58 protein-coding genes, 1 rRNA gene, 2 pseudogenes and 1 other annotated feature (1 of these 62 running past the window's edge) are annotated in these 57,671 nt (G+C 37.0%); of the genes and pseudogenes, 17 read left to right on the forward strand and 44 right to left on the reverse strand.

Annotated elements, in window-relative coordinates; all coding sequences use genetic code 11:
* Positions 1 to 199: ribosomal RNA gene (locus LJC66_RS14720) — 16S ribosomal RNA — on the reverse strand; the annotation flags it as partial.
* 367 nt (positions 200 to 566) lie between these two features.
* On the opposite strand from LJC66_RS14720, the gene LJC66_RS14725 reads away from it, so the two are divergent.
* The gene (locus tag LJC66_RS14725) at positions 567 to 767 is read left to right on the forward strand and encodes a cold-inducible protein YdjO-related protein (protein ID WP_195696755.1); all 201 of its coding nucleotides are present in this window, start codon (positions 567 to 569) and stop codon (positions 765 to 767) included.
* A 248-nt stretch (positions 768 to 1,015) separates the two neighbouring features.
* Here the strand turns inward: LJC66_RS14725 and LJC66_RS14730 are convergent, their stop codons facing one another.
* The 3 genes from LJC66_RS14730 to LJC66_RS14740 form a co-directional block, all read right to left on the reverse strand.
* Positions 1,016 to 1,216, reverse strand: a complete 201-nt coding sequence (locus LJC66_RS14730; RefSeq protein ID WP_045295226.1) for a cold-shock protein — start codon at positions 1,214 to 1,216, stop codon at positions 1,016 to 1,018.
* Positions 1,217 to 2,149: 933 nt separating this feature from the next.
* Complete coding sequence (locus LJC66_RS14735) at positions 2,150 to 3,505, reverse strand: purine-cytosine permease family protein (protein ID WP_230932895.1); 1,356 nt, start codon at positions 3,503 to 3,505, stop codon at positions 2,150 to 2,152.
* Positions 3,506 to 4,249: 744 nt separating this feature from the next.
* Positions 4,250 to 5,023 carry a TerC family protein gene (locus LJC66_RS14740; RefSeq protein ID WP_230932896.1) on the reverse strand — a complete coding sequence of 258 codons (774 nt, stop codon included), beginning with the start codon at positions 5,021 to 5,023 and terminating at the stop codon, positions 4,250 to 4,252.
* Positions 5,024 to 5,364: 341 nt separating this feature from the next.
* Between LJC66_RS14740 and LJC66_RS14745 the strand changes: the two genes are divergently transcribed.
* Complete coding sequence (locus tag LJC66_RS14745; protein WP_230932897.1) at positions 5,365 to 6,009, forward strand: phosphatase PAP2 family protein; 645 nt, start codon at positions 5,365 to 5,367, stop codon at positions 6,007 to 6,009.
* Between the two features lie 180 nt (positions 6,010 to 6,189).
* Positions 6,190 to 6,831, forward strand: a complete 642-nt coding sequence (locus tag LJC66_RS14750) for a hypothetical protein (RefSeq protein WP_098433828.1) — start codon at positions 6,190 to 6,192, stop codon at positions 6,829 to 6,831.
* 586 nt (positions 6,832 to 7,417) lie between these two features.
* On the opposite strand, the gene ftsW is transcribed toward LJC66_RS14750, so the two are convergent.
* Entirely contained in the window at positions 7,418 to 8,608 is a 1,191-nt protein-coding gene (ftsW, locus tag LJC66_RS14755; protein WP_098433829.1) for a putative lipid II flippase FtsW, read from the reverse strand.
* Positions 8,609 to 9,263: 655 nt separating this feature from the next.
* On the opposite strand from ftsW, the gene LJC66_RS14760 reads away from it, so the two are divergent.
* Together LJC66_RS14760 and corA are read left to right on the forward strand one after the other, a co-directional pair.
* A complete protein-coding gene (locus LJC66_RS14760) occupies positions 9,264 to 9,461 on the forward strand; it encodes a hypothetical protein (protein ID WP_230932898.1) in 198 nt (65 codons plus the stop codon).
* Between the two features lie 46 nt (positions 9,462 to 9,507).
* A complete protein-coding gene (gene corA / locus LJC66_RS14765) occupies positions 9,508 to 10,467 on the forward strand; it encodes a magnesium/cobalt transporter CorA (RefSeq protein WP_230932899.1) in 960 nt (319 codons plus the stop codon).
* A 583-nt stretch (positions 10,468 to 11,050) separates the two neighbouring features.
* On the opposite strand, the gene LJC66_RS14770 is transcribed toward corA, so the two are convergent.
* On the reverse strand, positions 11,051 to 11,635 hold the full coding sequence (locus LJC66_RS14770) for a cysteine hydrolase family protein (protein ID WP_230932900.1): 585 nt from the start codon (positions 11,633 to 11,635) through the stop codon (positions 11,051 to 11,053).
* 217 nt (positions 11,636 to 11,852) lie between these two features.
* On the opposite strand from LJC66_RS14770, the gene LJC66_RS14775 reads away from it, so the two are divergent.
* From LJC66_RS14775 to LJC66_RS14785, 3 genes are read left to right on the forward strand one after another with little or no spacing between them, the layout of a single operon-like run.
* On the forward strand, positions 11,853 to 12,278 hold the full coding sequence (locus LJC66_RS14775; RefSeq protein WP_230932901.1) for an SRPBCC family protein: 426 nt from the start codon (positions 11,853 to 11,855) through the stop codon (positions 12,276 to 12,278).
* On the forward strand, positions 12,275 to 12,724 hold the full coding sequence (locus LJC66_RS14780; RefSeq protein ID WP_136790395.1) for an EVE domain-containing protein: 450 nt from the start codon (positions 12,275 to 12,277) through the stop codon (positions 12,722 to 12,724). The genes LJC66_RS14775 and LJC66_RS14780 overlap by 4 nt, the downstream gene beginning before the upstream one ends.
* The gene (locus LJC66_RS14785; RefSeq protein WP_136790394.1) at positions 12,702 to 13,139 is read left to right on the forward strand and encodes a MarR family winged helix-turn-helix transcriptional regulator; all 438 of its coding nucleotides are present in this window, start codon (positions 12,702 to 12,704) and stop codon (positions 13,137 to 13,139) included. The genes LJC66_RS14780 and LJC66_RS14785 overlap by 23 nt, the downstream gene beginning before the upstream one ends.
* 256 nt (positions 13,140 to 13,395) lie before the next feature.
* Here the strand turns inward: LJC66_RS14785 and LJC66_RS14790 are convergent, their stop codons facing one another.
* The 5 genes and pseudogenes from LJC66_RS14790 to LJC66_RS14805 all read right to left on the reverse strand — a co-directional run bounded on the left by LJC66_RS14790 (position 13,396) and on the right by LJC66_RS14805 (position 18,632).
* On the reverse strand, positions 13,396 to 14,751 hold the full coding sequence (locus LJC66_RS14790) for a TrkH family potassium uptake protein (protein ID WP_230932902.1): 1,356 nt from the start codon (positions 14,749 to 14,751) through the stop codon (positions 13,396 to 13,398).
* Positions 14,752 to 15,128: 377 nt separating this feature from the next.
* Positions 15,129 to 15,422: pseudogene (locus tag LJC66_RS28045) on the reverse strand (putative immunity protein); the annotation flags it as partial.
* Between the two features lie 343 nt (positions 15,423 to 15,765).
* On the reverse strand, positions 15,766 to 16,677 hold the full coding sequence (locus LJC66_RS14795; RefSeq protein WP_195696739.1) for an NAD(P)/FAD-dependent oxidoreductase: 912 nt from the start codon (positions 16,675 to 16,677) through the stop codon (positions 15,766 to 15,768).
* Positions 16,678 to 16,858: 181 nt separating this feature from the next.
* Complete coding sequence (locus LJC66_RS14800) at positions 16,859 to 17,668, reverse strand: HNH endonuclease (protein WP_195696738.1); 810 nt, start codon at positions 17,666 to 17,668, stop codon at positions 16,859 to 16,861.
* Between the two features lie 151 nt (positions 17,669 to 17,819).
* Positions 17,820 to 18,632: an amino acid ABC transporter substrate-binding protein gene (locus LJC66_RS14805; protein ID WP_230932903.1), complete on the reverse strand. Its 813-nt coding sequence runs from the start codon at positions 18,630 to 18,632 to the stop codon at positions 17,820 to 17,822.
* Between the two features lie 320 nt (positions 18,633 to 18,952).
* On the opposite strand from LJC66_RS14805, the gene LJC66_RS14810 reads away from it, so the two are divergent.
* Complete coding sequence (locus LJC66_RS14810; RefSeq protein ID WP_195696736.1) at positions 18,953 to 20,029, forward strand: LLM class flavin-dependent oxidoreductase; 1,077 nt, start codon at positions 18,953 to 18,955, stop codon at positions 20,027 to 20,029.
* Positions 20,030 to 20,062: 33 nt separating this feature from the next.
* Here LJC66_RS14810 and LJC66_RS14815 read toward each other — a convergent pair whose 3' ends face one another.
* The 16 genes from LJC66_RS14815 to LJC66_RS14890 form a co-directional block, all read right to left on the reverse strand.
* Positions 20,063 to 20,200: a hypothetical protein gene (locus LJC66_RS14815; RefSeq protein ID WP_181170503.1), complete on the reverse strand. Its 138-nt coding sequence runs from the start codon at positions 20,198 to 20,200 to the stop codon at positions 20,063 to 20,065.
* Positions 20,201 to 20,438: 238 nt separating this feature from the next.
* The gene (locus LJC66_RS14820) at positions 20,439 to 20,762 is read right to left on the reverse strand and encodes a DUF805 domain-containing protein (protein ID WP_230932904.1); all 324 of its coding nucleotides are present in this window, start codon (positions 20,760 to 20,762) and stop codon (positions 20,439 to 20,441) included.
* Positions 20,763 to 20,812: 50 nt separating this feature from the next.
* Positions 20,813 to 21,160, reverse strand: a complete 348-nt coding sequence (locus tag LJC66_RS14825; RefSeq protein ID WP_195696734.1) for a DUF805 domain-containing protein — start codon at positions 21,158 to 21,160, stop codon at positions 20,813 to 20,815.
* 271 nt (positions 21,161 to 21,431) lie between these two features.
* Positions 21,432 to 21,848 carry a DUF4275 family protein gene (locus tag LJC66_RS14830; RefSeq protein WP_230933710.1) on the reverse strand — a complete coding sequence of 139 codons (417 nt, stop codon included), beginning with the start codon at positions 21,846 to 21,848 and terminating at the stop codon, positions 21,432 to 21,434.
* Between the two features lie 84 nt (positions 21,849 to 21,932).
* The gene (locus LJC66_RS14835; protein ID WP_230932905.1) at positions 21,933 to 23,162 is read right to left on the reverse strand and encodes an MFS transporter; all 1,230 of its coding nucleotides are present in this window, start codon (positions 23,160 to 23,162) and stop codon (positions 21,933 to 21,935) included.
* A 67-nt stretch (positions 23,163 to 23,229) separates the two neighbouring features.
* Positions 23,230 to 23,474: a binding site (T-box leader), on the reverse strand.
* Positions 23,475 to 23,516: 42 nt separating this feature from the next.
* Positions 23,517 to 24,131, reverse strand: a complete 615-nt coding sequence (locus LJC66_RS14840; RefSeq protein ID WP_025751370.1) for an AmiS/UreI family transporter — start codon at positions 24,129 to 24,131, stop codon at positions 23,517 to 23,519.
* Between the two features lie 148 nt (positions 24,132 to 24,279).
* A complete protein-coding gene (locus tag LJC66_RS14845; protein WP_028408959.1) occupies positions 24,280 to 25,461 on the reverse strand; it encodes a NupC/NupG family nucleoside CNT transporter in 1,182 nt (393 codons plus the stop codon).
* A 19-nt stretch (positions 25,462 to 25,480) separates the two neighbouring features.
* Positions 25,481 to 25,879 carry a cytidine deaminase gene (locus LJC66_RS14850; protein WP_028408960.1) on the reverse strand — a complete coding sequence of 133 codons (399 nt, stop codon included), beginning with the start codon at positions 25,877 to 25,879 and terminating at the stop codon, positions 25,481 to 25,483.
* A 59-nt stretch (positions 25,880 to 25,938) separates the two neighbouring features.
* Positions 25,939 to 26,613: a deoxyribose-phosphate aldolase gene (gene deoC, locus LJC66_RS14855; protein WP_013057476.1), complete on the reverse strand. Its 675-nt coding sequence runs from the start codon at positions 26,611 to 26,613 to the stop codon at positions 25,939 to 25,941.
* 21 nt (positions 26,614 to 26,634) lie between these two features.
* The gene (locus LJC66_RS14860) at positions 26,635 to 27,936 is read right to left on the reverse strand and encodes a pyrimidine-nucleoside phosphorylase (RefSeq protein WP_013057477.1); all 1,302 of its coding nucleotides are present in this window, start codon (positions 27,934 to 27,936) and stop codon (positions 26,635 to 26,637) included.
* Positions 27,937 to 28,438: 502 nt separating this feature from the next.
* Positions 28,439 to 29,389 carry a DNA-binding transcriptional repressor DeoR gene (locus LJC66_RS14865; RefSeq protein WP_035335328.1) on the reverse strand — a complete coding sequence of 317 codons (951 nt, stop codon included), beginning with the start codon at positions 29,387 to 29,389 and terminating at the stop codon, positions 28,439 to 28,441.
* A gap of 132 nt (positions 29,390 to 29,521) precedes the next feature.
* A complete protein-coding gene (locus tag LJC66_RS14870) occupies positions 29,522 to 30,496 on the reverse strand; it encodes an HNH endonuclease (RefSeq protein ID WP_230932906.1) in 975 nt (324 codons plus the stop codon).
* A gap of 38 nt (positions 30,497 to 30,534) precedes the next feature.
* Positions 30,535 to 30,861: a nucleoside triphosphate pyrophosphohydrolase gene (locus LJC66_RS14875; RefSeq protein ID WP_230932907.1), complete on the reverse strand. Its 327-nt coding sequence runs from the start codon at positions 30,859 to 30,861 to the stop codon at positions 30,535 to 30,537.
* Positions 30,862 to 30,895: 34 nt separating this feature from the next.
* Positions 30,896 to 31,636, reverse strand: a complete 741-nt coding sequence (locus LJC66_RS14880) for a glycoside hydrolase family 25 protein (RefSeq protein WP_230933711.1) — start codon at positions 31,634 to 31,636, stop codon at positions 30,896 to 30,898.
* Between the two features lie 129 nt (positions 31,637 to 31,765).
* A complete protein-coding gene (locus tag LJC66_RS14885; RefSeq protein ID WP_098964915.1) occupies positions 31,766 to 32,077 on the reverse strand; it encodes a hypothetical protein in 312 nt (103 codons plus the stop codon).
* A gap of 306 nt (positions 32,078 to 32,383) precedes the next feature.
* Entirely contained in the window at positions 32,384 to 32,572 is a 189-nt protein-coding gene (locus tag LJC66_RS14890) for a hypothetical protein (protein WP_225049418.1), read from the reverse strand.
* Between the two features lie 635 nt (positions 32,573 to 33,207).
* Here LJC66_RS14890 and plsY point away from each other — a divergent pair.
* Both plsY and htpX read left to right on the forward strand, forming a co-directional pair.
* Positions 33,208 to 33,795, forward strand: a complete 588-nt coding sequence (gene plsY / locus LJC66_RS14895) for a glycerol-3-phosphate 1-O-acyltransferase PlsY (protein ID WP_230932908.1) — start codon at positions 33,208 to 33,210, stop codon at positions 33,793 to 33,795.
* Between the two features lie 311 nt (positions 33,796 to 34,106).
* Positions 34,107 to 34,979 (forward strand): protease HtpX, encoded by an 873-nt coding sequence (htpX, locus tag LJC66_RS14900; RefSeq protein WP_013057489.1) that lies wholly within the window; start codon positions 34,107 to 34,109, stop codon positions 34,977 to 34,979.
* 40 nt (positions 34,980 to 35,019) lie between these two features.
* On the opposite strand, the gene LJC66_RS14905 is transcribed toward htpX, so the two are convergent.
* Positions 35,020 to 36,006, reverse strand: coding sequence for an MBL fold metallo-hydrolase (locus tag LJC66_RS14905; RefSeq protein ID WP_230932909.1), 987 nt, complete (start codon positions 36,004 to 36,006; stop codon positions 35,020 to 35,022).
* Between the two features lie 277 nt (positions 36,007 to 36,283).
* On the opposite strand from LJC66_RS14905, the gene LJC66_RS14910 reads away from it, so the two are divergent.
* A complete protein-coding gene (locus LJC66_RS14910; protein ID WP_014459650.1) occupies positions 36,284 to 36,607 on the forward strand; it encodes a YnfA family protein in 324 nt (107 codons plus the stop codon).
* Between the two features lie 90 nt (positions 36,608 to 36,697).
* On the opposite strand, the gene LJC66_RS14915 is transcribed toward LJC66_RS14910, so the two are convergent.
* The 5 genes from LJC66_RS14915 to LJC66_RS14935 form a co-directional block, all read right to left on the reverse strand.
* Entirely contained in the window at positions 36,698 to 38,008 is a 1,311-nt protein-coding gene (locus tag LJC66_RS14915) for a suppressor of fused domain protein (RefSeq protein ID WP_230932910.1), read from the reverse strand.
* A 15-nt stretch (positions 38,009 to 38,023) separates the two neighbouring features.
* On the reverse strand, positions 38,024 to 40,297 hold the full coding sequence (locus tag LJC66_RS14920) for a T7SS effector LXG polymorphic toxin (RefSeq protein WP_230932911.1): 2,274 nt from the start codon (positions 40,295 to 40,297) through the stop codon (positions 38,024 to 38,026).
* 220 nt (positions 40,298 to 40,517) lie between these two features.
* A complete protein-coding gene (locus LJC66_RS14925) occupies positions 40,518 to 41,801 on the reverse strand; it encodes an ABC transporter substrate-binding protein (protein WP_025751355.1) in 1,284 nt (427 codons plus the stop codon).
* Positions 41,802 to 41,871: 70 nt separating this feature from the next.
* The gene (locus tag LJC66_RS14930; RefSeq protein WP_013057493.1) at positions 41,872 to 42,699 is read right to left on the reverse strand and encodes a carbohydrate ABC transporter permease; all 828 of its coding nucleotides are present in this window, start codon (positions 42,697 to 42,699) and stop codon (positions 41,872 to 41,874) included.
* The gene (locus LJC66_RS14935; protein ID WP_028408977.1) at positions 42,699 to 43,661 is read right to left on the reverse strand and encodes a carbohydrate ABC transporter permease; all 963 of its coding nucleotides are present in this window, start codon (positions 43,659 to 43,661) and stop codon (positions 42,699 to 42,701) included. Before LJC66_RS14935 ends, LJC66_RS14930 begins: the two co-directional genes overlap by 1 nt.
* 224 nt (positions 43,662 to 43,885) lie before the next feature.
* On the opposite strand from LJC66_RS14935, the gene LJC66_RS14940 reads away from it, so the two are divergent.
* Positions 43,886 to 44,725, forward strand: coding sequence for an SDR family oxidoreductase (locus tag LJC66_RS14940; protein WP_230932912.1), 840 nt, complete (start codon positions 43,886 to 43,888; stop codon positions 44,723 to 44,725).
* Positions 44,726 to 44,768: 43 nt separating this feature from the next.
* Here LJC66_RS14940 and LJC66_RS14945 read toward each other — a convergent pair whose 3' ends face one another.
* The 7 genes from LJC66_RS14945 to LJC66_RS14975 all read right to left on the reverse strand — a co-directional run bounded on the left by LJC66_RS14945 (position 44,769) and on the right by LJC66_RS14975 (position 51,290).
* Complete coding sequence (locus tag LJC66_RS14945) at positions 44,769 to 46,100, reverse strand: TIGR00366 family protein (protein WP_230932913.1); 1,332 nt, start codon at positions 46,098 to 46,100, stop codon at positions 44,769 to 44,771.
* A gap of 127 nt (positions 46,101 to 46,227) precedes the next feature.
* Positions 46,228 to 46,713 carry a GNAT family N-acetyltransferase gene (locus LJC66_RS14950; protein WP_013057497.1) on the reverse strand — a complete coding sequence of 162 codons (486 nt, stop codon included), beginning with the start codon at positions 46,711 to 46,713 and terminating at the stop codon, positions 46,228 to 46,230.
* 103 nt (positions 46,714 to 46,816) lie between these two features.
* The gene (locus tag LJC66_RS14955) at positions 46,817 to 47,050 is read right to left on the reverse strand and encodes a hypothetical protein (protein ID WP_028408981.1); all 234 of its coding nucleotides are present in this window, start codon (positions 47,048 to 47,050) and stop codon (positions 46,817 to 46,819) included.
* Between the two features lie 100 nt (positions 47,051 to 47,150).
* A complete protein-coding gene (locus LJC66_RS14960; RefSeq protein WP_230932914.1) occupies positions 47,151 to 47,336 on the reverse strand; it encodes a DUF4083 family protein in 186 nt (61 codons plus the stop codon).
* Between the two features lie 91 nt (positions 47,337 to 47,427).
* A complete protein-coding gene (locus tag LJC66_RS14965; protein ID WP_195696724.1) occupies positions 47,428 to 48,534 on the reverse strand; it encodes a CapA family protein in 1,107 nt (368 codons plus the stop codon).
* 301 nt (positions 48,535 to 48,835) lie between these two features.
* Positions 48,836 to 50,080: a YeeE/YedE family protein gene (locus LJC66_RS14970; protein WP_230932915.1), complete on the reverse strand. Its 1,245-nt coding sequence runs from the start codon at positions 50,078 to 50,080 to the stop codon at positions 48,836 to 48,838.
* 172 nt (positions 50,081 to 50,252) lie between these two features.
* Positions 50,253 to 51,290 (reverse strand): EAL domain-containing protein, encoded by a 1,038-nt coding sequence (locus LJC66_RS14975; protein ID WP_230932916.1) that lies wholly within the window; start codon positions 51,288 to 51,290, stop codon positions 50,253 to 50,255.
* 199 nt (positions 51,291 to 51,489) lie between these two features.
* On the opposite strand from LJC66_RS14975, the gene LJC66_RS14980 reads away from it, so the two are divergent.
* Entirely contained in the window at positions 51,490 to 51,822 is a 333-nt protein-coding gene (locus tag LJC66_RS14980; RefSeq protein WP_098248235.1) for a hypothetical protein, read from the forward strand.
* Positions 51,823 to 51,859: 37 nt separating this feature from the next.
* On the opposite strand, the pseudogene LJC66_RS14985 reads toward LJC66_RS14980, so the two are convergent.
* A pseudogene (locus tag LJC66_RS14985) lies at positions 51,860 to 53,032 on the reverse strand (iron-containing alcohol dehydrogenase).
* An 84-nt stretch (positions 53,033 to 53,116) separates the two neighbouring features.
* Positions 53,117 to 54,007, reverse strand: coding sequence for a LysR family transcriptional regulator (locus LJC66_RS14990; protein ID WP_230932917.1), 891 nt, complete (start codon positions 54,005 to 54,007; stop codon positions 53,117 to 53,119).
* A gap of 220 nt (positions 54,008 to 54,227) precedes the next feature.
* Between LJC66_RS14990 and LJC66_RS14995 the strand changes: the two genes are divergently transcribed.
* Both LJC66_RS14995 and LJC66_RS15000 read left to right on the forward strand, forming a co-directional pair.
* Entirely contained in the window at positions 54,228 to 54,374 is a 147-nt protein-coding gene (locus LJC66_RS14995; protein ID WP_013057506.1) for a hypothetical protein, read from the forward strand.
* A 167-nt stretch (positions 54,375 to 54,541) separates the two neighbouring features.
* A complete protein-coding gene (locus LJC66_RS15000) occupies positions 54,542 to 55,453 on the forward strand; it encodes a DMT family transporter (RefSeq protein ID WP_195696719.1) in 912 nt (303 codons plus the stop codon).
* Between the two features lie 18 nt (positions 55,454 to 55,471).
* Here LJC66_RS15000 and LJC66_RS15005 read toward each other — a convergent pair whose 3' ends face one another.
* Together LJC66_RS15005 and LJC66_RS15010 are read right to left on the reverse strand one after the other, a co-directional pair.
* Complete coding sequence (locus LJC66_RS15005) at positions 55,472 to 55,918, reverse strand: GNAT family N-acetyltransferase (RefSeq protein WP_230932918.1); 447 nt, start codon at positions 55,916 to 55,918, stop codon at positions 55,472 to 55,474.
* Positions 55,915 to 57,147 carry an MFS transporter gene (locus LJC66_RS15010; RefSeq protein ID WP_230932919.1) on the reverse strand — a complete coding sequence of 411 codons (1,233 nt, stop codon included), beginning with the start codon at positions 57,145 to 57,147 and terminating at the stop codon, positions 55,915 to 55,917. The genes LJC66_RS15005 and LJC66_RS15010 overlap by 4 nt, the downstream gene beginning before the upstream one ends.
* A 130-nt stretch (positions 57,148 to 57,277) precedes the next feature.
* On the opposite strand from LJC66_RS15010, the gene LJC66_RS15015 reads away from it, so the two are divergent.
* A protein-coding gene (locus tag LJC66_RS15015) for a hypothetical protein (RefSeq protein ID WP_028408992.1) crosses the window boundary here: on the forward strand, positions 57,278 to 57,671 show its 5' portion. It continues 8 nt past the right edge of the window; 394 of the gene's 402 nt are visible here — the first part of the coding sequence; it begins with the start codon at positions 57,278 to 57,280; its stop codon lies off the right edge, out of view.

Raw genomic sequence — 57,671 nt, forward strand, 5'->3', positions numbered from 1 at the left:
CCCATGAAGGAGAAGATCCTATCCGGTATTAGCTTCGGTTTCCCGAAGTTATCCCAGTCTTACAGGCAGGTTGCCCACGTGTTACTCACCCGTCCGCCGCTAACGTCATAGAAGCAAGCTTCTAATCAGTTCGCTCGACTTGCATGTATTAGGCACGCCGCCAGCGTTCATCCTGAGCCAGGATCAAACTCTCCGAAGAAATGTTTGACTTGCTCAATTTAAAAAATAAAATTTAACGTTGACGTTTGTCGCTTTGTTCAGTTTTCAAAGTTCAATGTTCAATGTTCAAATTATAAGTTGTCGTTTCAACGACGCTTAATAATATTAAAACATATTATATGAAACGTCAATAGTTTTTCTAAAAAAACATTCTTTTTTATTTCCATTGTATTTTACACATCACGGTAACAACTATTCATTAAACATTAACTATTGTCTCTTAAAATCCCCACTCCACTTTTTTAACTATGAAATTGGTGCTAATAAAATATGAACGAAAGAAAAAATATAAAGTATCTACGCTCTCTTTATAAAGCATACTTATAAAGAGAGGAGTAGTGATTAGTATGTATTATAGTAAAAGAAATCAAGAACCTCCGGTTCAAGAAGAAACAGAAATTTGGAAATGTACAGTAGAAGAATGTAAAGGCTGGATGAGGAAAGACTTCTCTTACGATAGTCATCAGAAATGTCCGTTGTGTAAAAGTCAGATGGAAGCTAAAAAACGCCTTATTGATAAAATCCCCCGTAATCCCCATAGAAAATAATGTACACCTATGCTTTTTAAAAGATTAAACACTACCTATACATAAAAAAGCCTTTGTTCATATTTGCTTTCTATTTCTATTGTATGTTATAACTAATTAACCTTGTATCGATCGTCTTGTCTAAACCCCAGGTTTTTTAAAACCCTGGGGTTTCTATTCAATTACTGGTAGATAAATCATGGTTTTCTAATTATAAAACCATAAAAAAAAGACTCCTGTACAGGAGTCTTTTTTGTGATTACTTTTTATTATGCTTTGTGAACGTTAGCAGCTTGTGCTCCACGTTGACCTTGCTCAATATCAAAAGTAACTTTTTGACCTTCTTCTAATGATTTGAAACCTTCACCTTGAATAGCACTGAAATGAACGAATACATCGTCTCCGCCTTCAACTTCGATGAAACCGAAACCTTTGTCTGCATTAAACCATTTTACTGTACCTTGTGTCATAATGTTGCCTCCTGCTGTGGAATGATCCACAAATGTATTACCAATCTTGCCCAAACATACTATTTCAAGATAAAAACTTCTAATTAGGGTTTTTTCTTTTCTCAATATACCGAACAAAAATAAGTTATCCGTAGTGTAACACATAGTAGGATGGATAGCAAATAAGAAAAATATCCCCTTCAACAAGTTCTAACTATTCATCTTCCCCCTGCCAAGACTTATGATAGGCACATGTAGCATAGCTTTTTGATGCTCTAGCACATTAAATAAAATGAATAAGTACATATATTTACTTATTATAGCTCTTCATAATAAAACTTCATTATTTAATCTTTCTTATAAATAAAGGGTACATGTAATCCAAAAAACCCCTGTTAGCTTTACTGAATTATAAATAGGCTATTGGGATATTCTATTTAGGGAAGAAGGAAAACAAGTTATTGATTACAACTAATCATTACAAAGCTTCTTACATTTGGGATGAGGTGTCTACAGCAGGCATATTTCAGAAAACCTTATTGTAAATCGATGTATGTTTGATTCATAAGGGGATGGTAATCATGAGCGTAGTAAGAATATATATAATGGGTAGACAATAACGTTCATTTATAACTATGCAAATGAGGTGTTTGTCCCAGACCAAGAACGATTTCGTTCACATTGTATATTTTTTTAGTTCAATGCTTAAATGAGGTGTTTGTTAAAGAGAATATACTTTTTCAAGTTACTGTTTCATTAGGCAATGCAATTACGTAAATGAGGTGTTCCTTAAAGATCATATGCTGCATTAAAAGCTATTTTTTCCTTCTTCACATGACGGGATGCATAATCGTTTGCATCTCGTTTTTGTTACATACAAAAAGAATGTTTATTCTCTTTTCATGGGTTAAAGAAAGGCCTGTATCTGTTTAGATACAGGCCTTTCTTTCGAGTTCAGTTACCACAAACCTCTTTATTTAACTTTTGTTTCATCGGAAAATAATATAAGATCGCGGGAACTATTATTCCAATTAGCCAGGCAATATCTGCGCCACCAAATGCCTTTGCTACGGGACCAATGTAGAATGATGTGTTAATAAAAGGAATCTCTGCAACAATTGATACAGCAAATGCCATGCAAGTGATTCCGTTTATTTTTCCGTATTGACCATTTACATCGAAGATATCTTTCACATTATATTGACCACGGCGTAATAAGTAGTAGTCCACAAGATTGATAGACGTCCAAGGAATCAAGAAATAACTAATGAAAAAGATAAAATTTAAGAAAAACGATAGAAAATTACTTTGGCCTAATAAACATAGGATAGTACCTGCCAATGTAACACAAAACATCATCCCTACTCTAACTTTTTGTGTTACTTTCAGCTTCCAAAAGGGCTCTATAGTTGTAACGGTTGACATGAAAGCACCATATAAATTAAAAACATTAATAGCTAGTTGACCAAAAATAATGATCAAATACATAAAGATAGCAAAACTTCCGAATAAGTGAGCTAAATTCCCACCAGAATGATCAAGGAAATTAGGAATAGTAGTTGTTAAAGTTGCTCCTAAAATCATCATCCATACAGTCCCTACAAATGTACCCAGGTAACTATACCAAAAGGTTTGTGCAGTTGATGTATTAACGGGCAGATAGCGTGAATAGTCTGCTACGTATGGTGCATATGCTAATTGCCATGTTGCTACAATGCTGATAGCGAGTAAAAATACAGGTAAATCCAAACCACCTAATGAAAAACTTCCTGTCGGAAGTGGTAACTGAAATATAATAATTGTTGCTGCTAGATACACAACAAATGAAGACCATGATAATACTTTCTGCATTTTATGAATTAAATCATGGCCAAAAATTGCAACAATAAAACAAAGAATATTTAAGATTATTATGGCCCAGCTTTGATTAATGGGTATTAAACTGTTTAATGTTTGTGCTGCAAGCACACTACTACTTGCGAAAAAACCTAAATACACGAACATTACCAGAAATAACGGGAAAATAGCTCCGATTACTCCAAACTGTGCTCGACTTTGAATCATTTGAGGAATTCCAAGTTTAGGTCCCTGAGCAGAATGTGAAGCCATAAAAATAGCACCCAATAAGGTTCCAAGTATAATAGCTGCGAAACTCCAAAATAAATTAAGGCCTAAACTAATTGGTAATGCACCTGTTACAAGAGTTGTAATGTGCATGTTTGCTCCAAACCAAATAGGGAACAAATCTTTTGCTTTTCCATGACGTTCGTCTACTGGAACAAATTCAACGCTACGTGTTTCAACTTTCAATAGATATACCACCTTGTAAGATATTTGCTGCTTGCACTCTAAGTCAAACTATATAATTCAACGGTTTAATACTTACTTATAGTGGGTGATGAATCATTCGTATAATTAACATGTATTCCCTTGAATCATTTGATATAACAGCTATATAAGACTTCGCTACGTTTAATTAAGTAACAATTTTATCTGTGCTCCTTTTATAAATTGCTGTTCATAAAAAAGGTGGTGCAATGGAGGGATAAACTTTCTTAATAAGAGGAACTGCAAGGTTTTAGTATCTAACTGCTTAGGTATCTTCTTATTTAATTTGATAATTTTTTATACGGTCTCTTAGAGCATTAGTATACATAATAACATAGATGCATCTTCTATCAACAATTTCTTTAGGACCGTCTAATACTACTTGAGGTATTGAAGTTGCTTTCCCTGCGTCAGCTCCTCCACTCTAACTTATTTATTCTAATATCAAACTTCCTTTTGTTTCATCAAAAATGTTCATAAAAGTGCATAAACATATGAAGACGTTCGTAATTTGTTTTAAAACTAAAACGAACGATCAAAGTGATAAGTTCCTTATATAAAAGAAAAGTCCGTAAAGGTATACTTTTACGAACTATTTAATTTATCTAGATTGTCTTTATATGCAAAAAAGCCCTGTGAATTTTACAAGGCCTTCTAATTTTCCTTTTTTACATAGTCTAATTCAGAAAGTTTCTCTACGTTAATACGCCATACTTAATTATTTTTTTAAGCTGAAGGCCTTTCTAAAGACTTATTGCTCGGTGCAAACCAACCTAGTAGAGCAATACCAACTAATACTCCATAGAAGATTAATGTCCAAATAGTACTATGGGGAAAATGAGGGTCTAAGACACCTATATCTTTATGAGCAAGTGTAATAACAGCAAGTTTGACACCCACCCAAGCAACAATGGCATATGCTGTAGTTTCCAAGGCAGGACGCTTTTCGAGGAGTTTTACAAACCAGGTCGCTGCAAACTTAATCAAGATAAGACCTGCAATTCCTCCCAAAACTACAACTGCAAATTGTCCCCCATCCATACCACCAATTTCACCAAACTGTGAATCTGGAAGACCAAGGGCTATAGCTACCGCAGCTAAAATAGAATCAATCGCAAAAGCCAAATCAGCTAACGCAATTTTTCCTACTGTCGGCCAGAATCCTTTTCCAGCAGACTCCTTTTCATCATCATTATGAATATTCTCGTTGTGTTTCCCAAGCCGTGCCTTAAGGACATGCTTCAAACCTAAATACAGAAGATAAGCTGCTCCTACCGCCTGAATCCACCAGACGTTGGCGATAAATGAAATAGCGAAGAGAGCACCAAATCGAAAAATAAATGCCATAAGAATTCCATAATTAATTGCTTTTTTCTTCTCATTATCCGGTAGATGTTTAGCTATGACTGCTAGTACAAGAGCATTGTCAGCTGATAATAAACCTTCTAAACCAATTAGAATTAACAATGCCCAAGCGTATTCGATCCAGATAGAGTCCATCTATTTTCCTCCTTTCCAAATTATAATTCATTATGTTAAAGAATTTGCTTACATTAGAATGACCATCTATATGAACGGTAATCCTAGAGAATGGAACTTTCATTATTTTAACACTAATTCTCTAAATAATATTTATTAAAATGTAAATATTCAGAAGTTTTCAGGCAACTTTGTTAGTGCTCCTTTTGAGTATTATAAACACTTTTAGCCTTTCCATAATTACCGCATCTTTAGTGAAAGAAAGCCAGGTTACTACAGTAGGGTTCTGAGGAAGCTAAATTGTATATATGTGAAATACATGTAAATAATAGTATTACTTATATAGAACTGGAGATTTCAATATGAAGGTATCAGTAAAGTTAAAATTATATGTTCTTGGACTGTTACTGCTAATTAGCTTTGTTTGTACTGGTATCTTAGTTGAAATGGGCAAGTTTAGTGAATTTGACAAATGGTTATCATCTTTTATCCATCATAAACGATCTTCTTACTTAACGCCTATAATGAAATTTTTTGATTTTATTGGATCAACTTACTGTGTTATCGGAATCTGTCTTGTAATTTTATTTTACCTTTATTTTGTAACTAAACGTCGTTTTGCCTCTGTTCTATTCATTGTTGCCATGATAGGAGAAAGACTGCTTAGCGAGGGTCTAAAGTATTTATTTAGCCGTTCACGACCAGATGGATCTCATTTAGTAGAGGTGGATAAACATAGCTTTCCTAGTCAACATGCTATGAATTCCTTTGTTCTTTACGGTATACTTCTATTTCTGTTATGGACACATTTAAAGAGCAATAAAATAAAGGCCGTATTTTCCTTACTAGCAAGCATTCTTATCTTAGCAATGGGATTCAGTCGTATTTATCTAGGTGTACACCATCCAAGCGATATTTTAGGCGGATACCTTATTAGTGCGTTTTGGTTCATAGTTATAATGCTATATACAGTTCATTATAAAGAAAAGAAAAAAATGTCTAACTAATTAATTTCAATTTGGTGACAGCAAGGTCTCATACAAAGATAGTAGTTAACACAAGAATAATTATGATTATTCTTGTGACTATGCTATATAACTTCTCCGGTTTTAAAAAAGTAATTTCGTTTGGTTTTTTAAAGAATAGGCAATATAAATAAAAACAAAGAAAAAGGAGAAATAAGCTATATGAATAAAAAAATGGTAATGCTTTGTATTTCATTAGCCGGTACTTTAGCTACAGGATCTCTTGTAGGATGCTCTAATCAAAATGAATCATCGCAAAATACATCACAAAGTGAAAATAGCTCTTCTGAAAATAAATCAAATTTACAACAGTTCTCCAAAGATCCGGATAGTAAACAGCAAGGTGAAGACTTTGATTTAGTAGGAACATTAGAGAAAGAAACGAACGATGAGTTAACACTTGTTATCGATGGTAAAAAAGTAAAGATACCTAAAAGTAAGTCGTTTAAAAAAGAAAAAGATACACCTAAAGATATTAATGGAAAACAAGTAAACGTAGAGATTGATGCTAAAAATAATAATGCAGAAAGTCTAGAGTTAACTCCTCAAGCAAAAGCAGATTCAAATGGTATATACGAAAAAGATGCTGATGGAGATTACAGCATAATTGGAAAATTAATTAATGAAACCGATAATGATGTAACAATAGAAGTGTCTAGTGGAAAAAAGACTTATAAAAAAGCTAAAGACTTTGAGCAAGATGACGACAATATGCCTGGAGATAGTAAAAACAAAGTTGTGCGATTAGAAGTAAAGAAGACTGATGAAGTTGAAAGTCTCGAGGTAGATCCACAGGATCAATAAATGAAATAGAGAATTTAAGTAGCTTATTTGTGTTACCTACAATGTATGTTTTGTTCTTTTTAAAAAGGATAATGACCAAATAAGATCATGTTAATGCTTTAATTTAGCATTCTTTCCCTTTTTCCCAACAATTTTGTTGGATATAGACGCCTACTATGGCGTCTTTTTTTTTTGCAAAAAAGGCAATCCACTCCGGTTTCATGAATATAGATAGGAGAATAATGAAGAAGGGGGAAGGTGTGAATGATAAGAAAGTTATCTATTCCTATTTTAATTTTAGTGATACTATGGACAATTATTCTTTGCATAGAAAAACAAGTTATTGCAGCCTGCTTTCTATGGATCATTTATAGCGCCTTGCAGTTTTTTCGAAGGGAATAATTTTCATCTTCTAAATAAAGATTTTTAGTAAAGTATATGAATCATACATAAGAGGATTTCTAATAGCCCTTTGAATTCCTTTAGTAATACTACAAACTTAACCTTTCTACATAAGCAAAAGACACTGGCTCTTAACCAGTGTCTTTTGTTTATAATTTTATTTTATCCTCAATAATTTTTATAGAAATGTCATTCATACAAATCATTAGATACTTTTCAGTTTCCTTGGATCTGTTACTTTGTGCTTGTATTTCTTTTCAAATTTATTAAACATGGATATATTCGCTAGTACTCCTACAGCAAACATAAGCAAGGTAAGAGAAGAACCGCCATAACTTACAAAAGGTAACGTTACACCTGTAATAGGAAGAATTCCCGTTACTGCTCCAAGGTTAACAAATGCTTGAATACCTATCATAACGGAAATACCGATAGCTAGTAGTGCCCCAAAAGGATCATTAGATTTTCTTGCTATTTTTAACCCTTGAAGGATAATAAAAAATAATAGTCCTAATACAAGAAGTACTCCCCAAAAACCTAGTTCCTCCGCAATAATTGCCATAATAAAATCTGTGTGAGATTCAGGCAGATAACCTGCCTTTTGAACACTTTGCCCTAATCCCATGCCCGATAGTCCACCACTCCCTATTGCCAAGTAGGAGTTAACCAGTTGGTACCCATTTCCTTGTTGGTTCTCAAAAGGATGTAGATAGCCAGTAAAACGAGCTAAACGAACAGGCGAAAACACGGTGTCTATATGTCCCGTCACTAATAAAACGACTAACATAATAAGGATGCCTATTACTCCTAGTAAGGCAATCTTTAGCATTGATTTCTTCGAGATACCTGAACATAAAACAATAGCTGCAACTGTACCTAAAATAAGTAAAATCCCACCGTAATCGGGTTGTAAAGCAATTAAGAAACAAATAAACAATACAACAAGGGTAGGTGGAATAACAGAGCGCTTTAGATCATTGATATACTCTTGTTTATTCGCAAAAACAGCCGATAAATATACAATGATCGTTAGTTTCGTAAATTCTAATGGTTGTATTCTAATCGGGCCCAGGATAAGCCAGCTTTGTGCATTTCCTGCCGTATGTCCAAAAATAAGGACCAAGGCAAGGAGTGTAATCACTGTTATTAATAAGATTTTTAATACTTTTTTCTCTCGATAAATTTTATAAGGAATAAAGGCAGCAACACAGAAAAAGAAAAAGCCTGCTATCAGAGCAAGTTTTTGCTTTTGATAAAAATAATCCCCTTCAACACCGTAACGACTAACCGCCGTTACCATACTAGCACTGTAGACCATGACTAAACCGATGAGGCTTAGAACAATTAAGGCTACAATAAATTTGTAATCATAACATTTTACTATTTTCTTAAACATAAAAACTCCTCGTTCCTTGCAAGTGTAAAAATCTTATTTTTATCATAAAACAAAGATTCTTAGTAGATTATATAGAGTAAAAAGAACACTCAATAGTATAATAACAGTTCCTCGTGCTTTGTTCTTTCCTACGATATAATCATTTATACCATGTAAGAGAAAAGATACTGAAACCATAAGAACGGCTATATTGTACCAGTAATCGCTATCAAAAAGCCAAGCTATACTCATACAAATAAGCAATACAATCAACGTTGCATTTCGAATTCGATTATCAATAAAAATTTGTGCATATTTCATAAAAATCTCCCACTACTATCTCTTTTATTATATATCGTTACGTTTTATCCTTTCCTCTCCATCTCACCTTATTAACTTATACACTTCTTAGACGTTCCTGTTTTAAGATTAATCATTCTCTTTCTTCCAAAAAATCAGGACATATAGAACATTTTGTTATATAATAAGTTGTTTTTCATGTTTTAATTATAAACATTAGGATAAGGAAAACAATAAAAAGCGAATCCTTTCTTTTATATGCTATTCGTTATTATACAGCTACATTGATTTTAGAACTTTTTGTCCCTGATTAAAATATGAAGAGAGACTTATTTAGTATTCTCACACTTAAACGTGAGAAATAAGGAGAATTACTATGTCATTGACTACTACAGATGATTTCTTTCATTTCTTAATACTAGATATCATTCTTAGTTTCCTCCTGCTTTGTTTTATTATTTTTATAGATAAATATTTTGGTAAGAATAAAGATACAAGTGAAGAAAAGAGAAGAAAGTATCAGAAAGATTTCATTGTCTTGTTAGCAGTTGGATTAATCGTTTATTTTATGTAACATACTATAATGTATAGAATCGTTAATCACATGGAGGAGCAGCAGTATGATTCGAACAATAGCTATTACACAAGACCTACAGGTTAAAGAAGATGTGCCCCTTGCTCACTTATCTGATTCCTCAATTAAATGGTTTTGGGTAGACTTTTCCTCTCCTTCTGAAGAGGAAGCAAAAGTGTTAGAGACGTTTTTCCACTTTCACCCTTTAGCTATCGAAGATTGTCTTCACTTATTACAACGCCCTAAACTTGATTATTATGAGGGTTACAGCTTTTTAGTTCTTCATTATTTAAATAGCCACACATTAGATGTTGAAGAAGTGGACTTATTTATCGGAGATAATTATTTAGTAACCTTTCACCTTAAACCATTACTCAGTATTGAAACAGTACAACAACGTCTTTTACAACATCCTAGTGGATTTAATAAAGGAGTGTCCTATATCGCTTATGCGGTTCTGGACCAATTAGTGGATGATTACTTCCCAATTGTGTATGAAATTGAGGATAAATTAAATGAAATTGAAAGCAAAGATGCCAAAAAGTCAATTGCTTTACTAATGAATGATGTTTTTGATATCCGAAGTGATTTATTAAAGCTCAGAAAAACCGTTCTTCCTATGCGTGATCTGCTATATCGAATTATTAATTCTGAGCGTTTACATATACCTACAGAGCAGAAAGCCTATTTCAATGACATCTATGATCACTTAATAAAATTAACAAGCATGGTGGAAGCCAATCGAGATATGACATCAGATATGAGAGATAACTACCTTTCACTTAATGCCAATCGGATGAATTCTATTATGATGACACTAACAATTATCTCCTCTATTTTTATCCCCCTTACCTTTGTCGTAGGGTTATATGGGATGAACTTTGATCATATGCCTGAACTTCACTGGCACTACGGATATTATATTGTTTTAGGAATTATGGCTTTAATGACCATCGGTATGATTCTCTGGTTTAAACGAAAAGGCTGGTTTAATGTCAATAAATAGGAAGGGCTAGAAGGAAGACTTTCTAATACTTTTTTCAAATAAAAAGCTGCCATCTACGATTTGCCACTGCTTTTTAATTATGCTAGTATTTACTCAATGGTTATCAATTTGCTTACTTTATGCATTGAGTGTTATAAAGTGAAAATTGAAACAAAAAACACATCTCTTAGAGATGTGTTTTTTGGCTTTATTATATGTATATCTTCTCACAATTCCCTACGTCTGTCCAAAGATAATGATTACACAAATATATATTTTAAAAAGTATGTCTTACAAAGAACAAATAGAAAACTACCTCGGGTCGTCAGGTGAGGTAGCTTATAAGACATAGCGAATTTTCGCTATAAATACTATCTTTTCCATTACAAGCATATGAATAAAACGTGCACTTTTTATTCATCCGCCTCCCACTTGGGTATCGAGTAAAGGCCGTCATATCAAGGATGTATAAAAAGCTGCATACTCCGGAAAAAGAACCCTCGGCAGAACCGTTCTGCGACAAGGGTTCTTTTTTGGTATGTGTACCGGAAAGAGACATTATGTTAACTAGAAATGCATATCATATACAGTTAAAACAAAACTCTTAAGACTGTATTTTTTCGTTTAGCTCTAACTTTTCGATCAATTCTTCAGTTGTTAAAACTGTAGCAAATTCATCGTCTAAAGTTGCTAATGACACATTATGTATTTGTTCAGCTGAATAATATGTATTATCTGCTCCTTTTATTGCAAATGCAGCTGTGGCATCTGATACTAGGTACGTTTCAAATCCTAAATTACCACTCATTCGAGTAGTAGTTGATACACAATGTGGAGTTGTTAATCCTACTATTACGACTTTTTCTATTTTATGTACTTTTAAATGATTCTCAAGTCCAGTTCCTATAAAGGCACTGTTTACTTTCTTTTTAAAAATTGTTTCGTTTTTAACTGGAACTGCAATATCTTTGAAACCCGAACTTTGTTTACTAGGGTGGAAAATGGATTGATCGTTATCGGACAAGTGCTGGATATGTATAATAGGGTATTCTTTTTCTCGCCATGTCTTTAAAAGATTTTGGATATTCTCCTCAGCATTAAGGTTATTTCTTGTGCCCCATTTCTCATCTTCAAAAGCTCTTTGAACGTCAATGACAATTAAAGCTGTATTGCTAAAGTCTTCTCTCATGTGTAGTTCTCCTTAAGTGTTTTCTACATATTTTAACATTTATGTTAGATTGGTGTATTAAAAATAAGAATTTGATTTAAGTTTTTTAAATTCCTAGAATTTTGATTATGGTAACTAGATTTTTATGCAGGATAAACCTTCTGTTAAATATTGACACAGATAGTAAGTGCACGTATTATTAATAATACGTGCACTTACTATTTTAGGAGGTCTTATTATGTGGAACTACGAACATGCTATTTTTACTACTTCTAGCCCTACATCTATTTGGAATCTGTATCAAGATATATCTAAATGGTCAAAGTGGGATGACGAAATTATAGAGGCTCATTTAGAGGGTCCCTTTACAACGGGGAGTATTGGAACTCTAACAGTTCTCAATCAAAAACCTAGTACCTTTACTCTTAAAGAAGTGAAAGAAAATCGAAGCTTTACAAATGTTATGGTAATAGACGAACAAAATATACAAATTGCTTTTTACCATTACATAAACAATGCTGATTCCCAAACTAAAATTACTCATGGCGTTAGCATTTCAGGTCTTCATGCTAAGGAAATAGGAGGTCAGATAGGACCCTTGTTAACAAAAAATATCCCTCATTCTATAGATAGACTTGTTAAATTGGCAGGTGAAAACGAATGACTAAAATAAGATATTGGATAGGTGTAGTATCTGAGGATCATGTAAGAATAGGAGAGGAAAATGGCTTTGCTCAACTATGTCATGGTAAAGCATATCCTTTAAAACGAATGAAAGCAGGAGATTGGCTCATTTATTATTCACCAAAGACATCTTATAAAAATGGCTTACCTTTACAGTCTTTTACTGCTATTGGTAAAGTTAAATCCGGGGAGGTTTATCTTTACGAAATGAATCCAAACTTTATACCGAATAGAATAGATGTAGAGTTCAAAGAATGTCAATCTGCTAGTTATTTAGAAATTAAGCCTTTATTAAATTTTGCCCGTATGACCCCAAATGTAGGTTTACTCTTTAGAAGAGGGCATTTTGAGATAGAACGGGAAGACTTTTTAATAATTGCTAAAGCTATGGGGGTAAAACAACATGAAATGGGTTTCCAAATTTAATAATCCAGAAGATAGCTCAGGATTTCTATTATGGCAAGTAACACATGCATGGCAAAGACTCATAACAAAAGAACTGAGTAAGATAAATGTTACTCATTCACAATTTGTGTTACTAGCAGCATGTGATTTTCTACAGACTAAAGGAGAAAACGTGACTCAAAAAAAGCTTGCTGATTTTACAAAGTTAAATATTATGATGGTTTCTGATGTAGTACGTACTATTGAAACAAAAAGGCTTTTGGAGCGAAGTAAGAACCCCTTAGATAAGCGAGAAATTTTATTATCTATAACTGCAGAAGGAAAAAATAAGGTTAAACAAGGGATTCCAATTGTAGAAAAAGTAGATGAACAGTTTTTTAATAATATCAAAGATACTCAGGAAGACTTTAATGAGATGTTAAATTCTTTATTATAACTAAGTTGGTTTCTAGAATAGCTCATACTATTTCCGATAAATGTTTTATGTTAACTAAAATCATATACAGTTTAAAATTAGAAAAAACTCCCTCCAATAAATAGGGAGTTTTTCTACAGGTTAATGAGATTTAGATCGAAGATAATTCTCAGCACCTTGAGTAGTTTGTTCATAATAAAAAGAGATATTCGTGGTTTAGGCTACTTGTGCCTACATCATGAATATGTTGACCAAATTATATATTTAAAATAAATTTTTAACCAATAAGAATCTTTTCTTCTGCATACCTAATTTTAGATTGTTTGTTTGAACGAATCGCAAGTACAAAGCCAATGGTAAGAGGTCCCACTCTGCCAATAAACATCATAATTGTAATCAGAATTCGGCCTATAGGACTTAAATCTCCTGTAAAGTTAGCACTTAATCCAACTGTTCCAGAAGCAGAGAACGTTTCAAACAAAAGGGTAGACATGTCTATACCTTTTTCTGTGATTGTGAGTAGAAAGAAAATAATAGAAACAAAAATAATGCCAGAAGTAGCAATAGAAAAAGCTCTATACACAAGCGATTTAGGAATTCGGCGTCGAAAAACATTAATCTCTTCTTTATTTGTCAATACTGACCATAAAGCAAACAATATTAAGACAAACGTAGTTATTTTAATTCCACCGCCTGTTGAACCTGGGGCCGCTCCAATAAACATAAGACCCATTATATACACTTTTGAAGGCAATGTGAGCGCCCCGATATCCAAGGTATTAAAACCAGCAGTACGAGGAACTACACCCTGAAAGTAAGCTGCCCACCATTTATCCCCCATGCTTAATTGACCTAAAGTATGAGAGTTATGATATTCTAGAGTAAAAATAATGAGTGTACTCACGACATTTAGTAGGATAGTTGAAACTAATACAATTTTAGTGTGAAGAGAAAACTTTCTTATGTTTCGTTTCTGAAAAATGTCTGCAATGACAAAAAATCCAGTCCCTCCTATTATGAAAAGTAACGTAATCATAATATTTACGGTTGGATCTCCTACCCATTTGCTTAAATTATCTGGTTCCAAACCAAATCCTGCATTATTAAAAGCAGAGATAGAATGGAATATGCCATAATAAATAGCCTTTCCCCAGCTCATTTCTTGGGACCAACGAATAGCTAGGATAAGCGCTCCTATACCTTCCACAGCCAATGTAATTAGCACAACACGTTGGACTAATGCAATAACGCCTTGTAGCGAAAAAGCATTTAGAGATTCCTTAAGTATTAATCTTTGTTGTAATCCTATTTTTTTACCTAGTACAATAAACATGAGTATACCAATAGTCATGAATCCCCAGCCACCAACTTGAATGAGCACAAGCAAAATGATCTGTCCAAATAAAGTAAATGTTGTCCCCGTATCTACCACGGCTAGGCCTGTTACACATACAGCAGAAGTGGCTTCAAAAAGAGCATCAATAAAGCTTAGATGATGTCTATCGCTTGTAGCAGCAGGAATCATTAATAAGCCGGTGCCGAGCAATATTAATCCTAAAAACCCCACGAACAAGATACTTGCAGGTTCCAGATGCTTCACTTTATGTTTTTTACGTGGCTTAGAAATTATCATATTACATTTCCCTTCAAAATGTTTTGATTAAAGATTTATTATATATCATACCCATTTATTTCAAAAGACGGTCATTACTTTTATTACCTTCCTATCTTCCCAGAAAGTACGTTACATTAAGTAAATAATAAAGTGTCTAATGTTAATATACTTTAAATAAGATAAAATTTATTAAAAATAAAAAGATCACATCTTCTATGTAAAGGAGTAAAATAACAAACTAAATTATAAAAAGAATAGTTTTATAAGGCTCTGTTAAACTTTATTGTTGATTTTTTGAATAAAGAAAAACACTATATGGAATAAAACATAGTGTCCTTGTTTCTGATTGTTGATTATCAGCTTGGCGATTCTAACAATTCATCTATTATCTTTAATTACCTTACCCTTTCCTTTGTTGAGGAATCTAAGGAGTTATGTGTTAGAAGATTTGTTACCTTTATTGCGTAGTCACTGCTAACCATTGCCTGTCTTCTCATTTGTCCTGTTGCTATGGCTTTGGCAAATGAGCGTGCAGAATATTTACTAACGTCAGATTTGGAGTCTTTAGCCAATTCATTTACAATAAATCCAACTTTTCGTAAATCAAAAGCTCTAATACTTTCTTCTATTCGTTTTTGCAAAGTTTCTATTCTCAAATTTATACATAGTTCATCTTTTAAATGGTCATCGAGAAAATCTAATCCTTTTTATTGTCCTAAATCATCCATGCTATCAGGTAAATAAAGTCACGCTATAACAAACCTAACCTTTTTAATGTAGCAACCAACGGGGGGGGTATTTTCTATTTGTAGAAAATACCTTTTATTTTTATAATCCTGTTGATACACGTGCATATCCAATAAACGCCTATTATCACTCTTTCTTATTTTTCTCTTATTTGATTGTAATATAAAATAGAATAAGAAAAGTTATTGAACACAGAATACTGTACAGAGTTCCATTACAAAAAACACTAAAAATCGACTTTTCCCACTTAGAATGTAGCGTGTTCAGAAACAGATAAAAAAACAATTATTTTTCACAAAGCTCTAACAAGCGTTTGTGTATCCAAATAGCGGCTTGTAAACCTTCTCCCATCGCTACCGTAACTTGTTCAGAATGAGCCACAATGTCTCCTGCTGCCCACACGTTTGAAACATTTGTTTCTTTTGTACGCGAATTTACGATAATGTGCTGATTTTCTAGGAGTTCTACTCCGAGCCCATGCGCTAATTCTGTCCGAACTTCATTTCCTCCGAACGCTAAAAAACCTCTTTCTCCATAGATAAATTCATCGTTTTCGAGGATGACTCCTTTTAACCTTTCTGCTTCAGCTATGAGTTTTTTTATTGCCCCTTCTTTATAGGTAATTCCTTTTTGCCTCAAGGTATCTGCTAAAGGTCCAATCTCTTTTTTGTCATGATTAATATACGTAATGTCATTTGTCCAATATGTTAACGTAAGAGATAAACTTGCTCCTGCTTTTCCTGACCCTAGTACCAATACCCTTCTATTATTTACTTCATACCCGTCGCAGTCGGGACATACATATACCGTTTTTCCCATGCACGGATATAGCTCTTGCTGAAGTTCAGAAGGAATCCGGTCTACGACTCCGGTCGCAATCAGTAAAGTAGCGGCTTCGTAGTTCGCAGAGTTTGTAATGACGTTAAACCCTTCTATTTCTTTTTCACACTGAAGGACACGCTCTTCTGCAAATTGAATGCCGTAGCTTTTTGCTTGCTGCCTTCCCGTTTCTCTTAGAGTTTGCCCGCTTATTCCCTCAGGCCACCCCAATATATTTTGATAATTTTTGCAAAGATTGGAACGTCCATCGTTTGAATCAATAACCACTACACTGCGCTTATATCTTCCAAGCTGAATAGCGGCTTGAAGTCCGGCAATTCCTCCACCTATAATGACGCAGTCATACTTATCTGCCACAGCACATCACCCCAGCTTTTACTATTTTTAAACGAAAGCTTCAGTTTTTCATTATCTGTTCTTCTATTATTTTTATACGCTTTACTGTCTTTATTTTTTGAAGTCATTCTACATACAAAAAAACCGCCTCGGCAGCTGGCCTGCCTAGAGACGGTTTTTTATAAAATGAAAAAAGACGATATTACTCATTTTTCTTTCCTGCTTCTTTTTCATTAATTTTAATAATCAGCTCTTCTTTATATACTTCACTATCTTTCCCGTAGCGTAGACGGCTATGACAGTTGGGACATAGTGCCGCAGCGTCCTTTGGCTTAGCGAGTCCGCTCTCTGAAAGCTTTGAAAGATGGTACATTTGCAAAAAGGAGCTGCCATCTTTTGCGATAAACGGCGCGCTTTCTCCGCAGGCTTCGCAAATACCTGCTGCGCGTTTGTGAACATATTGTTTAAGAGCTGCCGTTTGTTCGTAAACACTTATCTTTTTTTCTTCTCCTAATGCTATATGACGAAGCTGTTCAGTTGAATAAGGTGAAACATCCAGCTTTGCTGCTTTTTCCTCGATCACGGAATTTCGTTCAAGTTCAAAAATAATGGCTTCACGAAGCTCTCCGTCTGAGTCCCACATGATTTCTAATTGATGATTAATATACGTCACTTCATCAATGAACTCTACTACTCCAGGCTCCACGTAGTGAAACAAGTAAACGGCTTTTCCTGATAAAAAATGTTCACGAAGCGCTTTATTGCCTTTAATGAGCTGCATCGATCCCCTTTGGCCTTCTCCCGTATAGAAAAAAGCGGTTTTATCTCTGTTCCACCCGTGTCCCGTTCCGTATTCACTTCCGCTTTCTTTTGTGAAAATAAAAATATATGGATGCGCTTTTGGCGTTGATATTTCGCTTTGTTCCTGTCCTTTATAAAGCTTATGAATTTGTTTTCTGCGATAACGATGTCCTTTTTGAAAGAAATCTCCGCGCTGTAAATCCGTAATCAATGAATTGCCTCCTACTGCGGTCCTGCTTTTATAGTACTTATAGCTCTACTATACACTAATTTTTGTTTTCTTTGCAGATCGTTTCTTCTATCTATTGGATTTATATCCTACAAAAAAAGCAGCTGTATGGGCAGCTGCTTTTTTGCTATAGTCAATTTTGCACCGTATAGTCTTCTCCTAGCCATTTTGTGCTGAGTTTTTTTAACGTACCGTCTTTTTTCAGCTTTTTAATCGCCTGATCGACTTCCGACTTTAACTTTTCGTCTTTTTTGTTAAACATAAAATATACTTTTGAATTAATCACGATATCTCCAACCGTTTTTTGCTGAAATTTCAGCGCTTGATTGCTAAAGTCGATAGAAAATGGAGTCGCAAGCGTAGCATCTGCCCGGCCTGTTTTTAATTGAGTTGTGGCATCATCCGCACCTTGACCGGCGTAAACTACATCGATTTTATTGCCGTGTTTTTGATTGTATTTGTCTAGGTAAACCGCCGCATTGCTTGTAGCTCCTACAATCATTTTTTTACCTTCTAAATCTTTTAAGGAATGAATATCGTTTCGATTTTTAGGAACTGTTACATAAAGCGGCGAATAATTATATGTTTCATCATTAAATAAAAACTTTTTCTTTCGCTCAGCGTTCTGAGCCATATTATGAGCAATCATATCAATTCTATTACTTTCTAAGCTGAGAAGCAGATTTGAAAATTCCATCGTTTTAAATTCAAATTTATAATCCTTTAACTTTTTGTCGATTGCTCTTACTACTTCTACATCATAGCCGGTCAGTTTTCCTTTATCATCGATAAAGCAAATATTAGGAAACTGAGTGCCTGTTCCAACAACAATCGTTTGAACATCTTTTTCTTTCTTTTCTCCTGCACTTGAAGATGCGTTTGTTCCGCATCCTGCCACGCTCACAGCTACTACAATTGAAAGTAAAAACAGCCAATATTTTTTCATACGTTCCTCCCCTAAATCCCTATATTATGTAATAAAAAGAGGCTCTTGAGGAAGCAGCTGCTTCCTCAAGAGCCTCTGGTTAACCAGTGGGCTTACTTCGTGTAAGATTATTCACATCATAATACTAGTTAACCGATAAATCAAGTGGGTTTTTAGAAAAAGATTATCTTGACAGCTCGGTGTCTACCACTTAAGATACAACTAATAAAACAATAAAACTACATATCTACCAGTCAACTGGAGGCAAATGGACACGATAATGCGTGTACGTTTGCTTTTTTTATTGTCGTCCACCATTTTATCTTTTGGAGGTAAAACGTATGAAATTTGCTTTATTTAGTCTTATTCAAAACATCCCGAACCCGGTTACTGGAGAAACATTCACTGCTCAAGAAAAGTTTCAGCATGTGTTAAATCAAGCGGTGCTGGCAGAAAAGTTAGGTTTTGATGCTTACGGAGTCGGCGAAAGACACGGAGCTCCTTTTTTGTCTTCTTCTCCTCCCGTTGTTTTAAGTGCAATTGCGGCTAAAACGTCACACATCCGTCTCCTTACGACTGTTACCGTTCTAAGCATTTTAGACCCTGTACGAGTAGCTGAAGATTATGCAACGCTTGATCACCTATCGGGTGGACGCCTTGAACTGATTATCGGAAAAGGCAATGACCCGCGTCATTATCCGCTTTTTGGCATTACAGAAGAAGAACAATGGGAGTCTCTTGCTGAAAGATACGCTCTTTTGAAACAGCTTTGGACAGAAGAAGATGTCACGTGGAGCGGCCGTTATCGTCCGCCTTTAACTAACGTTACGACTCAGCCTCGTCCGTTTCAAACTTCTATTCCCGTTTGGCATGGAAGTGCGTCAAGCCCGCTGTCTACAGAACTTGCAGCTAAATATGGAGAGCCCCTATTTTCATCTAATTCCTTCCACCCTCAGGCTAAATATAAAGCGCTGATTGACCATTACCGCGAACGCTTCGCTTATTATGGGCATGATCCACGCAAGGCCATCGTCGGTTCGGGGGCAAGCAGCCTATATATTTCCGATACAACGGAAGAAGCAATTCGCCGCTATCGCCCGTACTATAACGCATTTAGCAATACAGAAGCAGCCAAACATAATCAATCGCCGTTCACGTCACTAGAAGATATCATTCAACACGGTCCTGCTTTAGTAGGAAGTCCGGAGCAAATCATTGAAAAAATAATAGACTATCACCGCGCTTATGGAAACGAAGTGCTGAGCATCAGCGTAGACGGTCTAAGCGAAGCAGAACAGCGCGAACAGCTAGAGCGCTTTGCAAGTGATATTGCACCTGTTCTTCGAAAAGAAATTCCCAGCAGCGTGTGGGAAAATAAAAAAAAGAGATTGAGACATAATGAAATCAATCCAATCTAAAGACGAATAAATCAGATACATGAGCTGAACCGCTTATGACACCGCCGTTGATTTCCGTGCAAGGCTTCGCTTTCCGCGGGCGGGCGCTGAGCCTCCTCGCCGCTTGTGCTCCTGCGGGGTCTCACCTCTCCCGCTTTTCCCGCAGGAGTCTTCGCCTTGCCCTCCAATCAACGGCTAGAAGAATCTACATACATAAAATTTACGTTCACCATCACACTATGAAAAAATCCGAACTAATTGGATTCTATATCAAGAATCTCGATTAGTTCGGATTTCCCTTCAACTAAATTACTTTTGTCCCAACCTCTTTTTAATTAGAAATAATTCGCACGTTTAGTTTATTAATTTTTAAACTAATAAACTACTCTGGTTAAGATGCCTGCGTGTATGTATCGTAAATATTGGCTGCTCATCTTACTTCGCTTCTTTGACAAAGTAAGATGAGCAGCCAAATGCCTCCGATAACTGGAACAAAGTTAATTAAATACCACCAGCCGCTTCTTCCTGTATCATGCAGTCGGCGAACAGTAACGGCAAGTGAAGGCAGAATCATTGCTACTCCATAGAGCAATATTAAAATAGATACAAGTAGAGCAATTGAATCAATAAAAACCAAGGCATATAGAACAAGCGTAAAGATATAAGCAAATAATGTAAACATCCAATACTCCGTACGCGTTGCTCTTCCTCGAAACGTTGCATAATTTTTTAAAGCTTTTATATACCAGTGCATGATAAACCCTCTCTTTTTTCATAAAATTAAACTACCTAACCGTTAAAAGCCTACGCAACTTTATGAGGTACGTCAAAACGGTTTAACTGCGACTCACTTCTTAGACAAAGAAGAATTAATAGACAAATAGCTCCTGCAATCGGAATAATACTAATGAGCTGCCACCAGCCGCTTCTTCCTATGTCATGCAGTCGGCGTGCCGTCACAGCAAGAGATGGAATGAAGAGTGCAACAAGATAAACTATACGCAAAAACGGAGGCATACCTGTTATAAGTTCAATAGCTGAAAGCACACACCATATAATAAAATTAAATAAGACAAACATCCAATACTCTTTACGCGTTGCTCTTCCTTGAAACGCTGCATAATTTTTTAGTACATGTAAATACCATTTCATACAAAAACCTCCTTTTTTAAAACGTTTTTTGTAAGACAAGCTTACTAGCAGTAATTACCTTAGCATACAAAAAATTAATTTCATATCCTATTTTTTGAAAAAATCCCAAATGGTAATATAGATATAGGAGAGAGATGGATAATAGTTAGTAATAAATACCCATTTTTTCAGATCGAAGACCATTTTATACCTAAAATTACTTTTAATTAATAAAATGTTCTTTTATAGAAAAAACTGTCATGTTGATAAACACGGCAGGCTCTATCTTTACTTATGTGCGGTAAAAGTAAGGTCCACATGAGCTTTCATGGGTAATCACGTAAGTCCACGTGAAGTTTTTATCAACCACATATAAATCTTCTAAATACATGTTTGTATTTTCACTTAAATCAGCGCTTGTTAGATGCTTACATTTAGATAGCTGCAGCACTCGTTCATCATGCTCAAACAGCAAATAACAGTCGTTCATTATTTGCTGTTCGAACGCTTGAATCGCTTGTTCTCCTTGCAAGCAAGGAAGCTTTTCATAGCTAAATGCATGCCATAAAAATTGGTCCATATAAATTTTCTTTTTTTGCGATGCGCTTAAAGCACTTGCAAATTCATTTTCCCATCTCTTTCGAAAGAGTTCACCTTGATTCGATAATTTTTTAACAAACATTCCCTTTTTCTTTAACGCATCTTTCATTTTCACTGTACTTTTCCATCCTTTATCCTGTATTCATTTCTTTTTATCGGCTTCTTAGCTTATTTGTCCACTAATACCTGTACGTTAGATTTCTTGCTTTTTGACCAAATTCACTTTATAAAACGTCGGCTTTAACGTGTACAAAAACAATACAATTGTACTTAAAAGCATAACCAGGCTTCCACCAATTACAGCTCCTTGAATCGAAAAGATGTACGCAGCCATGCCGCAGAAAAAAGTCATGATAATGATCAGGAGTGACTCAAGCAGTCCATAGATACTTCCTACTCGACCCATCATGTGAACGGGAATACTGTTTTGATAAAAGGTTTGAAAACCAGCACTTGCAAAAGCTAACGCAAAGGATAAGCTAAAAAATCCTGCTCCGATAGTTTGAAAAGAAGACGAACACGCATACAGCAAATAGCCAAGCGACACTCCTACACTGCCGGCGCCTATGAGAAAGTTGGTCGACAGCTTTTTAGCAAACAGTGTGTTCACAACTGCTCCAATCATAATGCCAGCGCCTGCTATGCTTAATAAAAATCCGTATTCACTTTCGGACAAATGAATGACTTTTGTTGCAAATGAAACTTCAAGAGAATCAATTGCCGTGGCCATGACCATTAAGAAACTGAATAATACATAAATGGTGATAATGTATCTGTTGGCTCTACTGAAACGAAATACCGCTTTCCAATCTTCTCGAATGGTGTTTACAGACAGCTTATTTTCTTTAACTTCTGTTTTTGTATCCAGGTTCGGCATAAACAAAGTAACTATCCCTGACGATACCAGCGCTGCAGCAGTAGCATAAATGGCAAACGCAGGCGTTCCAATCATAAATAGCGCACCTGCTGCGGCTGGCCCAATAAGAAAACCACCTGAGTCAATCAAACTGCGCAGCGAATTAAATCTTTGTCGTTTTTCACGTGGAATAAGCTTTGTGATATAAACCATCGATGCCGGCCGAAACATTGAACTTGCCATACTGATGATAAATATCAGCACATAAATGATCAGTATGGATGAGAAAAACGGAAGGCAAGCAATAATTCCCGCGCGCGTCCAATCTAAAACCATCATAAGCTTCCGTTTGTTCATGCGGTCAATTAAGCTTCCAGACCATATATTTGTACATAGCGCAGCAAGCGGCTTTATCATGTATAGCCCTGAAACCGCAAGCGGCGCATTCGTCATATCAAGCATCATTACATTTAAAGCAATTAAATAAATCCAGTCGCCGATATTGCTAGTGCCAATTCCAAACAGCAATAAACACGGGTATTTCCAAGACAACAGCTTATTTTTCATAAAAGAAAGGCCTCCGCTTCACTATTGATTTCGGTCAATAAAAAAATCCCACCCCCAAGACATGTGTCTTAGGGGCGAGATTATGAATCGCGGTGCCACCCTAGTTTGTTCATATGTCGCCATATAAACCTTATCGAGTACGGCTTTCGCTTATACTCTAGCTTTGTAACGGAAGCAGCCGTCGCACTATCACGTTAGATCCAATGCGCTGCTCAGAGGCTTGTTTCAACAGCATTTTTCTTGCTCCTTTTCAGCTTCCGGAGCTCTCTGCTAAGAATAAGCGCTGTCTACTTTTCTCTTCACGGCATTTAATTTCTAACATCTTACCATTATTATCTATTTTTTGTAAATACTTTATTTCAAAATCATTTTTTGCGGCTGAGAAAAGAATAGTCGATACCCTAGATATACGAAATAAATGATAGACGCCACCAGCACAATTCCCCACATATTGTACATATCCTTATTTCCCCATACGCCTGTTAGTGAAAACAGCGCTGGAATCGTCAACGTCACCCACGACTGGACGATCGCCACTTTCCCCACATATGCAGATACATCTTTTTTGCTCGTATTAAGCACATAAAATAAAAACCATAAAAACGACCAAAGAATCCATGTAATGGCGTTAACTACGTCATGATAGTGAACAAGAGAAACGGTCACGTACACTAAAGCGATAATCGATACCCAAAGCGAGTAATAGCCAAGTCCTGTTCCCTGCATTCCTTTTAATACCGTCACCCCTACATACAAATACGTAAGGCCAAATAAGAAGATTGCCGTTCTTTCATACAAAATCCAGTTGCTTTGATCTGACGTAATAATTAAATAAAACGGAACAATAACTTGAAAAGCTCCAACAAATAAGTTAAATACGCCTACGTTTTTTTCATCTGCTTTTCCAAGCAGCATCAGTCCGTTTAAAAATAAAGCTGCACCTGACAGCAACAGTCCAATTTGATCCATTTTTCAGTAAGAAAAGCCCCCAGCTTTTCTTGTCCTCCTCTGCGTCTATGTTTTTCTTTAGGATGTACGGAGTTGTGGTTTACATGTAAAAAAGAAAAAGCAATTCCTTTTAAAAAGGAAACTGCTTTTCTTTCTGTTTCTATTACACTTATAAAATAAAGCTGACAACAATTGCTGACAGTACGCTTACAAGCGTAGCTCCGTATAGTAAACGAAGACCAAAGCGCGCTACTGTATTTCCTTGCTTTTCGCTTAAGCCTTTAACAGCTCCTGACACGATTCCAATTGATGAGAAGTTAGCAAATGATACTAAGAATACAGATACAATTCCAAGCGTTTTAGCACTGAATGTTGAAGCCATATCCGACAGGCTCATCATTGCCACAAATTCGTTTGTTACAAGTTTTGTTGCCATAATTCCACCCGCTGCCACAACTTCTGAAGCAGGAACACCCATGATGAATGCAAACGGTGCAAACACATAGCCAAGCAGATGCTGGAACGATAGACCAAATAACATTTCAAACACGTTATCAATCGCAGCCATCAGCGCAACGAAACCAATTAGCATTGCACCTACGATAATCGCTACTTTAAATCCATCCATAATGTATTCGCCAAGCATTTCGAAGAACGTTTGTTTATGACCAGTTTGTACTTCTAAAATATCTTCTTGATCCGTTACTGTGTAAGGGTTAATGATAGAAGAAATAATAAATCCGCCAAATAAGTTAATCACGATTGCTGTTACTACATATTTTGGTTCAATCATTGTCATATAAGCACCGACAATTGACATTGAAACAGTCGACATAGCTGATGCACAAAGCGTATATAAACGGTTTGGCGGCAGTTTGTCTAGTTGCTTTTTAACAGTAATAAATACTTCTGACTGACCTACAATCGCAGAAGCTACTGCGTTATAAGACTCTAATTTTCCCATTCCGTTAATCTTGCTGAGAACTAAGCCAATCCATTTCATAATGAAAGGAAGAATTTTAAAGTGCTGTAAAATCCCAATCAAGACAGAGATAAAAACGATAGGAAGCAGCACGTTTAAGAAAAACGGCATTGATCCTTTATTCGCGATTCCGCCAAATACGAACTCTACTCCTTCATTTGCGTATGAAAGCAGCTTTCCAAAAACGCTGGCAATCGCATTGATAATAATCAAGCCAAACTTTGTGTTTAGAAGTAAAGCTGATAAAAGAACTTGAATCACAACCATAATAACGATTGGTTTATATTTGATTTCTTTACGGTTATTACTTGCAAGATACGCTAATCCAAAGACAACGAGTAACCCTAAGATGCCAATTAAATATTTCATAGTATCCTCCACTGCTTACTTATTTTTGTAAGTCTTTTGATGAAAAATAGCCCGGTAAGATTTCGTTGATGTTGGTAATCACAAAATCTCCTTTTAGGTTTGCTAAGATAATTTGTGTGTGATCATCACAGAACTCAGCTAATACTTGTCTGCATGCGCCGCAAGGAGAAATTGGGCCGTCCGTATCTCCTACAACTGCGATAGCTGAAAACTGCTTGTCCCCTTCTGAAACAGCTTTAAAAATAGCCGTTCGCTCAGCGCAGTTCGTCAATCCATAGGAAGCGTTTTCAATATTGCATCCACGATAAATCTTCCCATCGGTTGTTAAAAGAGCTGCACCAACATGGAATTGAGAATATGGTACATGTGCTTGTTTGCTTGCTGCGATTGCTTCATCTATTAATTGTTTTGGCTCCACCGTCATCATCCTTTGCTTAGTTTACAGCAGGTTAGCTAGTACTAACCTGCTGTCATTTATCAATAATCAGAGTTGCTTAATTGACCTTTTGCAATTGATACGCCAGAGCTTGCACCAATACGTGTTGCACCAGCTTCAATCATTGCTTTTGCATCTTCTAAGCCTCGAACGCCGCCAGAAGCTTTTACACCTACATCTGGTCCAACCGTTTTTCTCATAAGCGCTACGTCTTCTACCGTTGCACCTCCTGTAGAGAAGCCCGTTGACGTTTTAACAAAATCAGCTCCAGCTTTTACAGCTAGCTCAGAAACTTTTGCTTTTTCTTCGTCTGTTAAAAGAGCTGTTTCAATAATTACTTTTACTAGCGCTTTGCCTTTTGCAGCATCTACTACTGCTTGAATGTCGCTTTGCACTAAGTCATAGTTTTTATCTTTTAACGCGCCGATGTTGATTACCATATCTACTTCATCTGCACCGTTTTCGATTGCATTTGTTGTTTCGAATGCTTTTACTGCTGAAGTAGTAGCTCCAAGAGGGAAACCGATTACCGTACACACTTTTACTTCTGGAGCATCTTTTAATAACTCAGCTGCTTTTTTTACCCACGTTGGATTTACACAAACCGAAGCGAATGAATATTCTTTTGCTTCTTGTGCTAAAACCGTAATTTGCTCTTCTGTTGCATCTGCTTTTAATAATGTATGATCAATAATACCCGTAATGTTTTGACTCATTTTGTTCTTCCTCTCTGTCTCTTAATGAATTTCTTTATAAATTAACGTTGGAGCTTCCACTTTTTCAGCGACCGTGCTGTAAGAATCATAAACGATATCCATTACTTCCTGTACATCTTCACTATTGCTGTGAATTGTAACAAGAGAGTCGCCTTTTTTCACTGAATCGCCAACTTTTTTATTAAGCATGATACCAACTGCTAAGTCGATTTCAGATTCTTTTGTTGCACGTCCTGCACCTAGCTTCATTGCTGCTACGCCGATTTTTTCTGCAACGATTTCTGAAATGTAGCCATCTTCTTTTGCTGGCACTTCAATTTTGTGCGCTGCATCAGGTAATTTAGACGGATCGTCTGCAACAGAAGCGTCTCCGCCTTGTGCGCTTAAGAACGTTTTGAACGATTCTAATGCTTTTCCGTTTTTAATTACTTCTTGAAGCATTGCACGCGCTTCATCTAAGCTGCTTGCTTTTTCAGCAAGTACAACCATGTGACTTCCTAATGTTAAGCAAAGTTCTGTTAAATCTTCAGGACCTTCGCCTTTTAACGTGTCGATAGCTTCTTTCACTTCAAGCGCATTACCAACCGCAAATCCTAGAGGCTGGCTCATATCTGAGATGATTGCTTTTGTATTTCGGCCTACGCCTTTTCCGATTTCAACCATTGCTTTTGCTAATTCTTCAGCGTCTTCAAGTTTCTTCATGAATGCGCCGTTCCCCGTTTTTACATCCAAGCAAATAGCATCTGCTCCAGCTGCAATTTTCTTACTCATAATTGAGCTTGCAATTAACGGAATCGAATCAACCGTTGCTGTTACATCACGAAGCGCATAAAGTTTTTTATCCGCCGGCGTTAAGTCTCCGCTTTGACCGATAACGGCAATTTTATTTGTATTTACTAAACGAATGAATTCTTCATTTGTAATTTCAACGTGGAAGCCAGGCACTGCTTCAAGTTTATCAATCGTACCGCCAGTGTGTCCTAAGCCGCGGCCAGACATTTTGGCAACTGGTACATCAACCGCAGCTACTAAAGGTCCTAATACAAGTGTTGTTGTATCACCTACGCCGCCTGTGCTGTGTTTGTCTACTTTAATACCTTCAATTTTTGATAAGTCGATTTGATCGCCTGATTCAACCATTGCTTGCGTTAAATTTACGCGTTCTTCCTGCGTCATTCCTTGAAAGTAAATCGCCATCGCAAATGCCGATAGCTGATAATCAGGTAAATCCCCTTTTGTATAACCTTCGATAATAAAATCGATTTCAGCTTTATTTAATTCATGTCCATTACGTTTTTTTTCAATTAAGTCAACCATTCTCATGACGTTTTCCCCCTAAAAGTATCTGCATATTGTGCATCCACTAAAACGTTTTCAACAACTTACACCCTTACTATATAATAGCTTTGAACAATTGTAAACAGATATATTTACATTTGTTCAAAAATATTTATAGCCGCTGTTTTAGTGAATAAAAAAAGACTTCCGCACTCGGAAGTCTTCCCTTATTTTTCAGCTTTTATCACAAATGACAACATGATTAGATACTTATTCTTTACCTTTTTATAAGGAATTAATACATATGGCTAATCAAAACGTTCAATTCCTTTTTGATTAGCACCAGGAGAAAAATACATTCTTCCCCACCGTTTAATAATATAGCCTGTGGTTCCTTTGGCAATCACCCCGTCTTTTGAGACGTCTGTGTGAAAAGGATACCGGTTTCGCTGCTCCTGCAGAGATGGCGCCGAATAAGATACAATATCTTCTACTATTTCGATTCAATGAAGCTTTTGCTCTTGAAAAAACAGCTTCTTCATCTCCCTTACTCTTGTTTATCTAACAAAAAGCGCGCCGTGAACTGATCCGTAACGAGTACATTTGCAAATTTCCCTTGCAGCGCTCCATAAATGCTGTCAATTTTCTGATCCCCGCCCGCTACTAAAATGGCGTACTCTTTCTTCTTTAGTTCGTCCAAATCAAGTCCAAGCGTCCGTTCATCCAGGCTTTCATTGCAAATTTGTCCATCTTTATCAAAAAAACGTGAACAAATGTCTCCTACCGCTCGCGAGGAAATCATCTCTACATCTTGTTCGGAAAAGTAGCCAAGCTGAAAAAGCAGCGAATCCGTTTTAATGGGTCCCGTAGTAAAGACGGCAATATTGGCTTGTTTGCCTAAATCTAAAATACGCTTAATATGACGATCCGTTTCCATTGCTTTTTTGACTACCACGTGATCGACAATTACAGGCAAAGGAAGATGCATAGGAGGCGTATTGTATGCCTTTCCAAATAAGTACATAATTTCAGAAGCATACGTGCTCGTTTCCGAATGGCTTACTCCGCCTTTTAACTGCACAACCTGCACGTCATTCACATACTTTTGTTTTAAATCGATGGCCACTTGATAAAGAGTTGTTCCCCACGTCACCCCAATAATATCTCCGTCTTTTACGATGTCATAGAGATAGTCAGCTGCTGCCACGCCTAGATGACTTTTAATAATGTGATTTTCATATTGAGGCACCGGTGTGACGATTGCTTTTTTTAAATTGAATTTTTGTTCAAGTTGAGAAGACAATTTTTCACTATTGATAGATGAATCCACAATTTTAATTTGAACAATGCCTTCTTCTTTTGCTGTCTGCAGCAATCGAGAAACCGTAGGCCTTGATACACCAAGCTTTTTTGCAATTTCACTTTGATTATAATCAAGAATATAATACATCCTTGCCGCTTCAATCACTTTATTAAATTTCTCTTGATCCATCTCCATCGACTTGTTCTCCCCTACCTCATGAATTTCTTATCCCAATTTTACCAAACTTATGTCTTTAGTTTACTTGTTTGGTGAACAAAATTTCAAGAGGGGATTTTGTAACTGAAATGAAAAGAGAAATACTCGGGGTTAAGGAGACCAGTTTTCTACGTATCCATTCATTCCAGCAAACTCATAAAGAGCTTCTAACTTACGCTCCGAATAATAGTTAAAATCATTGTGAACTGCTGTTAATTTAAGATTATCGTTACGAACATACATCTTCTCGAGGTATACACTCTTAGCAAGTTTATTGCTCTTTTTTGTGTTGCAGCTTTGACAGCTTAACACCAAATTCCACATATTATCTGATTGGATATAACTCCATGGAATAAAATGATCTACATGAGTAGCGATGCGTTTGTCAGAAAGAACTTTCCCACAATAAAAACATTCTTTTGTTTCGTATTTCCAAAGTATGTTATAGAATGCATGCAGCGATTCGCGTTTTGAAATATTCTCCACTTTTAACAAGACATCTTCTAACTTATTTTTGTCATTATGCTTTTCTAAAAATTTCGCCAAATGATAATTGGTTAAATGAGTAACAATTTGTCTATACTTTTGCAAAAAAATATACATACTGCTATTAAACTTTATGTATTCTGTTCTTTTATCAAACTCATAAATGGAACCTTCCATATCTCCGTATAACGCCCCTACTACATACCTTGCCCCCACTTTTTTAGTTCTTTCTACTAACTGCAATTGAAGATTACTTGGTAAACGATCAAATACTACTTTATTTGGGACACCATGCATTAACTGAAATTCCTTTAACTCTTTTTGAATTCCAGCTTGTCTATTGTGTGTATTTAATTGATTTAAATCATGATGAATAACCAAATTCCAATATATTTTAGCAAAGGAAAAATACACTTGATCAAACGTGAGTACTAACCGATTGTCAACGTTATATAGGTTTTCAATTAAAGCTTTCATTAATCCATATTTATACGTTGTGGTAAAGTGACCATTAGCGAAAAATTGATTAATGATCTTCCAAATTTCTTGTTCTGTTAAATAAGCTTTTTTTATTTCTCCTACTTTTAAATTAAAACTCACCTGCCACCGCTCGCTCCTTCCACTATTGCACCACCAAACTACCCTTCTTCTGTTTCCACTAAATAAATCCGATCATCAAACTTCCCGCGCTCCTTCGCCTTCTCCTCACGCACTTTCTCCAGCTGTTCTGGCGTGGCCCCGTGCACAGCTGCTAGCGCCTGCATAACTTCCAGTAAATCTGCGAGTTCTTCAATGGCCTCTTGGTGCGTTTGGGCTTCTATATATTCTTGAAACTCTTCTTTTGCTTTTTTTATCAGCTCATGTTGATATTCCTCTTGCTGCAGCACGCGTGATTTGAAGGTTTTTCCGCTTTGTTCAACAATCGCAGGAATTTTATCTCGCACTAGCTTGTTATAAGTAGGCATTATTTCCCCCTCCATCCCTTACCTTTCTAGTAAACTAGTATTTTTCAAATTCTGCTTGATTTCCGTTAAACACATTTAAATCAATAAACGTTTCTTTACCTTTGTAGCCGCTTAACCGTCCTTTGTCCGTATACTGCCAAAACGTCCATTTCTGCTGTTCTTCAAGAGTAGGCTTTTTCACAACATCACGAATCCAAATATCACACTCAGGATATCTGTTTTTAATATACAAGTCATACGCTTTAGGCGTCGTATAAAGAATAACGCGCTTGTCATAATGAGATTCAAGACGTGTAATCATACTAGAAAGCTCCTTGTATACATGTTTCTGAGACGGAAGGTTTTGTTTTTTATCTCCGTAAAATTCTACATCAATCACTGGTGGCAAATCGTTATTTTTAAGAGAGACCGCTTTGATAAAATTAGCCGCTTGTGTGGAACCTTTGCTATCGTAGCTAAAAAAGTGATAAGCTCCGATCCGCATGTTTTTCCGATTTGCTTGTTCCCAGTTTTGTTTAAATAAAGGATCTTGAAATGAACTTCCTTCCGTTGCTTTGATAAAAGCAAACTGAATATCTTGTTTACTCAGCACATTCCAATCAATCTCCCCTTGATAAGAAGATACGTCTACGCCTTTTACATCATAACGGTTGGCACTTATCGCATTAGGAATTACCCATCCTTTACTCCATAGTAAAAATATAAAGCTTACAAGAGCGACTACTATGAGTCCTACTGTAAAAAGTCTTTTGTTTTTTTGATTGGCTTTGCCTATTATGTTTACCCCCTTTTTTAGAAAATACTTCTAATATTCTAACATAAAAAGGATTTCCCAAAATAATATAGCCTTCAAGTCTGTGATAGTAAATACAAAAAACCACCTAAAAATCAGGCGGCTTTTCTTTTATGCTGCGTCTTCAGATGGCTCGTTATCTTTGGCTGCTTCTATCAGTAAGAAAATAGCCGTTAAGATATGCATGATCATGCCCACAATTGGAATCCACGCAATAGCAGAACAGACAATTCCCATGATATGCCCTGTCCGAATTTTGTTTGTTTTAATCGCGAATACTAAACCTACGACATGCAATGCGAGCATTAGAATAAGCGGCGTGTAGGCTAGACTTATAACCAGGGTGCCGCCTAGGAGGGGAATCCCCCAAAGAGCCTCTAATCCTCCGCTGACCCATTTCAATATACGACTTGTTTTTCCCAATGTATCCTCCCCCTTTGTCTTCAATGTATGCACAGAGATTTTGTTTCTGAACGTTTGTATATGAAAAAAGTGGCAAAAATACATGTACTAAAAATAAATCAATAGTCCCTCATAAAGATACGTTTTTGTGTAGCACTATTGTAATAGTGGAAAATGTATGAGAGGAAAAGGCATGGTTTTACATGTAATAACGAGAAGCTCTTCGTAAAGAAAACGAATTAAACATAAACAAAAAAGCCGAACTCAAAATGTAAGCTCGGCTTTTTTCTATATAACAAATAGAAGTATTGTAAAATGTTTTTCGTATTAGTGTTCTCGACTCTTCTCAAATTTTTCAACAGCTTCAAAATCAAGCTCGGCTGATATCCAATCGCCTTTTTCCGGGAATTCTAGATTGCGCACGACTATTTTATTCGGCACCTTTTTTTCTAAAATTTTCGCCTGGCAGTTTTTGTACATAACTACTTCTCGTTCTTTGATATCTGTCCACAACAAGTGCAGGACCCCTTTCAACTTTAAGAAGTTAATATTTCGAAACACCGTTTTACATTTTATTATATTTCTTTTGATTTGTTAATTTCTTTGTCTTATTTTTTATGAAAAAATATTAAAACACATTTCTTCTAATACAATATACCCAAAATATCTTTTAATCCTTAAACATTTATGTTATATTTTAAAAATTGTATTACAAGTTTTTATTTTTGTAGAGAAAATCAGAACGGCTGATGCGCAAAAAACTTCGCTAGTGTTGTAGCAAGTTTTTTATTTTTGCCTTTCCGCCTACTCTCTTTTCTTTTTTTACATATTTATAATGGACATATGGATTCGTCCTAATACGTAGGAAGGCTTGAAAATCCAAAAATATCTTAACATAAAGTCATGAAGCTATTCCTCTAAAAATATAGTTGAATTTACAAATGCTCTACCGAAACAGCCAGCAACCTCTATTCATACAAAAGACTGCTTTTACCGCGTTTATCTTTTGTAGAGATATAAAAGACTACCTTCCACAATTTACTCGCTGGGAAGCAATACATACTGATAGAAGTGTTCAGAAACAAAATAAACTTTACTCTTGATATCTTGCTATAAAATGAATAATAACGACACAATTTGAGGTGCCAACGATGAACGTATTAACAAACGCTATAATTATCTTATTAGCTTATTTAATTGGATCCATTCCTTTTGCTTTAGTGATTGGAAAGGGCTTTTACAAAACCGATGTTCGCAAGCACGGAAGCGGTAACTTAGGAGCCACTAATACCTTTCGTACTTTAGGAAAGAGAGCAGGTATTATAGTATTGATCGGCGATATAGCAAAAGGCTCGCTAGCCGTCTGTTTACCGCTTATGATGAATAGTCACTTGCATATGCTTGTCCCTGGATTTATCGCTATTCTTGGACATAGCTATCCTGTTTTTGCAAAGTTTAAAGGAGGAAAATCTGTAGCGACTGCGGCTGGTGTATTCCTTGCATTTTCACCATTAGCTTTCATTCTAGGAATTCTTGCTTTTTTAATTTCTCTCAAAATTTCTAAATACGTATCCTTATCTTCACCTATTGGCGCATTGGTTGCCTTTTTGGCCTCACTCTATATAGGTGATGTAGTATTGATGATATTTGCAGCCGTTATTTTTGTTTTCATTACATGGAAGCATATTAAAAACTTCAAACGTATTAAATTAGGTACAGAACCAAAAGTTAATTTTTAAGCGTACTAAAGTTAGTAATCTTTAAATGGTGTTACCAAAAAGGTGTTCAGGAGTTGAACACCTTTTTTAATTATTTTAGTACGTCTTGTCCCAAGATAGACGTAAATTATGAAATTTCTTAAAAAATGCTCTTAATTATAGACTAAACAATACATTTTGCTGCTTTCTATATCTCATTTTGTAATTTGATATTTACTATTTAATAACTTAACATAGTAATCTTTTTAGTAAATTTGAATAAATAAATGAAACCTTTCCTCTCCTCTGACCGTATACCTATCATGCACGTATTAGTTAAAGGAGGAAGACTTGTGCTAAAACGAATTTCACTGTTTATTTTCGTTAATATTTTAGTATTAATTACAATCACAACGATTACATCTTTATTAGGTGTTCAAAGCTATATGGGAAGCAGCGGTTACGGCGGCCTGCTGGCATTTAGCGTCATTGCCGGCTTCAGCGGCGCGATTATTTCTCTTATGATGTCACGCGTGATGGCAAAGTGGATGATGGGTGTTCAAGTTATTGATGAACGTTCTCCTCAAGGTGAATATGAACGATTTGTTTTAGAAGAAACGCATCGACTTGCATCTGTTGCAGGATTAAGAAAAATGCCTCAGGTCGGAATTTATCATTCAGCAGAAGTTAACGCTTTTGCAACTGGGCCAAGTAAAAGACGCTCGCTTGTTGCCGTTTCAAGCGGAATGCTTGAACGAATGGACCGCGATGCGATCAGCGGCGTTATCGCTCACGAAATAGCGCATATTAAAAGCGGTGATATGGTCACAACTACGCTTCTGCAAGGAGTATTAAATACATTCGTTATTTTCTTCTCTCGTTTAGTAGCCAAAGCGGTGTCAAACTTTGTGCGAGAAGAGTTTGCGATGGTTGTTTATTTCCTTACATCGATTGTATTTGAGATTCTCTTTAGTATCTTAAGCAGCCCAATTATCTTCTGGCATTCAAGAAGACGTGAATTCAAAGCCGATGAGCTTGCAGCTAAACTCGGTGGTAAAGAAAAAATGATTTATGCGTTAGAATCGCTTCGTCATACTACTTCATTAGTAGATGACCGCCAAAAATCAATTGCCGCTTTTAAAATTAGCGGCAAAGAAAAATTCTCACGCTTATTCTCTACTCACCCGCCGCTTGAAAAACGCATTGAGCGCTTGCATTCACTATAAGCATAAAAACCAGCTTCTTTATAGAAGCTGGTTTTTTATGTTATGACTGAGGAGCAAGCACACGTGTAGTTTCCCACAGCAAGACGCCTTCTTCACTTTTTGTTAATTCAACGTATCCTTCTTTCTCTAAATACGTAAGCTGACCGTACACTTCTGAGAAAATAAAGTCCGGTGCTTTTTGATACATATCCGGGAAAAAAGCTGCGCTGACTTCAAGCGTTGTTTTCTTTCCTTCCCCCATCGCTTGTAACACGCGCAGCGCCCATTTATGCTGCTTTTGAATACGTTCCATAATTAAAGAATGAATGTCACTAAGCGGTTCACCATGTCCGCTATAAATCAAATCAATGTCGTAGTTCAACGTTTTTTCAAGAGACGCCAAGTAGTCCAATAGCGGCGTTGGCTTAGGATTTTGAATGGTTGGCTCTAAATATGGATTTGACGGTACTTTTGGCAAAATATGATCTCCGCCAAACGCGACTTTTTCTTTTCGATTGTAAAACATCAGCTGACTCAAGGAATGTCCCGGCGCTTCAATCACTTCCCAATCACTCGCATACGGAAGTGTATCTCCTTCCTGTAAATACCCGGTTAGCTTCTGCCCTTTAGGTGAATACACTTGAATCGCAGCCGTGGCTTTACGAAGCCATTTTCCCATTACATCATCACTAACTCCAAACTCCATAAGAAAATTACGGTATAACTCATTATGCTGCTGAACAAACTCTTCATCTTGATAAATCCAAGGCTCTACAAGCTTATGACCGTAAACCGGTATATCACCCGGCAGCCATTCTAAAAATCCAGTGTGATCCGGATGCTGATGAGTAAGAATCACTTGTTCAATATCTGTTACTTTATATCCTTCTTTACGAAGCGCCTCTTCAAAAATATTCCACGCTTCTTCGGTTTTCATCCCTGCATCAATTAACGTTAACTTGTCTGCTTTTAATAAAAACACATTCACTGGTCCAATTGGAAATGGCGTAGGCAGCTCAATGCGTATTACTTTATGATCTAAACTCATTTTACCAAACCCCTATATCTGCATTCTTTTATATAGTCCATTTACTGCTAACTTTCACCTTTTTTAAAAGTACCCTGAGCATCAATAATTGAATGACTCTTTGTACTCCCACAAACATTCTACATAAACTCATACTATTAATAGTTTAGCAGGTTTGAAGACAAATTGATAAAGGAATGCTTTCCAGTGTACTTATTTAAAACGAGCAAATGGTTCATCAAACGAAAAAAGTAAGATAGAATAAAGAGATGAAATGATGATATAAGGAGTATAGTTTATGATTAAAGCAATTTTTCTTTTTATTTTAGCAGGTCTTGCTGAAATTGGCGGAGGCTATCTGATTTGGCAGTGGCTGCGCGAAGGAGCATCAAGCTGGTTAGGGCTTCTAGGCGGTATTGCTTTGGTGCTGTACGGCGTCATTGCTACGTGGCAGTCGTTTCCGGACTTTGGACGTGTATATGCAGCTTACGGCGGTATTTTTATTGTTTTAAGCCTGTTTTGGGCGTGGTGGGTTGATAAAAAAATGCCCGATACATACGATTGGATCGGCGGACTTGTGTGTCTGATTGGCGTAGCGGTTATGCTTTGGCCAAGAAGTTAAGTAATCACACAGGAAGGAGCGCGTTTTCTCCCCTTTTGTTAAGAGAAACCAAAATAAAAAGTAGCCTATATATTGGCTACTTTTTATTTATTACTTATTGAACCTGCCGAAAAAGCCTTTTCTTTTTTCCTTAAACGTATTAGGTCTATGTAAGTTAAATAGGTGTTCGATGCCATTTTCCATCATCTTTTCTAACAACGCTTCTTGTCCATGCTGGAAATAGTACTCCATTTCTTCTTCGTACAAAGGAAGAAGCGTGTGGAAATAGACTGGCCACTCTCCGTCAATTTCTTTTCCATTTTCAAGATACGGCATCGTAAATGCCTCTTGGCACTGCGGCAGAGGCGGCACGACCATAACACCACAAAAGCCGCTTTCTGGTGAATACGGTTGAACGTGTAAAGGCAGCTTCACCTTTTCACCTGTTAACATTCGTTCATAAGTATCCACGTAGCGATCCAGCTCTTGATTTGGAAACACCATCCACTGACCAATCCAATTCATATGGTTTACCGCAAAGCTTCCTACTTGATGCATGACTTGTGGAATCCAGCTGTACTTTTCATCTTCAAACGGATCTTGATCTGCATGCATCACCAGTTCAACGTACGCGCTGTCTAATCCAGGGGGTGTCGGCAGGCGAAGCGTACTATAACCATGTGTTGCGACCGTATAAAACGGCACTGATTCTGTAGGAGCCATTTCATAAAAACCTGCCTCTGTCACCTCAGCTGATTCTGCTTCGACACGGCGTATAATGGGCCCATAATATGCTTGTAAGTGAGCTTCCACATCCTCATCGAGTGATTCCCGAACAAATGGATTTACCTCTTCAACTGATGCTTCTTCTTCTTGTGATGACCATACTTCATAGAAAGTAAAACCGGTTAAATCACTTTGAAGGATATAATCGCGTACGTCATCTGATACATAAATTTCTTGAGAGATTATTGGGAAATCTCCGAAACGATGCTTGGTTGATTTTGTACGGAAAATATGACTCTTTTTCAATTCGTTTTCTATAAATGCTATTTGTTCAAAACCACCAAACTTATTAGGTATCGAATTTTCATAATCAATACATTCTAAAATATTTGTAATATTAATTGCATAATAATTATCATCATTATGAACTACCGGTAGTATTTCAGCACTGTCTGTTAAATAACGGTCTAAATGCTGAGTAGCCTTTTGTGAGAAAATAGGGGGATTCGAACGCCCTTTATATGTTATATAGTCCTTATACTCTCCTTCTTGAAAAGTTTCCATTACAATAGATTCCCAGCTGTGCTGAAGAGACTCTCCCATAAGTCCCCTATCAAAAAAATCTTCATTCTTTTGTTTATTCTTTGCTGTCAGTTGAACAGCTTCTTCGGTGCAATACATTTGCCATATTTTCATAAAATCACCTCTGTTTTAATTTTTATATAAAAAGTCTATTCTTCCGGTAAATAAACCTTCTCTGGTATCCTCTAATAACTCTAAAATTAAATCTTTTTTCATTAAAGGTGAAATATTCAAGCTATCAATTCGACGCAATTCTACATCCAAATGTTTTTTATAAGCTTTCCCATGCCCCCAAAAACTCTTTCCAGTTAGCCAATAATCTCCATACAAATGGTGGACAACTTGTCCTGGCCAAAATTTAAACTCTTTTGCGGTTATAAAAACTCCGTTAGCAGCAGAATTAATATCTATACCATATTTCTCTAAATACTCTCTCATCCCTCCATCGTTTACAGGAACGATATGATGAGCTTGAGAATTTTTCGGCCGTATAATACCGGCATTCTTTAATTCATCGCTTAGTATTACAGAATCTTGTTTGGATTTACTATGTGTTTTCTGAAGAGTCCAAGCTTGATTTTTCCTCACTTGATTAGCGTATTGTTCTGCTTTTTTAGCAGCCATTAACCTTAATCGCTGAATTCTATCAGCATTCACCTTACGTTTTACCGGTATTATCTTTAATATTTTTTCTTTGCTTAAACGTAAATTAATCGCTTGAAGCTCCCGGTTAGTTAGGTGTGTAACATCTTTACTAGGAGCTACTAAGCTACCTTTCCAACTTGCTGGGTCAACTAAACCCTCTTTTACAGCCGCTGCTAATTTGGCCTTACTAGCTTGATTAAACTCTAGTTTGTTAATAATATCTAAGTTCTTTGATAAAGTTTCAGCAGATCTAGTTTCTGAGTTAACAGCCTCAAGACTTTTTGAAGATTGAGAGCCTCTTCCATTACCTTTCGGTGGTACATTCCAATCAGAAGTAGTTTTATAAATATTGTTTTCTAGATGAGATGAAGACTTGGAATATAAGCTTGACTCAGACACTGCACTTTCTCCAGCAAATGCTAAGTGTCTTTGAACGCCTGTAGTATTGGCTAAATTAGAGGTTTCTTTAAACGTATGCTTTGCTTGTTCACCTAGCACTTTTGCTCCTTTAATGGCTTCTTTCGTATCTTTGGCGACTTTCTGAGTAATTACTGCACCAGCTCCGCTTCCAAATAGCCCTCCAAATGCTCCTATTAACGCGCTTTTACGCTCATCTTCATCTAGCTTATTTCCAAGTACATCTTTTCCTGTTACATATTCGTACGTCCCATTCGTACCTACAAGTCCGTAAAGACCTTTTTCGGTGTTCTGAAGAACATGAAACGATTTAGGATTTTTATATGCAAGCAATGCATCGTGAGCCGCATTCATTCCTTTACCAGCTTTATATACACCTTTTGCTCCTTTTGCTCCTTTACCAATCCATCCTACTACTGGAATAAAACCAGCTGCAGCCATTGCCGCTGCAGTTGCTCGCTGAGTGGCAGAGAGCTTTTTACCCGTCACAGGATCTACACCTTCGGTTGCTCGCTTATAATCATAATATCCAGTCGCTTCTCCTGTAAAGGTTGAAACGACTTCCCATGTTTTTTCATACCATGGTTTATTCGCTTCAATTTCTGCTTGTCTTTTATTTTCATAGTATGTTTTTTCTTCTTTTTTTGCTTTTAAATAACTTTTAGTATTTTGGCTGATTTTTTGCTGTATTTTGTATTTTTCACTATTATGATAGGCTTTAGTGTCAAAAACAACTTGATAAGCTCCACTCCCTTGAGAAGTTAACGCTTCTAGCTCATCAACACTGCTTTTTACAGATTGGTAATTTTCATCTAAACTTGCATATTCAGTAGACCAATTATGATCTAGTTTTTCTACTGCAGTAATGGTACTAGCTCTCTTTTTATCTGCGCTCTTTAGCTTCGATTGAACATCCTTTGTTGAAAAAGCGTCCAACGGCAAAATATCATGTATATCATTCAAGATATCTTTTAAATCTTTATGTTGTTCTTCAATCATTTGTGTTGCCTGATTATTAGCTACTTCGAGTTCATGTTCTAAAAAAGATACATCAACAATTGTGTGACCATCTAATTTTTCTTCATGTGCACGTTCTGACAATACAGAAAAATAGGCATGGTTAGCAGAAACTAATGCTTCCCAATAGCCAACCACGTCTACCTGCATTTGATAAAATTTTTTAATTTGGTCTGCACCTTTCCCTTGAAATTCGGTATCTAAGTTTGCTACACCTTGTAATGCTTTTTTCAGTTCACCTAGTTCTTGATTAAGCTTTTTATATGTACTTACACGCTCTTTTGCATAAGCAAGCAGTGAACTTGCTTCATACACTTTACCCATTAAATTCCCTCTTTTATCACTGTAATTAGAAAGCCATCAAATTTTTTGTATTTAATCTAATTTTTCCCTATATTATCCATTATAAAGTTTCAGCTAACCTATCTAAATAGGAATATCTAACCTTTTATACACAATTAATTTCTATAAAAAGGATAAAGATACAAAAATATCATATCTTTGATTCCACAAAAAAAAGACAACCCAAAGGTTGTCTTTTTCATTACTTCAATTCAGCCCATCTTTTATCTAATGATTTTAACAGCTCATCTTCAGACGTTTGGCCGCCGATGTATTCTTGTACATCCGCTCCGAATTTTTGCGTTACGCCTTCAGGGAATTTTGTCCATTCCCAAGGAAGCGTTTTTTGATCTTTAGAATATTTAAGAAGTTCTTCACCTAGAGGTCCAATGTCTTTTGCTTCGATTGACTTAAAGGCTGGAATGTACTTGAAGTCTTCTACTAGCGCTTTTTGGCCTTCTTTAGATGTGACCATCCAGTTTAAGAAGTCTTTGGCTGCTTTTTTATCTGCCGCTGGTGCTTGTTTGTGAATAACCCAGTTGCTTGGAACGTCAATTGCAAGCTTGTCAGCTACAGCTGCATCATCGCTTAACGGCATAGGCAGAATACCTACATCCATGTTCGGCGTAATTTTATCAAGCATTGGCTGAATCCAGTTTCCTTGCTGAATCATCGCTGCTTCACCGTTCGCAAACTTCGTTACTTGCGTGTTGTAGTCCGTCGTTAACGGATTTTTGTTTCCGTATTTTACCGTTAAATCAAGCAGCTTCACATACTGTTTGAACTGCTCGTTTCCTGCGATTTTCGTACTGCCGTCATTTAGCCCTTTAATAAATGCATCCGGATCTTTTTGACTAGCAAATGGAATATTTAAGCCGTGGTTTCCAAGCACCCACCACTCGCCGTAACCGATAGAAAATGGCGTAATGCCGGCAGCTTTTAGCTTTTTAGCCGCTGCTTCTAATTCTGAATATGTTTTTGGAAGTTCTTTGATGCCTGCTTTTTTGAACAGTTTTTTGTTATATGTAAATCCATAGCCTTCAAGACTGATCGGCTGTCCATATACTTTACCGTCCATCGTCATCGGTGTAAGTGTGTTTTCGTACGCGTCATCAATCCAAGGCTGATCGGATAAATCTTCTAATTTATTTTTCCACGTTTTTGCCTCTTGATATCCGCCGTTTGTGAAAAGGTCAGGTGCATTCCCCGACGCAAACTGCGCTTTTAAAGCTGCTGCACCGTCAGCTCCTCCACCAACCGTTTGGATATTGAACTTCACATTTGGATGTTCTTTTGTGTATTGATCAGTTAGAGCTTTTAGCTGATCAGCGATTTCTACTTTTCCTTGAAATACATCTACTACTACTTGATCTCCGCCGCTTTTTTTATTACCCGATGCGCTTTCGTTTGAACACGCGGTTGAAAATAAAAGCGTAGCCGATAAAACACCTGCTGCTAAAGGCCATTTTTTCATTTTAAATGCCATTTTCCGTTCCTCCCTATTTGCTGCTGGTTTTGACGCCACAGCCTCAAAACCAGCCCTGTTGCCGATACTATTATTTAATTGAACCGCTTGTAATTCCTTTAACAATGTGTTTTTGCATTGCAAAGAAGAAGATTAATAGCGGGATAATACTGATTACAAGTGCTGCTAGTGCTAAATCCCACTGCTTTGTATACTGACCAAAGAAGAAGAATGTCGCAAGTGGAATTGTTCTTAGCTCAGGATCTTGAAGAACAAGAGACGGAAGTAAGAAGTCATTCCAAATCCATAGGCTGTTTAAGATAACTACGGTTACTGTAATTGGTTTTAATAACGGAAATACAATTCTCCAGAATACGCCTAGACGTGAGCATCCGTCGATGATTGCCGCTTCTTCTAGCTCAACTGGAATTCCTTTAATAAATCCGTGGTACAAGAAAATCGTCATACCTGAACCAAAGCCTAAATACATGATCACAATACCCCAGATGCTGTTTAACAGATTTAAGTTTCCTGCTACTTTTACAAGTGGAATCATGATGGATTGAAACGGAATAACCATTGCCGCTACGAATGCCATAAAGATAATGCTGCTGATTTTTTTCTTTGTTCGAACCAGCATGTAAGCTGCCATTGAGCAGAAGATGACTAGAACTGCGTTACTGATGACTGTAATGATCAGCGAGTTGCTAAGCACTTTTAAGTAATTCATTTGGTTGAATGCATTAACAAAGTTTTGAAACTGAATCGTTGTCGGCAGCGCCGATGTGTTTGATAAAATTTCTGCAAATGACTTCAGTGAGTTTGAAAGCACGTAATAAAATGGAACCAAGAACACTAGTCCAAGCAGGACTGCTAAAATTTCAACAATAAAGGTTTTGCTCGTATATTTGTTTCCCATCACGATTCAACCTCCTTCTTCTTGGTGTATGTTACTTGAATAATTGTAATTGCTGCTACGACGATGAAGAAAATTAAGGCTTTTGCTTCACCTAGACCGTATCTGTTATTAACAAATGCTTCTGTATAAATGTTAAGCGCTAACATTTCTGTTGATTTAAATGGACCACCGTTTGTTAATGATAAGTTGACATCAAATACTTTGAATGACCATGAAATCGTTAAGAATAAACAAACCGTTACTGCCGGTGCTACCATTGGAATTGTAATGTGACGAAGAATTTGCCATCTGCTTGCTCCGTCAATTTTTGCTGCTTCAATTAGCTCTTGCGGTACGTTTTGCAGTGCTGCTGTGTAAATAAGCATGATATAACCCGCTCCTTGCCATACACTTACAATCACGATGCCCCAAAATGCTGTTTTTGCGTCTCCCAGCCAAGGAAGCTCAAAAAGCGAAATTCCCGTGATTTGTCCGATAGATGCAAATCCTTTTACAAAAATGAACTGCCATACAAACCCTAGTAAAAGTCCGCCAATTAAATTCGGCATAAAGAAAACCGTACGTAAAATGTTTCGTGTTTTTAACATTTGAGTAACAAGGATTGCTAACACGAACCCAACCACATTCGTTAAGATAATTGCAACGACGGTATATTTTGTTGTGATCCAAAACGATTGCTGAAACTGCTTATCTTCAGTGAATAAGTACTTAAAGTTATCAAGTCCCACCCAGTTAATTGTACCGTTTACTCCGTTCCAGTCTGTAAATGAGTAATAAATTCCTGTAAAAAATGGTATAAGTACAATCACACAAAATGCTAATAGTGCGGGTCCTACAAATAGTGCAAATAAACCTACATTTTTCAAATTTTTACGTCTTTTCGTATTAATGGATGGTTCTCTTTTAAGTTCTTGCTCTAAAGGAACATATTCTGTCTCCTGTAATTTACTTTGGCTATTCATCTTACTAGCACCTCCCTATGTCTTATTTTAGCGAAATCAGTTATTTATGAAACCGCTTTAATTGACGAGTAGGGTGTAAAATATTGACCTTTGTGCAACATTTTCTCCCCTGTGCACACTTTACGCATTTTTTTAAAGTATGCGTGAAAGAAAAGCTAGAAGTGGACGGCGTATCTTCTTATCTTATACACTAGAAAAAAGATGTAGTTGGGAGGAACATACGCATGACAGCCAAACGAGCGTTAATTACGGGTGCCAATTCTGGAATGGGGCTGGCCACAACGATTGAACTAGCTAAAAAAGGATTCGAAGTCATTATGGTATGCCGAAATGAAGAAAGAGGAAATACGGCTTTAGAAGAAGCGAAGCGTCAAAGCGGATCGGATTCCATATCTCTTATGACCTGCGACTTAGCTTCTCTCGCTAGTATCCGGGCTTTCAGTGATGACTTTATGTCTCGCTACAGTATGCTTGATGTGCTGATTAATAACGCGGGCGTCGTGACAGTTAAGCGGGAAACAACACAAGACGGATTCGAAATGATGCTTGGTGTTAATCATTTGGGTCACTTTTTATTAACTAATTTACTTTTAGATCCGCTGAAAAAATCTCAGCAAGGACGCATTATAAACGTTGGGTCCGGTGCCCATAAATCTGGAAAAACAGACTTCAACAACCCTCACTTAACAACAGGATTCGGAATATGGCGAGGATACTCTCAGTCTAAATTAGCGAATAATTTATTTACGGTCCATTTAAGTAAAAAGCTAAAAGATACTTCTGTAACCGTAAATTGCCTACACCCCGGTGCAGTCTCTACCGCTATCGGCGTTAATCGTCAAACGGGTTTTGGAAAAAGCGTTCACGCCGTGCTTCGCCCTTTCTTTTTAACACCTCTTCAAGGTGCCGAAACAGCTATTTATTTAGCAGACAGCCCTGAAGTGACGCATATTAGCGGCGCTTACTTTTATAAAAAACGCGTGACGCCCCCTTCTTCAAGAGCAAAAAATGAACGGTTTGCAGAAGAATTCTGGAACTGGAGTGCACGCGAAGTTGGCTTATAATGTAGAATAAAAAAAGGTCAGCTTTTCAGCTGACCTTTTCGTATTAGAAAAACGTTAGTCCTATAGCAAAAATAAAGCCTGATACAATTAAGGTCGTCACGCAGTAGCCCATTATATCGCGCGCTCCGAGCCCTGCGATAGCTAGTGCGGGCAGTGCCCAAAATGGCTGCGCCATATTCATCCATGCTTCTCCGTAAGCAATGGCCATCGCAGCGACTCCCGGATCTACGCCAAGCTGTTCAGCTGCCGGCATAATAAAAGGTCCTTGTACAACCCAGTGTCCTCCTCCAGACGGAACAAAAAAGTTCACAACGCCAGAACTTAAAAACGCAAGAAACGGAAATGTCGTTTCATTTGAAATCGAGATAAAGGCGTTCGTTAGCTTCCCGCCTAAACCTGATAGCTCCATCATGCCTTGAATACCTGCGTAGAATGGAAACTGAATCACAATCCCAGCGGTTCCTTTCGCAGCATTAGAAACGGCATTCATATAGGATAAAGGCGTGCGGTGAAGTAAAATACCCGTTGTAAAAAACAATAAGTTCACTGTGTTAATATCCATTTTAAAACCGTTTGTAGCAAAATAATAAATTAAATATGAATACCCAAGAAGCGCAATCGTCAGACTTAAAAACCTGCTGTTTTCCATCCGTACAGCAAATGTTGGCTTAGAAGAAGTGGTCTCAACAACTGTAGCCGGAGCCATTTCATCTTCCGCCAGCAGTCTTGGATCAATTTCTACCACTTCTTTTCCCGTCGGCATCATCAGTCTTGTCATAATAGGAAGGACAATTAATAACCCGAGGGTAATAAATAAGTTGTACCCTGTAAAAATCGTGTCTGACAGCGGAATAAGTCCAGCCGTTTTTTCCATTGGGTTTCCAGGTGTAGCAGCAACAAGAGGAATCGAACCCGACAAGCCTCCGTGCCATGTTAAAAACCCTATGTAAGCACAGGAAATTAAAAACCGATAATCAGATCCCGGCACGCGTTTCGCTACTTCTTTCGCAAACAGCGCACCTACAATTAAACCAAACCCCCAGTTAATCATACAGGCCATAGCTGCGCCGAGCGTGACAAGAATTACCCCTTGTGCCGGAGTTTTGGCTAACAGCGCTATGTTCACAAGCCACTTCTTTACAAGCGGCGAGCTGGCAAGCGCATGTCCCGTGACAAGCACTAAACTCATTTGCATCGCAAATGCTAAAAGGTTCCAAAAGCCACTTCCCCAAAACTGAACCATTTCAATCGGTCCGTGAGGAGTAAAAACAATACCTGATACAAATAAAATCAGCGTCAAGATTAAAGCAAATACAAACGGATCAGGTAAAAAACGCTGCACAAGCGCCGTAAAGAAATTAGATAACGCTTTCATTTTACTCCTCCTTTACAGGAATACTCCTGTGAATAAATGTCGACAAGCATCTTTAATTATACATAATTTGTTGAAAATTGTTAATATTTAGTTTAAATAAAAAACCCTTCTGTTTTTCAGAAGGGTTTTACACACTAAATGTTTGAATAAGAGTTGGCTCTCCGTCAAGTTCAATTTTCTTTTCTTGAAAGGAAATATGTAAGCTTTTATAAATATGTTTCCAAAATGAAATAGCCCGCTTATTCCCTGCAAGCTCAATAATCATATACGTTCCTTTTCGATGAGAGAAAATGTCTTTTACCGTTTTGGAAGCGATGCCCTGCCCTCGGTATTTGTTTAAGATAAAAAAATCATTGATGCAGTAATCTGCTTCCTGCTGAAGTGCGGGCTGTTCAAGAAGTAAAAAAAAGCCCGTCAGCTTATCATCTACTTTAATAAAGTATGGCGAGAGGCCTTCTACTTTCCAAAACAGCGGCAGCTCTTCAAAGTGAAAAGCTCCATCTTCGCGAATATCTAAAGAAGGTGTATACGCAGATAAATCGTGGAGATAAAGAGAATACAAATTTTGCAAAACGCCCGCTTGGTTTTTAGGTACTTTTTCAATCGTAAGCATTCTTAGTTCATCCCCTTCTTTTCCTATCATAAGGGTTTTTTGTGAAAGTTTACAGTAAAAATGTTTGAGCAAAGTGAAGATGGATAGTCAAAAAGCTCTTTTTTCATTTTGTAGATGTATGAAACGCAATAAAAAAACGATCATCTCCGGTACTGTACGCTCCGTCTGATAATCGTTTTTTATGTTTTGTTTGCTGATGCTGAAGTTTTTCCTTCTTTGTTTTGGTTTTGCGGGTTTCCATGTCTGCAAATACAAACAGGCTGCGGTTTAATTCTGGATTTCGCTTTCCTTCACGCGTCATTTTATCACGCATTTTTTTTGCTTTTGACTTTGCCATGTAACTTCCTCCCTATATAAACGATGTATACATATCTTACTGCTTTTTTATAAAATGTCAAGTACAGAAGCACTGATGTATTGACAGTGCTTCTGTATAGTCAAGACTCTTTATTTTTTAGCATATCATCTAATCTTTGCTCTATTCGCTGAAGCCTTTTTTCATTTCCTCCCTGCCTTTGAATCAATCTTTTTACACCTATAATGAATGCAATAATTATCCCTGCTCCGCCTATAAGAATCAGCAGCATAAGAATTTGAAAAATAATATCACCTGTATTAACCATAACTCCACCTTTAATCTATTTTTTTACATTATATCATTTTTTTGGTTGTTTTTGCTTTAGTTTATAAAAAAAGCTCTCAATGCTGAGAGCTTCATTTACTATCTTCATCATAAACTGTCCACTTTTCCTGTTTGATTTGATTGGAAACATCAATCAGTTTATTTTTCACTCGGTCCTTTTCCTCACCTGTTAAAGGCGTAGGTCGGTAGTCGTTTCGCGCTGTTGTGGAAGAAATACGGAATGGAATGACGTTGATGTCTTTATTCGTCGTTAGCTTTCCATCTTTAATCGTAAACTTCTGCTGAAATACAAATGTATCTTTATCACTTGGATTTTTGTTTCCACCAAACATAAAGTTTCCTAAGCTATAGACAATAAATTTATTTTTGTACTCTTCAATTCCTTGAACAACGTGAGGATGATGACCTAAAATTAAATCTGCTCCGTTATCAATTGTATATTTCGCCAATGCTTGCTGCGCTGTATCAGGAACATAGTGTCGTTCAGATCCCCAGTGGAAATGCACAATGATAATTTTAGCTCCTTTTTCTTTTAAAGACTTAATTCCGTCTTTAATCTGGCTTCTTATTTCTTTGGTGTCATCCCAGCCTGGATATCCAAGCAACCCTACTTTGACTCCTTTTACCGTTGTGACGTATGTATCTTCATAGCCAAAATAGCCTATTCCGCTTTTCTTCAAGTTCTCTCTTGTATCATCATATCCTTGCTGTAAATAATCACGTGTATGATTATTAGCTAAGTTAACGGTTTCAATACTTCCTTGTTTTAAAATATTCACAAAAGAAGGATCACCTTTAAAACGAAATGTTTTACTTGCTTTTTCAGTCGCAGTTGTCAGCGTCGTTTCTAAATTAACCGTTGTTAAATCATCTTGTTCAAAAATCGACTTTACATTTTGCGTAAAATACGGAAGGCCATTTCTTGCCGCTACGTCATTAAAAGTAGAATCATAGCTGAAGCTTTCATCATTTCCTAAAGTAAAATCTCCCGCTGCGCTAATTTTAATGGTTGTATTAATGCCCTCTTTTTTCTCTTTTTTTGTCGCTTCTTCTTTAGATTTTACAGCTTCTTCTTTTTTCTGCGGTTCAGAAGATGTTTGTTCTCCTGCTCCTCCGCACGCTCCCAGTAAAAAACACAAACTTCCATAAATAACAGCTTTTTTTAAATACTTGTTCATGTAACGTTAAAACCCCTTTTTACGTTTTAATAACTGTGTTTGGACATGGTGTTTAATGTACATTTCGCCAAATACATACAATCTTCCTGTTATATCGGCAAAATAAGTGAAATTTTTATAAAAAAAGGAAGTTCCTATCTTCTTTTTGGATTAGAACAAGAGGTTTTTGTAATACAAGCGCTATGAAGAAAACTGATTATCTTTGATAAACGTCAAGGAATTTACAAAAATATAGAGATTTTCAAACATCACCTAAAATAAAAAACCTCCTTTGCTCATGCAAAGAAGGTTTTATCTAAACTTAACAAATCGAATCATTAGATTTAGGGTTTTTGAGTCCAAATATCGGTCGGATAAATAGTGCTACGCCTGTGCCAAGCATCGCCATCACCATCCATACCCATCCATGAAGACTGAATGAAGCAATGCCGCCAAAGTAAGCGCCGATGTTACAGCCAAAAGCAAGACGTGCACCATATCCCATTAAAAGGCCGCCAACAACAGCTGCTCCTGCAACTCCGGGCTTAATCTTTCCTGGTTTGAACGTCCCTTGCGCCGCTGCTGAAATGAAAGCGCCTAGTATGATCCCAAAGTTTAACACGCTGGTAGAGTCCGCTAGCACACTTTGCGTTAGCGCTTCTCCATTTGCACCTTGAAAAAATCCCCAGCTCGATACATCTATCCCAGCTGCCATCATCGCTTTTCCGCCCCATAAAGCAAAAGCAGAGGTAATTCCCCAAGGATTTCCTCTTACAGCAAGCGTCAATGCATTTAACACGGCCAGTACAATCGCTGCTGTGAATAGAGGCCAAGAGCCGCGAATAATCTTTTTCCACCCTTTTGTAGTAGGAAGCTGTTTCATCATAGGCGGATTTTTCTTTTTGGCAATTTGAATCGTAATCCAGTAAATCGCTGCGAACGCGATAAGCTGTACAATCCAAGCTCCAAAATAACCAAGACCTGTCGATTCAGCTAATGAGATAGGGGGAAGCGAAGGTTGTTTTTGCCAAAATGGCAAATGATACGCCCCAAACATAGAACCTACAATAAAGGCTAAAAGCGTTAAAATCATGGAAGAGGAGCCGCCACCTAACGAATACAGCGTCCCTGAGGCACATCCATTTCCTAACTGCATGCCAATTCCAAACATAAACGAACCAACTATCACGCTTACTCCTACAGGTGAAACATATCCTTTTGGCGTTACCCCTGTAAAGCTAAAGCCTGTACTTAAAATAATAGCAAACAGCGTTGACGCAATTGCAAGCATAAGCATATGCGCTTGCAAGCCTTGAACATTGCCGACAGACACAAGGCGGCGAAATGCTGATGTAAAGCCAAACCGTGCGTACAAAAGCGTCATCCCTAACGCTAGACCGATCATAAATAAAACACCTTGCGTCCAGTTAGTTGTTAGCACAATCGCAAGAAGTAAAATAATCGCTGCTATAACTCCTCCTGCAAATAATGGCTTTTGCATAGGGCTTAATTCTGTTACAACAGTAGTAGGCTTTGATTTATATGATGAGTGCAACGTTTGCGCCACATCATCCACTCCTTTTCTGATAGAAATACTAAGAATTAATATTTATCATCTTATAGCACTTCCCTTCTCCTGTAAACTGTTTAGCAAAATGAAAGTGAATTGTTTATTTTTAAAATATTCTTACCTTTAGTCATACAAAAAGCAGAAGCTTCTATCCTTCTGCTTTTCGCTGCTAAGCGTAAATAGAATGAATCTCTTTTACCGGAGTAGGATGAGGCTTTGCAAAATAATATCCTTGAAACAAATCATATCCCATCTCTATCAGGCATTTTAAATCTTCTTCTGTCTCTACTCCTTCCGCAAGAGCCTTCGCCCCCATTTTATGGGTGATAGCTAACATCTCTTGGGCCACTTTTTTCTGTTTCTCATTTTTACTGACTCCGTTTGTGAATTCAAATGCTAACTTCACCACGTCAGGCTCCACTTCTAAAAGCCTCTTCAGCGTGTTATAACCAACCCCTACGTCATCTAAAGCATATTTAAATCCGTGGGAACGATAATAATTCAAAATGTTTTTTAAATGCTCAATATCTTGAACATCCTCGGTTTCAATCACTTCAAACACTATTTGTTCGGGTTTTATATTCAATTCTTGAATTAACGCAAATGTAGATGCCAAGCAATGCTCGGGATTATATATTGCTGTAGGAATAAAGTTAATAAAAATCAGCTGACGATCAATAATACTAGCATTTTTTACAGCTTCTAAGCGGCAGGCTCGGTCAAGAGCGAAGGTTTTATTTCTTATTTGAGCAGCTTCAAACATTTTAAAAGGCGGGATAATACTTCCGTCTTCTTCTAATCCTCTTGATAAAATTTCGTGGCCAACGATATGCACGCGTTCGTGATCAATCGATACAATCGGCTGATAATATGAGCAAATTCGCTTGTCTTCAATCAGCTCATCAATCCACAAGGCATCTTTCATTTTTTGAAAAACGGTGATTGGCTCCATACGCCGCAGGTTTTCAAACGGGCTCCGCTGCTTGGCTTCTGCAGCCCACACATGCCGAGGGTCTAGATGCTGATGAACATAATCCATAAAACTCCAAAAGATATCTTCCCTCATCCAGACCATATCTTCTCCAAGAGTCTTCCATTGGCTTTGAGAAATATCCTTAAAGTATTTTTCCAATTTCTTCACATCGCTGGATTTCTGAAAAGAAACCGTATATCCTGTCCTAATTGGCAGACACGCGTCGCACCCCATAGCTCATCTTCTCCCTCATTTATCATCAGTTTTTTGTATGTACACATGAATAGTTCTTAGGAACTATACCACTTTTAAGAAACTTACAAACCCTATTTTTCCGCTAAAATAGAATGTATCAAAAAGTTTTGGTAAAATGATAGACGTGTTTTATTGTCTACATCATAAGACGCACCTGATAAAAGGAAGTGAACCATACATGAGCAAAAACCGTTTTACGAAGTGGTTTTTATTTTCTTTAATACTCTTTGCCTTAAGTACCGGAGCAATGTATTATACGCTCTATATATCGTACTGGGCGTATTCTATTAAGCTGTTTTTAATTGTGGTGCCGCTCTTTACCTTATTATCGGTTGCTTTTGGCTCGTTGGTGATCGTACATGAACGCAAAAGAAAACGTGTATTTCATCTGCAAAACGACGGAGGTAGTCCTAAAAGTACGTTTATTCAAGGCTTTTCGGAAATAGCGGTAGGAGCAGGAGGCATCTTGCTGTGCTTTTTTCTTTTTCTTTACTTTCTAATGGATTATTGAGTACATATAAAAAAGACGAGCAGGCAGCTCGTCTTTTTTATTTGGATCTTTCTAGAATATCTCTAACGCTTGCATGATCAAGCTCTTTATAAGTTCCAACACCTGGTTTTACAAAGGTCTTTTCAACAATCGCATCAAATTCAGAATCATCAATATCATAATCACGCAAGCTGTTCGGAGCTCCTAATTCATTCCAGAAAGTGCGAAGCGCTTTTGCTCCTTCCATTGCTGTTTCTTCATCGCTTTTTCCTGCTGGATCAATGCCAAATACATTTACAGCCAATTGTTTTACACGAGAAGGATCTTCTTTTAAGACGTGCTCCAGCCAGTTAGGAAACAAGATAGCAAGACCGCCTCCGTGGGGAATATCATATACGGCCGACAGAGCATGTTCAATACGATGAGTAGCCCAGTCTCCCCCGTCCGTTCCGTTTGCTAAGCTTCCGTTAAATGCCGTCGTGCTGATATACATCATTGTTTCACGATACTTATAAGAAGTCAGGTCTTTAAGAAGCTTAGGACCTTCTTTTACAGCCGTTCTTAGTAAAGATTCAATAAAGCCGTCGATCATCGGCGTATTTTCCGTGCGATGAAAATAGTGTTCAAGCGCATGCGACATACTGTCAACAATTCCATAGACGGTTTGATCGCGCGGCACTGAAAATGTGTACGACGGATCTAAGATAGAAAAGACGGGAAATACGTGAGAAGACGTCCAACCTAGCTTTTCTTTTGTTTCTCAATTTGTAATAACAGAAGTTGAATTCATTTCAGATCCTGTTGCTGCAAGTGTTAAGACCGTTCCAAAAGGAAGAGCACCTGTAATCTCTTCTTTACGTGTAATTAAGTCCCATGTATTCCCTTCATACACGGCTCCAGCTGCGATAGCTTTTGTACAATCGATCACACTTCCTCCCCCAACGGCTAAGAGAAAATCAATGTTTTCTTTTTTACATATGTCCACGCCTTTAGCAACCGTAGTCAAACGAGGGTTCGGTTCTACACCAGACAGCTCGTGAACAACTGTGTCAATAGACTGAAGTTCAGCTTTCACTTCGTCGTATACGCCATTTCGTTTGATGCTTCCTCCTCCGTATACTAACAGAACCTTTACTTGTTTATGATAAGAAGCAAGCTCTTGCGATAGCTTCGTAATTTGATTTTTCCCAAAGTATAATTTTGTAGGATTGTGCTGCAAAAATATATTCATGTTCTACACCTCTAGTTTCATGTCTTATAAAAAGTGTAGCACGAAAACAACTTCATCATTATTGAAGATTCTCTATATCTATTATCAATATTTTTGATAACCTTCTTGAACAAGTGAAATAAATTGTTGAATAGGTGCCGTCAGCCATTTTTTCTTTTTGAATATGAGCTGTGAATAAAGATAAAACTCTTCGTGGTCAAACGGGACTTTAATTAGTTTTCCACTTTCCATCTCTTGTTTTACCGCTATTTCCGGTACAAGAGCAATACCTAAATTATCCACTACGCACTGTTTAATCGCTTCAAGACTGCTAAATGATATGACCGATTGCATATGAATACCGCTGCTGCGCATCATCTCTTCTAAAAGCGTGCGATAAGGGCAGCCGCTCTCAGTTAAAATGATGGTCTCTCCCTCAAATTCTTCCATTAGAACGCTGTTTCTTTTACTAAAAGAATGGGAAGGCGAAGCAATCATAACCATCTTTTCTTTTCGAATAGGAATTACTTCTAAGCTTGAAGATGCTTGAAGGCGATCAAGCAAAACGGCTACATCATACTTTCCGTCAATAATCCCTTGTGTTAAATTTGGACATAACCCCGCTTCTAGCATAATCTTTAGAGAAGGGTGCTGCTTTTTTAATTCACGAATATACGGTGTAATAAAATAAGCGGCCAGCGACTCCACGGTTCCTATTGAAACGGTTCCTCTAGCATCTTCGTTCGTAGCAAGGCGCTCTTTTGCTTCATTTAATAACTCGGTTACTTGATTCACATAATAAAGCAATTCTTCACCAGGCTGAGTCAGCTTCATTTTTTGTCCTGTTCGTTCAAATAGTTTTTGACCGTAATGATCCTCTAATTTTTTTATATGAGTGGTAACGCTTGACTGAGCATACCCTAACTCCTCGCCCGTTCGTGTATAGCTCCCCCACTTCGCTACTTCTTTAAATGTATATAAATAATTAATATCCATATGCTGCTCCTTATGTACTGCTGTTTGGTTTCGTTGTCCATATGCTAAAGCTGTTCTAGTAATTAGAACTTATACGTAAATAGAATCACAGTACAGTATAAGCGAACTCGTTTTGCCAAGCAATTTTATCAACCTTAAAAATTCTTTTTATATTAGGCAATTACGCCGTTTTTTGTTCATAGAATGAAAAACAAACCTATGAAAAGAAAGGGTGTATCTCGTGACAGCCTACAAAGAAGTATTATATAAAGGAAAACGCTTTGTACTAATTCACGTATATGATTCAGGATACTGTGAAATTCGACCGATTGATCATGCTTTTAAAGTCGAACTTGTGCGATTAGATGAGATAGAACAATGTGGATAACAGTCATGAACGCAGCTAATGTAGCTGCTTTTTTGTTTGTATTAAAAACAAGTGGATGAGATAAAAATAGCTGAATTGGCTGGCCTTTTACATAATTTCTTCCTGTATACTTTGTAACTAAGGATATTCGCACTTATTTAGTTTCTATACTTACTCGAGGTGATTACATGAAAAAAGGCTGGCTGGAATGGATATTATTATCCGTGGCGTTAATTTGGGGAGCCAATTATACAATCGGAAAATTTGGAGTTGCTCATATGTCTTCCATTCAATTTAGCGCACTGCGTTTTATAATGGTTGCTCCTATTCTTTTACTTATTACAGGAATAGTAGAGCGAGGCATTCGGATCGAAAAAAAAGACTGGGGACGTTTAATAGCGGTCAGCATAGTAGGCGTTACGCTCTATCAAACGCTGTTTATGGTATCTGTTAAGTATACGACAGCTACAAATGCTTCTTTACTTATTTCCATGTCTCCTATTTTCACAGGAATCCTAGCTATATTATATAAGCATGAAGCTTTTTCGTTAAAAACACAGCTAGGCTCTGTGCTTGCTTTTTTCGGGGCTGCGTTTGTACTACTGTTTGGTCACTCTAGTCATGCGCTGTCGCAGCTTGCATGGTTCGGAAACATCATGGGGATTGTGGCAGCCATTGCTTGGGGCTGGTACCCGATTTTAGCAAAACCTTTAGTCGTAAAATATTCTGCCTTGCGCGTGACTGCGTGGTCTGCTTTAATCGGCGCTATTCCGCTTACTGTCTACTGTCTTTTCACCTATCAAACACTTGTATGGCCCACAGATATAGTCAGCTGGAGCTCTCTGGCATACTCTGTTCTATTTGTGACGGTGTACGGACTCGTGATGTGGTATGTAGGAATTGGAAAAATTGGCTCTACAAAAGTAATGGTTTATATGTATGTTATTCCTTTGTTTGCCGTTGTTTTTGCTGCTGTAGCCATTGGAGAGACCATCAATGCTATGCAGCTACTTGGAGGACTTATTATTTTTAGCGGTTTATATATTGTCAAAAAAAGCCCTGCTCCTAAAACAGCTCTTAAACTAAAAAAAGCAAACTAAAAAGAGTAACAGGTTTGGTCAATACGGAAAAAATGCTAAAATCCATGTAAATAGAAACCTAATTGGCAATATGAATGGTAATGAATAACGCTCAGATTTTTTCTGAGCGTTATTTGTATAGAGAACGAGACTGTCATAATAATTCTCGGCATAGTGAATAACCTCTTTTAAAAGTCGCTTGCCCATACCCTTTCTCCGAAACTGAGCTGAAACATAAAACCTTCTTACTCTTCCAACGTTAGCACACTTACTGTAAGGATCTTGATTAAGGCCCGCTACGGCTATTAATTGGTTTTGTTCACCGTAAACTCCCCACAACCTTTCTCTTGTTTTGTTAAATACGTTTTGACCATTTTTATATTCTGCTATTAGCTTTGTAAGAAAGGCAAAACCTTCTTGCTGACTTTCCATTAGCAGTTCTTTTATATCATGCTCCATAAGATACGTTAGCCTGATGATTTTCATATATTCTCTCTCCGTTCAGCAGGTGATTTTATTTCAATAGAATGCTTGTTATACACTAACGCTGCCATGCCTATCAGAGCCGTTAACAGCAGCATGAAGCTTGAAAATAGATATACAAACCTTACCCCAAACAGATCGGCTACTGTCCCTACAAATGCTATGGAAAGTATAAACACAGCCTGTACAAGAGTTGATTTTGCCGCTATTACTTTAGGAAGCATCCCGTTGCTGCAGGTATTTTGATAAATGGTTTCCTGAGCTACATCTCGAAGCTGATAGGCAGGACCCATCATTATCAAAAGTACTAAAGCTAGATACGGGTTCGTTACTAGACCGTAAAAACCGGTTAAAACAGCATAACCAATTGAGCCTAAGAACATAAAAAGCAAAAGCCTTCCTCTTACCATAGAAGACATTCGGTACACAATAATTCCTCCAACTATGCTTCCAAAATAATACGCACCGTTTATATATCCCCACCACGCTTCTCCTTTTTCAAGCACTTCTTTCACAAAAGAAAGAGTAATAGCTCCAATCCAAATGGTTCCAAAAAGCGACTCGATGATGTCCATTATAACGAGGGCTCTGATGCGTTTATCTATCCATAAAATGCGCCATCCTTCCATTAGTTTTGCCACTCTTCGATTTTGTGTTTGTTTGTATGTATGGACTTCTTTTATAAACAGTAAGCAAACAAATGAAATCGATAGAAGACCTGCCGTTATAAATAGAGACTGAGTGGATCCCGTTAAGGACAAAACGAAACCACCAAGCGACCACCCTGCAAACAGAAAAGTTTGATCAATTGTTGAAAGCAAGCTATTCGCCTGCATTCTTTGACTGTCATTTACTAAGCTGTGTACAACTGACGTTTTAAAAATGGAAAAAAAGCCGTTCAAAAAAGAAATGATTCCAACAATGATAAAACCCATCGTTAGTACTGTGACTGTAAATTCTTGTGTAAGCAGCACATACAATCCAACAAGCATACCTATCTGCATCATTTGAACAGACCGCATAATGTGAAGGGATTTATACGTATCGGCTAGTAAAGGTACGCTAAGGCCGCTAAGGAGCCGTGCAAGTAAGCTCGTCATCGTAATCATCGACGCAAGAGCTGTTGAACCGGTGTTTTCCTTTATATAAGAAGTGACGGCCATTGTATAAAGAACAAAACCTACATTTGCGGTTACTTGACTTGCTGCTAAAAGATAAAAACGCTGTGTCAATTCTTTCCTCCTTTCTGTTAGACATAACATGTAAAAAGATAATTCACTTTTTGTTAATTTTTACCTTTTATACTATAACACTATTTGACGAAATCCAAAACTATCTATAATTTAGTAGATGGAGGTTTTTATGTTTAAATATAGTTTTCTTATTGTTCTTATCGCTTTTTTACTTATTAACTTTAACGGTCAGGAAAATCAAATTGTAGGAGGCAAAATAAAAAAGGAACGAAGTGAGGTTTTCTTTGGCGAATACGACAGCTTTACGGGCCGCTACTCCCGGAGCATTAAACTCAAAAAAGGTGTAACCTACGCTTTTACGCTATCTAAAAATACCAAAAGCGGAGACCTGTCCCTGTACGTAGAAGATCCAAAACAGACACGATTTTTTGAAATGACTAATAACTCTCTTTATTTAACACCTGAAAAAACGAGGAGATATCGTATTAATTTTGTAGGCTCTGAGCATAAAGGCTCTTTTCAGCTTCATTGGAAAAGCAGTAATCAAAAAGAGAGCGAAAAAT

Origin of the sequence: Priestia sp. TSO9, assembly GCF_021029645.1 — a bacterium.
Taxonomy (GTDB): domain Bacteria; phylum Bacillota; class Bacilli; order Bacillales; family Bacillaceae_H; genus Priestia; species Priestia megaterium_E.

Bases quoted from the DNA above. Each gene is read 5' to 3' on its own strand.
- LJC66_RS14745 (WP_230932897.1), top strand. From the start codon at position 5,365: ATGAAGGTATCAGTAAAGTTAAAATTATATGTTCTTGGACTGTTACTG.
- LJC66_RS14865 (WP_035335328.1), bottom strand. From the start codon at position 29,389: ATGGAGATGGATCAAGAGAAATTTAATAAAGTGATTGAAGCGGCAAGG.
- LJC66_RS14925 (WP_025751355.1), bottom strand. From the start codon at position 41,801: ATGGCATTTAAAATGAAAAAATGGCCTTTAGCAGCAGGTGTTTTATCG.
- LJC66_RS14820 (WP_230932904.1), bottom strand. From the start codon at position 20,762: ATGCACTGGTATATAAAAGCTTTAAAAAATTATGCAACGTTTCGAGGA.
- LJC66_RS14760 (WP_230932898.1), top strand. From the start codon at position 9,264: ATGTCATTGACTACTACAGATGATTTCTTTCATTTCTTAATACTAGAT.
- LJC66_RS14965 (WP_195696724.1), bottom strand. From the start codon at position 48,534: ATGAACAAGTATTTAAAAAAAGCTGTTATTTATGGAAGTTTGTGTTTT.
- LJC66_RS14960 (WP_230932914.1), bottom strand. From the start codon at position 47,336: ATGGTTAATACAGGTGATATTATTTTTCAAATTCTTATGCTGCTGATT.
- LJC66_RS15005 (WP_230932918.1), bottom strand. From the start codon at position 55,918: ATGAAAATCATCAGGCTAACGTATCTTATGGAGCATGATATAAAAGAA.
- LJC66_RS14810 (WP_195696736.1), top strand. From the start codon at position 18,953: ATGAAATTTGCTTTATTTAGTCTTATTCAAAACATCCCGAACCCGGTT.
- LJC66_RS14750 (WP_098433828.1), top strand. From the start codon at position 6,190: ATGAATAAAAAAATGGTAATGCTTTGTATTTCATTAGCCGGTACTTTA.
- LJC66_RS14920 (WP_230932911.1), bottom strand. From the start codon at position 40,297: ATGGGTAAAGTGTATGAAGCAAGTTCACTGCTTGCTTATGCAAAAGAG.
- LJC66_RS14770 (WP_230932900.1), bottom strand. From the start codon at position 11,635: ATGAGAGAAGACTTTAGCAATACAGCTTTAATTGTCATTGACGTTCAA.
- LJC66_RS14980 (WP_098248235.1), top strand. From the start codon at position 51,490: ATGAGCAAAAACCGTTTTACGAAGTGGTTTTTATTTTCTTTAATACTC.
- LJC66_RS14990 (WP_230932917.1), bottom strand. From the start codon at position 54,007: ATGGATATTAATTATTTATATACATTTAAAGAAGTAGCGAAGTGGGGG.
- LJC66_RS14725 (WP_195696755.1), top strand. From the start codon at position 567: ATGTATTATAGTAAAAGAAATCAAGAACCTCCGGTTCAAGAAGAAACA.
- LJC66_RS14785 (WP_136790394.1), top strand. From the start codon at position 12,702: ATGAAATGGGTTTCCAAATTTAATAATCCAGAAGATAGCTCAGGATTT.
- LJC66_RS14830 (WP_230933710.1), bottom strand. From the start codon at position 21,848: ATGAAAGATGCGTTAAAGAAAAAGGGAATGTTTGTTAAAAAATTATCG.
- LJC66_RS14945 (WP_230932913.1), bottom strand. From the start codon at position 46,100: ATGAAAGCGTTATCTAATTTCTTTACGGCGCTTGTGCAGCGTTTTTTA.
- LJC66_RS14875 (WP_230932907.1), bottom strand. From the start codon at position 30,861: ATGCCTACTTATAACAAGCTAGTGCGAGATAAAATTCCTGCGATTGTT.
- LJC66_RS14835 (WP_230932905.1), bottom strand. From the start codon at position 23,162: ATGAAAAATAAGCTGTTGTCTTGGAAATACCCGTGTTTATTGCTGTTT.
- LJC66_RS14975 (WP_230932916.1), bottom strand. From the start codon at position 51,290: ATGGGGTGCGACGCGTGTCTGCCAATTAGGACAGGATATACGGTTTCT.
- corA (WP_230932899.1), top strand. From the start codon at position 9,508: ATGATTCGAACAATAGCTATTACACAAGACCTACAGGTTAAAGAAGAT.
- LJC66_RS14950 (WP_013057497.1), bottom strand. From the start codon at position 46,713: ATGCTTACGATTGAAAAAGTACCTAAAAACCAAGCGGGCGTTTTGCAA.
- LJC66_RS14740 (WP_230932896.1), bottom strand. From the start codon at position 5,023: ATGGACTCTATCTGGATCGAATACGCTTGGGCATTGTTAATTCTAATT.
- LJC66_RS14805 (WP_230932903.1), bottom strand. From the start codon at position 18,632: ATGAAAAAATATTGGCTGTTTTTACTTTCAATTGTAGTAGCTGTGAGC.
- LJC66_RS14905 (WP_230932909.1), bottom strand. From the start codon at position 36,006: ATGAGTTTAGATCATAAAGTAATACGCATTGAGCTGCCTACGCCATTT.
- ftsW (WP_098433829.1), bottom strand. From the start codon at position 8,608: ATGTTTAAGAAAATAGTAAAATGTTATGATTACAAATTTATTGTAGCC.
- LJC66_RS14910 (WP_014459650.1), top strand. From the start codon at position 36,284: ATGATTAAAGCAATTTTTCTTTTTATTTTAGCAGGTCTTGCTGAAATT.
- LJC66_RS14845 (WP_028408959.1), bottom strand. From the start codon at position 25,461: ATGAAATATTTAATTGGCATCTTAGGGTTACTCGTTGTCTTTGGATTA.
- LJC66_RS14940 (WP_230932912.1), top strand. From the start codon at position 43,886: ATGACAGCCAAACGAGCGTTAATTACGGGTGCCAATTCTGGAATGGGG.
- LJC66_RS14790 (WP_230932902.1), bottom strand. From the start codon at position 14,751: ATGATAATTTCTAAGCCACGTAAAAAACATAAAGTGAAGCATCTGGAA.
- LJC66_RS14840 (WP_025751370.1), bottom strand. From the start codon at position 24,131: ATGGATCAAATTGGACTGTTGCTGTCAGGTGCAGCTTTATTTTTAAAC.
- LJC66_RS14825 (WP_195696734.1), bottom strand. From the start codon at position 21,160: ATGAAATGGTATTTACATGTACTAAAAAATTATGCAGCGTTTCAAGGA.
- LJC66_RS14935 (WP_028408977.1), bottom strand. From the start codon at position 43,661: ATGAATAGCCAAAGTAAATTACAGGAGACAGAATATGTTCCTTTAGAG.
- LJC66_RS15000 (WP_195696719.1), top strand. From the start codon at position 54,542: ATGAAAAAAGGCTGGCTGGAATGGATATTATTATCCGTGGCGTTAATT.
- LJC66_RS14915 (WP_230932910.1), bottom strand. From the start codon at position 38,008: ATGAAAATATGGCAAATGTATTGCACCGAAGAAGCTGTTCAACTGACA.
- LJC66_RS14955 (WP_028408981.1), bottom strand. From the start codon at position 47,050: ATGGCAAAGTCAAAAGCAAAAAAAATGCGTGATAAAATGACGCGTGAA.
- LJC66_RS14730 (WP_045295226.1), bottom strand. From the start codon at position 1,216: ATGACACAAGGTACAGTAAAATGGTTTAATGCAGACAAAGGTTTCGGT.
- deoC (WP_013057476.1), bottom strand. From the start codon at position 26,613: ATGAGTCAAAACATTACGGGTATTATTGATCATACATTATTAAAAGCA.
- LJC66_RS14930 (WP_013057493.1), bottom strand. From the start codon at position 42,699: ATGGGAAACAAATATACGAGCAAAACCTTTATTGTTGAAATTTTAGCA.
- plsY (WP_230932908.1), top strand. From the start codon at position 33,208: ATGAACGTATTAACAAACGCTATAATTATCTTATTAGCTTATTTAATT.
- LJC66_RS14780 (WP_136790395.1), top strand. From the start codon at position 12,275: ATGACTAAAATAAGATATTGGATAGGTGTAGTATCTGAGGATCATGTA.
- LJC66_RS14775 (WP_230932901.1), top strand. From the start codon at position 11,853: ATGTGGAACTACGAACATGCTATTTTTACTACTTCTAGCCCTACATCT.
- LJC66_RS14860 (WP_013057477.1), bottom strand. From the start codon at position 27,936: ATGAGAATGGTTGACTTAATTGAAAAAAAACGTAATGGACATGAATTA.